Consider the following 55,096-nt stretch of genomic DNA (forward strand, 5'->3'; position numbering starts at 1 on the left):
ATCGGCCACGGCAAGCTCGCCTGGCGCGCCATTCACCCGATGCTGCCGGCGTCCCACGAGTTCCCCTACACGATCCGCGTCGTGTCGGAGATCACGGAATCGAACGGCTCCTCCTCCATGGCCACCGTCTGCGGTTCCTCGCTGGCGCTCATGGATGCGGGCGTGCCGCTGCGCCGTCCGGTGGCGGGCATCGCCATGGGCCTCATCCTCGAAGGTGAGCGTTTCGCGGTTCTGTCCGACATCCTCGGCGACGAGGATCACCTCGGCGACATGGACTTCAAGGTGGCGGGCACCGATCAGGGCATCACCTCGCTCCAGATGGACATCAAGATCGCCGGCATCACCGAGGAGATCATGCGCGTTGCGCTGAGCCAGGCCAAGGAAGGCCGCGCTCACATCCTCGACGAGATGAACAAGGCGCTGACCGCGCCGCGCGCCGAGCTCGGCGAGCACGCGCCGCGCATCGAGACGATGCAGATTCCGGTCGACAAGATTCGCGAAGTCATCGGTTCGGGCGGCAAGGTCATCCGCGAGATCGTGGAGAAGACCGGTGCGAAGATCGACATCAACGACGACGGTCTCATCAAGATCGCGTCGGCCGACGGCAAGTCGATCAAGGCGGCCTATAACTGGATCCGCTCCATCGTGGCGGAGCCGGAAATCGGCGTGATCTACGAAGGCACGGTCGTGAAAGTGATGGAATTCGGAGCCTTCGTGAACTTCTTCGGTTCCCGCGACGGCCTCGTGCACATCTCGGAGCTCGCCAAGAACCGCGTCGGCAAGGTGACGGACGTCGTCAAGGAAGGCGACAAGGTGAAGGTGAAGTTCCTCGGCATGGACGAGCGTGGCAAGGTCCGCCTCTCCATGAAGGTGGTCAACCAGGAGACCGGCGAAGACATCACCGAGCAGCTCAAGGCCGAGCGCGAAGCCGAAAAGGCCCAGCGCGACCAGCAGAAGTCTGCCAACGCCGGCGAGTAACGTTACGTAAAATTGACAATCCTGAGCCCCGTATCGATGATGCGGGGCTTTTTTATGCTGGAGAGCAGCCAACAAGGCAGGGGCGTATGGGCGAGCCGCAATTTGAAAGAATTCAATCGCTGTTACTGGGGGCGCTGCTGGCTTTGCCGCTTTCCATGGGCGAAGCCCATGCGGATACTCTATGTGGCCGAGAAGTGGTATCGATCGAACGGCTTCGTGACGACGTTCTCGGCGGATCCCGCACCAAAAAGATCACCGACACTGACACGTCTGTCCAATTTTCGGATGATCAACATCGTGTCCTTTGGACATTCTTGAAAGCTGCACATCCGGCCGCTCCGGCCGTCCTTTGCCAGACACCAGTCACAAAGGATGGCAAGATCTCCTTAAGCCTAGAGGCGTGGTGTGGAGGCCCCAAAGTTAAATGTGACGCTCTTATCGCCGAGTTTGGAAAACATCAGGCGGAACTCAGCCGATGAATCCTGGAGGCTTCGTCGCCTGAGAAACTCTGAAAGCTGTCGGACACCGCATAGTGACTTGCATGCCGCTCATTTATCGGCCTTTCCGCTCCTCAAGAGTCAATCGGCCAAGGGTGGCAAGGTAAAGTTCCTCAGCACCGAGGCGCTGCTTGGCCCTTCCTTTTTTCATGTCCAGGGCACGAGCCTCACTTGAGAGAAAGATAAATATCCGTCGGCGGCGTACTGGGTAGGCTGCTGATCCAGTTCTCGGAGACGGGTGTGTCGGCCGCATAGATCCGATGCCAGTGTAGGGCGACATGCTGGCGACGGCGGCCAGCATCTCGAAACTCAATTCTTCTTCCAGATGATCGTGGATGTAGGAGGCGACCCGCGTCAGGCGGCTGGCGTAGCTGTCGGAAGTGGCGTTTCCATCGCGGAGACCCGTGTTTCAGGCGTGTGGACCAGCTTAGGCAGAGTGCCTTTGATAAGTCCTGCTGTTCTTCAGTCGGAGCCGTCAGCCCGGCCGCCGGCCTTCAGTGGAATTGACGTCCTGTGGGCGAGATATTATTTAGAATTGTTCTAAACAAGGTCCCGTCATGCTGTCACGCCTCTTCGGTTTCGGCCGCCGCCCCTTCGACTCGCTCACCGAACAGGAAATCCTTGCGCTTGCCATCTCGTCCGAAGAGGACGATGCGCGGATTTACCGGTCCTACGCGGACGGCCTCGGCCCTGCCTTTCCTCAATCGGCCAGGGTCTTCGAGGAGATGGCAGCCGAGGAGGACAGCCACCGCGCGGCCCTGATCGAGTTGCACCGGCGACGCTTCGGCGAGACCATTCCGCTGATCCGCCGCGAGCATGTCCGCGGTTATTACGAACGCAAGCCCGACTGGCTGGTGCGTCCGCTCGGCATCGACAAGGTGCGTGCTGCAGCGGAAGACATGGAGGCGCAGGCCCACCGCTTCTACGTGGAGGCAGCCAAGCGTACCCGGGATGCTTCCACACGCAAGCTCCTCGGAGACCTGGCGGCAGCGGAGCAGAATCACGAATCCCTCGCGCGACGGCTCGGCCTCGCCTACACGCCCGGATCGGTGCGGGAGGAGGAGGGCCGGACCGAGCGGCGGCAATTCATTCTTACCTTCGTGCAGCCCGGCCTTGCCGGCCTCATGGACGGATCGGTCTCGACCCTCGCGCCGATCTTCGCGGCGGCCTTCGCCACTCAGGATACCTGGCAGACCTTTCTGGTCGGCCTCTCGGCGTCGGTCGGCGCGGGCATCTCCATGGGCTTCACGGAAGCGGCGCACGACGACGGCAAGCTCTCCGGGCGTGGCTCGCCGGTCAAGCGGGGCTTCGCCTCAGGGATCATGACTGCCATCGGCGGCCTCGGCCACGCCCTGCCCTACCTCATTCCGCATTTCTGGACCGCGACTTTCATCGCGGCCGCCGTGGTGTTCGTGGAACTCTGGGCCATCGCGTTCATCCAGAACCGCTACATGGAGACGCCTTTCCTGCGCGCCGCCTTCCAGGTGGTGCTCGGCGGCGCGCTGGTCTTCGCAGCCGGCGTCCTGATCGGAAATGCCTAGAGCATCGGACGCAAAAGTGGGAACCGGTTTTGCGTGAAAAGATGCTCAAAGACATAGAATGACAGCATCGGACGTGAAAAGCGGCCCTGGACATCTCCGCAGAACCCTGCGGTGATCTTTACCCTTTCCGTTCGGACAGGGTGAACCACCCGATTCCGACGATCACGAGGGCGGCGCCCAGCCATTCGGAAACGCCGACGGTGTCGCCGAGCACGGCCATGGCGAGCACGATGGTGACCACGGGGCTGAGCATGCCGATGGTGGCATTGGCCTGGGCGGAGATCTGCTTGAGCGCGGCGCTCAAGAAGAACGACGGCAGCACCGTTGCGCCGAAGGCCAGCGCGAGACCTAAACCCCACAGCGAGGGAGAGACCAGAATGGTCTCGACGGGATGCGTCGCCAGAAACTGGAGAATGACGGCGATGCCGGCCGCCCCCATGGCGATGCAGGTGAAGAGCTGCGGACCGATCTTCATGATCAGGGGCTTGGCGAGCAGCTGGTAGAGCGCGAAGGTGACGGCGGCGGCGAGGACGTAGAGAGTGCCGGTCGTCGTGGCCGATCCGGAAGCCGCCATGTTCTGCACGAAGAGCAGCGCCAGTCCGGCATAACTGACCGCGAAGGCCAGAAGCGCCTTGAGCCTGATGGGCTGGCGAAAGAAGGCCGCGCCGAATAACACCACGAAGAGCGGATAGGTGAACAGGATCAGCCGCTCGAAATGCGCCGAGATGTATTCGAGGCCCTTGAAGTCGAGATAGCTCGAGGTCCAGTAGCCGATGAGCCCGACGCCGATCATGCGCAGCATCAGTGTCGTGTCCGGCATGGTTTCGCCTTTGGCTTTCATGCCTCTCACGGCATGAAGGCCGATGACCACGTAGAACGGCAGGGCCAGGATCATGCGCAGAGCCAGGGTCGTTTCCGCGTCGATTCCTTGCGCATAGGCGAGCTTGATGAGAATCCCCTTGGAGGCGAACAAAGCTGCGCCGATGGCCGCCATGGCGTAGCCCGTATAGGGCGGGCGCTTGGCGTCGAGGGCGATCGTCTGAGAGGTCATGGCAGGATTCCTTGGCCTGCAAGCTCTTTCACACCGCTTTTCGCGGCACAAGACGGCACGACGCAGCCCCCCGTTGCGGCCAAGGCGCGGCAAGCGAGCGTATCGTGCGGAGCGAGAGGAGCGGACGCGGGAAGTGGCTTCCACTTTTGGGATCGATCCGATGCTCCCTTCTTGGAAAGAGCGCATCGTTCTCGCGAAAAACCGGAGCCACTTTTTCGCACGGTGCGCTAGAGCCTATTGCATTCTGACGGGATCAGAATGCTTGCTCTTTCTCTTTGGCGAAGCATCGTGCGAAGAACCGGTTCCCACTTCTTCGCACGATGCTCTAGGGGGCCGCTCGACGATGCGGTGCCTGACGGATTTTAGGCATCGGCCCCGAAAGTTCATTCCACATTCGGGGCCGATGCTCTAAGCGTTGGCTTCATCCGTCATGAGGAGGGGCGGTTCATGCCGGCTACGATCTCCAGCATCGCCGAACTCGAAGCGCTCTACGGTCAGCCCGGCGAGGCCTCGCTCCTGAAGGAGGCGGACCGCATCGTCCCTGAATATCGCGCCTTCATCGAGGCTGCGCCCTTCGCGGCTCTCGCCACGCGCGGACCGGAAGGCCTCGATTGCTCGCCGCGCGGAGACGGACCGGGCTTCGTGCGGATCAAGGACGACAAGACTTTGCTGCTCCCGGACCGGCGCGGCAACAATCGTCTCGATTCGCTTCGCAACATCGTGCGCGATCCGCAGGTGGCGCTGCTTTTTCTCGTTCCCGGGATCGGCGAGACGATCCGGGTCAACGGGCGTGCGATGATTACCGTCGACCCTGCCCTGCTCGAAAGCTTCAAGGTCGACGACAAGGCGCCGAAATCCGTGATCGTGATCACGGTCGAAGCGATCTATTTCCAGTGCGCCCGGGCCATCCTGCGCTCGGAGCTGTGGAATCCGCAAAGGCATGTGACGCGCAGCACGCTTCCGAGCGCCGGCCGGATCCTAGCATCGTTGAGCGCCGACCGCTTCGACGGCGAGGCCTACGACAAGGCCTTGCCCGAGAGGCAGAAGACGACGCTCTACTAGAATGGCCCTGCCCTACTGCGTTTTCGCCGTCGAAAGGGATTCGGCCGTCTGCAGATGAGTCTTTAGAGTCGGAAGGGTCTCGTTGGCGTAGGAAGCGACGGGATCGTTCTGGCGCTTGGCTTCCCTTTCGTACTCAGCGATGTCCTTCTTGTGGTCCGTCACCATGTCCTTGACGAACTCGCGGTCGAAGGCGGCGCCCGACAGCTTGGAGAGCTTCTGATAGGTCTCCTTTTGTGCCTTGCTGGGTTCGGTAGGAGGCGTCATCTTCAGCGTGCTCGCGACCGACATGGCCTTCTGGTTGGCGGCGGAATGGTCTGTCTCGAGCTGATGTCCGAAATTCTTGACGCCGTCGCTGTTGCCCTTGTCCTGGGCGAGCTTGCCCACGGCCACCTCCGCGAGATTCCCCTCGATCGCCTTCGTCAGGAAGGCATGATCGGCCCTGTCCTGGGCCAGGGCGTAGGACGAGCCGGTCAGGGCTGCGGCAACGGTCAGGCCGGCGATGAGTCTCCTGGACATGATGCACCTCGTTCGAATCAGTGGTTCGGATACGCAGCACAGGATCCCAGTGAACGGCGGCTGGGCATCCCGGTTCCCTTCCGTTGAAGGGCCGCCGTTCCGCGGAAGTTTCGCCCGGGCCTTTACGCTGCGCCGCTGAGCGGCCAAAAGAAGAGCCTCACCGACTGTAAAGAGGTTCAACATGACGATTCAGCGCATCAATCCCGGTCCCCGCATGAGCGGCGCCGTCGTTCACGGCGACACGGTCTATCTCGCGGGCCAGGTCGCCAACCAGGCCGCCGGCAAGAGCGTCACCGAGCAGACGCAGGAAATCCTCGCGATCATCGACAAGCTCTTGGCCGAGGCCGCCACCGACAAGTCGAAGATCCTGATGACCAATATTTGGCTGACCGACATGGCCACGTTCCAGGAGATGAACGCCGTGTGGGATGCATGGGTCTCCCCCGGCAACAGCCCTGCCCGCGCCACCGTGGAGGCGAAGCTCGCCGGTCCTCAGTTCAAGGTCGAGATTGCGGTGATCGCAGCGAAATAGCGTTTCGCTGTGTGTGAAAGAGCACAGGCTTTCTAAAAGCCTGTGCTATGATATAAAGTCACTTGATATCCTGATGATATGGCAAGGAAGGGGGCTTTATGTCGACTGTTCAACTGAGCGGAAATCCATCCATCGATGGGCTTCTGACAACCGTCAAATGGGATATAGACACTCTCAACTACAGCTTTCCCCGCTTCGCCTCGTTCTATGGTGCCGGCTATGGCATAGGCGAAGCAGAGAACGGTTTTCAGCCGGTAAACGAATGGCAGCAAGCGGCTCTCCGCTATGCCTTATTTTTTGTCAGTAGTTACACGAACTTACAGTTCAACGAGATCACGGAAACAGATGAGAATCATGGAAGCATTCGGTTTTCCATGACGTCGATTTCTCCAGGTGGAACGGCCCATGGCTACTTTCCTCTGGGGACATTCACGGACGGCGACATCTGGATGGTGCCCACAGGTGGACCGCACTACCTTGATCCGAAGATCGGCAATTGGGGAATGGCGACAGTCATGCACGAGCTGGGCCATGCGCTGGGCCTGAAGCATGGGCATGATCCGAGAGGAGTGAACGATCAGCTTCCCGGCGCACTCCCGACGAACGAGGATACGTGGAGCTATTCTCTCATGACATACCGGAGCTATGTCGGTGCGCCGACGGATAACGGCGTGCAAGGCCCGACCGAGAGTGGCAACCCGACCACCTACATGCAGGATGATATTGCCGCCCTGCAATATATGTATGGCGCCAATTTCGACACCAATTCAGGCAATACGACCTATCGGTGGAACCCGGTCACGGGCGAATTCACGGTGGATGGTATCAGTTGGGGAATTCCCGAAGGTGCCAAGATCTTCATGACGCTCTGGGATGGCAATGGAATCGATACTTACGATTTGTCCGCCTATCGAACCAATCTCGTTCTCAATCTCGCGCCCGGCGCCTTTTCGACCTTCAGCATAGCGCAGGTGACCGACCTCGATGCAGGCCCGAATACTCGCCTTGCTCCTGGCAATGTCGCCAATGCTCGGTTGTACCATGGCGATGCGCGTTCGCTGATCGAGAATGCCGTCGGCGGAAGCGGAAGCGATCGAATCACCGGCAATGCCGCACGCAACACTTTGGCGGGGAATGCCGGGAACGACATCCTGAACGGCAGCTCCGGCAACGACATCCTGGACGGCGGAAGCGGCCATGACACCCTCATCGGCGGCTCGGGCAGCGACATCTTCGTCTTCAAGAACCACCGGCCGGGCAGCGCCTCTTACGACAAGATTACGGACTTCAACAGAAGTCTCGATTCGTATTTGAAGATCGACAACAAATACATGTCCAAGCTGGGGCCCGAGGGCCGCCTGAGCAGTTCCAAGTTCGTGCTCGGCACGCATGCCAAGGATGCCGGCGATCGTCTGATCTACGACAAGGCCAAGGGCTATCTCTACTACGATCCGGATGGCACGGGCGCGGCCGCCAAGCAGCTCATCGTCTATCTCACCAACAAGGCGAGCCTCGCGGCTTCGGATATCTACGTCATATGACGTGTGGCCGGCTCATGCATGCGTGAAAGCCCCTCGATGCCTGATCGCATCGAGGGGCTCGCCTGAATGAGAGATCCGGTCAGGCGCGCTGATTCTGCGCCTTAGGGGCAGGCGTGACGGCGGCCGTCGTAGCCCAGATAGGTGCCCGATGCCGGGTTATAGGACTTGAAGCGCTGAGCGCAGTAGGACTGGACGTTGCCGCCATAGACGGGAGCGGCCTGCGACTGGGCGATCGCGCCGCCGATGATGGCGCCGGTCGCAAGACCCAGAGCACCGGCCGCGAGGGCGTTGCCGTTGTTGCGGCGATAGTAGCCGTACCGGTTGCCGTAATAGGGACGGCCATAGTAGCGGCGGGGCGCATAATAGCGGTTGCCCACGTAGCGACGACCGGAATTGAAGTTGCGGCCCGAATAGTAACGGCGATGCTGCACGTAATCGGCCTGCACCTCGCCCTTCTGAATGGCCGTGACGAGATCGTTCACGGGAGCGGTCTGGGCCGAAGCCGGCGCCGTGAATCCGACCGTGCCGAGAGCTGCCGTCGCGGCCAGGGCCATGAGCATCTTTCGCATGGGATAACTCCTTCCAATCATCTCGTGTTGTGGAGCGAACGCCTCAGGCAGGAGGTCGTTCCCCGTTGCGGTATTTTTGGCTAAGGGCCCTCGCAGAAACGTGAGGTCTTTCCTACGAATGAGATCCCGTAACGTTCGGAAGCCGGATCGGGCGGCGGTGAACGCATGCGGAAGCGCCCCGGATGGATCCCAAAAGTGGATTCCGCTTTTGGGTCCGATGCTCTAGGCCCGGACTTGCGGCCCGAGCCCCACGCCGACAGACGGTCAGAGGATGAAACGGCTGAGATCCGTGTTCTTGGCGAGCGTCTCCACCTCGCCGCGCACATAAGATGCATCGATGGTCACCGTCTCGCCCGAACGATCGGGCGCGGTGAAGGACACGTCGTCGAGCACCCGCTCCAGCACCGTCTGCAGACGGCGTGCGCCGATATTCTCCACCGTGTTGTTCACCTCGACGGCCACTTGCGCCAGCGCGTCGATGGCGTCGTCGGTGAACACCAGCTCCACGCCTTCCGTATGCAGGAGCGCGACCGATTGCTTGATGAGGCTCGCCTCCGTCTCGGTGAGGATCCGCTTGAAATCCTCGACGGTGAGAGGGGAGAGCTCCACGCGGATCGGCAGGCGGCCTTGCAATTCCGGCAGCAGGTCCGACGGTTTCGAGACATGGAACGCGCCGGACGCGATGAAGAGGATGTGGTCGGTCTTCACGGGCCCGTACTTCGTCGAGACGGTCGTGCCTTCGATGAGCGGCAGCAGATCGCGCTGCACGCCCTCGCGCGACACGTCCGCGCCGGAGCGGCCCTCGCGGGCGCAGATCTTGTCGATCTCGTCGAGGAACACGATGCCGTTGTTCTCCACCTGGCGCAGGGCCTCCTGCACGATGGCGTCCTGGTCGAGAAGCTTGTCGGCCTCTTCCGTGACCAGGGGCTCATAGGCTTCCTGCACCGTGGTGCGGCGCGTCTTGCGCTGGCCGCCGAAGGCTTTGCCGAACATGTCGGAGAGATTGATCGCGCCGACGGATGCGCCCGGCATGCCGGGGATCTCGAACATGGGCATGCCGCCGCCGCCCGATTGCTGAAGCTCGATCTCGATTTCCTTGTCGTCGAGCTCGTTGTTGCGCAGCTTCTTGCGGAACGCATCGCGCGTCGCAGCGCTGGCGGTCGAACCCACGAGCGCGTCGAGCACGCGCTCTTCCGCGGCGATGTGGGCCTTCGCCTGCACCTGCCGGCGGCGTTCCTCCTTCACGAGACCGATGCCGATCTCCACGAGGTCGCGCACGATCTGCTCGACGTCGCGGCCCACATAGCCCACCTCCGTGAATTTCGTCGCCTCGACCTTCATGAAGGGTGCATTGGCGAGCTTGGCGAGGCGGCGCGAGATCTCCGTCTTGCCGCAGCCCGTGGGGCCGATCATCAGGATGTTCTTCGGCGCGACCTCCTCGCGCAATTGGCCTTCGAGCTGCTGACGCCGCCAACGGTTGCGCAGCGCGATGGCAACGGCGCGCTTCGCGTCGTTCTGGCCGACGATGTAGCGGTCGAGTTCGGAAACGATTTCACGGGGGGAGAATGTGGTCATGAGATGTCTTGGCTCAGCAAAATGTCGTCTATCCCCGAACAGGGCCGGGGATCCGCGTCTGTCGGGCCGGGACGGGCCCAACGTGTGGGGCGATCAGGTTTCATCCAGCGTTTCGATGACGATGTTCGAGTTCGTATAGACGCAGATCTCGGCCGCGATCCCGAGGGAGCGGCGGACGATGGCCTCCGCGTCCATGCCGGAATCGGCGAGGGCCCGCGCGGCGGCAAGCGCGTAATTGCCGCCCGACCCGATGGCCGCGATGCCGTTTTCCGGCTCCAGCACGTCGCCCGCGCCGGAGAGCAGCAGGCCCACCTCCTTGTCGGCGACCAGCATCATGGCCTCGAGCCGGCGCAGATACCGGTCCGTGCGCCAGTCCTTGGTGAGCTCCACGCAGGCGCGGGTGAGCTGGCCGGGATATTGCTCGAGCTTGGCCTCCAGGCGCTCGAAGAGCGTGAAGGCGTCCGCCGTCGAACCGGCAAAGCCGCCGATGACCCCGCCCTTGGACAGGCGGCGCACCTTTCGCGCGTTGCCCTTCACGATGGTCTGCCCGAGGCTGACCTGCCCGTCGCCGCCGATGACGACGCGGCCGCCCTTGCGGACCATGAGGATCGTGGTGGCATGCATGCTGCGGGGGGCGGCGTCTTCGGACACGAGGCGAACTCCAGCGGACGGGAAGGGGAAGCGATCCCCCTGACTTAATCACTCGGCGGCCAAAAGCAACGCGGGTAGCGTTTCCCGCGCGGTCTTGGTAGAAGGCCTCGTCTCAATCTCCGCAAAGGATTTTCATGATGCGCTCCGCGAGCGTCAGCCGTCGCACCGCCGAGACCGATGTGGCCGTGTCGATTGCCCTCGACGGCACCGGCAAGGCCGAGATCTCCACAGGGGTCGGCTTTCTCGACCATATGCTGGAACTCTTCGCCCGCCACGGTCTGTTCGACCTGACCGTGAAGGTGGCGGGCGACCTGCATGTGGATCAGCATCATACGACGGAAGACACCGGCATCGCCCTGGGCCAGGCCATCCTCAAGGCGCTTGGCGACAAGAAGGGCATCACCCGCTATGCGGACATCCATCTGCCGATGGACGAGACGCTGACCAGGGTCGCCCTCGACATTTCCGGCCGCCCGTTCCTGGTCTTCCGCACCGCCTTTCCGACGGAGAAGATCGGCGTCTTCGACACCGAGCTGGTGCGCGAGTTCTTCCAGGCCTTCGCCGTGCAGGCCGGCCTGACTCTCCACGTGGAGACCCTCTACGGGGAGAACAGCCACCATATCGCCGAGAGCTGCTTCAAGGGCCTGGCACGGGCCTTGCGCCATGCGGTCGCCGCGGATCCGAGGGAGGAGGGGCGCGTTCCCTCTACCAAGGGCACGCTCTAGAGCACCGGACGCAAAAGTGCGAAGCGGTTTTGCGCGGAACGATGCGACTGAAAAGTGCTGTAGGTTTCAAGCTAAAGAGACATCCTGCCCGGCAGATATCGTCGGCTTGCCGGCGGGCTTGAGGGAACGACGCCATGACCACCTATACCCTGTACCTTCCGGGCGATGCGCGGCCGGGTGATCCGGCTGCTTTGGAGGAGGCGGAGCTCGTGAAGGATGCATTCTCCTGGGGCGCCTTCTTCTTCACGTTCCTCTGGTTCTTCTTCCACCGGCTCTGGCTCGCCGGCTTGGCCGTGCTCGTGCTCATTCTCGCGTTCGGCGGCCTCCTGGAGCTGCTCAACGTCCATCCCGCGGCCGGTACCGTGGCGACGCTGCTCCTCCAGGTGCTGATCGGCCTCGAGGCGAACAGCCTCAAACGCTGGACGCTCTCGCGCCGTGGCTTCAGGCTGGCCGATGTGGTCACGGCCGCGGACAGGGACGAAGCGGACGCCAAGGCCTGTGCCCGCTGGCTCGCGCAGCGCCCCGCGCCGATCCCCACCCGCAATGCGGCCCCCGGGCCGGTTCCATCCACCCTCAAGAGACCCGATCCCGTGATTGGTCTCTTCCCTGATGCGGAGCGTCCCAGGTGAGCGTCGCCATCATCGATTACGGCTCGGGCAACCTGCACTCCGCCGCGAAGGCTTTCGAGCGCGCGGCCCGCGAGGCAGGTCTCGACCGAACCATTGCCGTGACCTCCGACCCGAGCCTTGTCGCAAAGGCCGACCGGATCGTGCTGCCGGGTGTCGGCGCCTTCGCCGATTGCCGTCGAGGCCTCGATTCCGTGCCCGGCATGGTGGAGGTGCTCCAGCGCGTCGTCCGGGAGGAGGGCCGTCCCTTCCTGGGCATCTGCGTGGGCATGCAGCTCATGGCGACGCGGGGCCTCGAGCACACCACGAGCGACGGGCTCGACTGGATCCACGGCGACGTGAAGGCGCTCACGCCGAAGGACCCCTCGCTCAAGATCCCGCATATGGGCTGGAATACGCTCGAACTGGCTAAGCCACATCCGCTGCTGGACGGCATTCCGACGGGGCCGAACGGGCTGCACGCTTATTTCGTGCATTCCTATGCGCTCTCGCCGAGCGCTCCGTCCGACGTAGTCGCCACCACGGATTACGGCGGGCCGGTAACCGCCATCGTGGGACGCGACAACATCGTCGGAACCCAGTTTCATCCTGAGAAGAGCCAGGCGCTCGGCCTCAAGCTCATCGCCAATTTCCTGAGGTGGCGCCCGTGATCCTTTATCCCGCAATCGACCTGAAGGAAGGCCGCTGCGTTCGCCTGATCCAGGGCGACATGGACCAGGCCACGATCTTCAACGACGATCCCGCCGATCAGGCCGCTACGTTCGAGCGCCAGGGCTTCGAATGGCTGCACGTGGTCGATCTCGATGGCGCCTTCGCGGGTAAGCCGATGAATGCGTCCGCCGTCGAGGGAATCCTGAAGCGCGTGAACATTCCCGTGCAGCTCGGCGGCGGCATTCGCGACATGAAGACCGTCGAGGGCTGGCTCACCAAGGGCGTCACCCGCGTGATCATCGGCACGGCCGCCGTGCGCGATCCCGCCTTCGTGCGGGAGGCCGCGCGGCTCTATCCCGGCAAGATCGCGGTGGGCATCGACGCGAAGGACGGCCTGGTGGCCGTGGAAGGCTGGGCACAGACCTCGACCCTGTCGGCAGAAGAGCTCGGCCGCCGTTTCGAGGATGCGGGCGTGGCCGCGATCATCTACACGGACATCGCCCGCGACGGGATCCTGAAAGGTCTCAACTTCCCGATGACCCTGGGGCTTGCCCGCGCGGTCTCGATTCCGGTCATCGCCTCGGGCGGCCTCGCCTCCATGACCGATATCGAGCGCCTCACGCAGCCCGATTGCGCCGTGCTCGACGGCGCCATTTCCGGCCGCGCGCTCTATGACGGGCGCATCGATCCGGAAGAAGCGCTGGCGCTGCTGCGCTCCGCCCGTAAGGACAATGCCTGATGCTCAAGATACGCCTCATTCCCTGCCTCGACGTGAAGGACGGACGCGTCGTGAAGGGCGTGCAGTTCGTCGACCTCGTCGATGCGGGCGACCCGGTGGAAGCCGCGAAAGCCTATGACGCGGCGGGCGCGGACGAACTCTGCTTCCTCGACATCACCGCGAGCCACGAGGCGCGCGGCATCCTGCTCGACGTGGTGCAGCGCACGGCGGAAGCCTGCTTCATGCCGCTCACCGTCGGTGGCGGCGTGCGCACGGTGGAGGATATCCGCAAACTCCTGCTCGCCGGTGCCGACAAGGTCTCGATCAACACCGCCGCCGTGAAGAATCCCGACTTCGTGCGCGAGGCCGCCGAAAAATTCGGCGCGCAATGCATCGTCGTCGCCATCGACGCCAAGAAGGTTTCAGGTGGGGGCGAGGAGCCGCGCTGGGAAATCTTCACCCATGGCGGCCGCAACGCCACGGGCATCGACGCGATCGCGTTCGCCAGGCAGGTGGCGGAACTCGGGGCCGGGGAACTGCTGGTGACCTCCATGGACCGGGACGGCACCAAGGGCGGCTACGATCTCGCCCTCGTGCGGGCCATCGCCGATGCGGTCTCGATCCCGGTCATCGCCTCCGGGGGCGTCGGCAATCTCGATCACCTGGTCGACGGGGTCGAGAAGGGGCATGCGAGCGCCGTGCTCGCGGCCTCGATCTTCCACTTCGGTACGCACACGATCGGCGAGGCGAAGCACTACATGGCCGAAAAGGGCCTCAAGATGCGGCTGGACGAGCCCGCCAAGAGTGCGGCTTGATCGCGAACGGAAAGAATCCATGACGAGCTTCACTCTCGACGATCTCGCCCGCATCGTGGCCCAGCGCGCCGCCGCGCCTGCATCCGAGTCCTATACGGCCAAGCTGCTCGTGGATGGACCGGCCAAGGCGGCCAAGAAGCTCGGCGAGGAGGCCGTGGAGGCGGCCATTGCGGCTGTTCAGGGCGACCGGCAGAATCTCACCGCCGAGGCCGCGGATGTGCTGTATCATCTTTTGGTCGTGTTGCAGGGCGCTCATATTCCGCTAAGTGACGTTCTGGCCGAATTGGAGCGCCGTACCGCGCAATCGGGGCTCGCCGAGAAGGCTGCGCGCAAATCGTGACCCGCCGTCACGAGGTCACAGCAGGGGGCTCGCATGGATCAGCCCAACATGATTTCGCCTGAGGCCGATGACGGCCTTTCGCCCTACCGCACGTTCACGCGGGACGAGTGGGCGAAGCTGCGCGCCGATGCGCCCATGACGCTGACCGCCGACGAGGTGCTGCAGCTGCAATCCCTGAACGATCCGATCTCCCTCGACGAGGTGGCGGCGATCTATCTGCCGCTCTCGCGCCTGCTGTCGCTCTATGTGGCGGCGACGCAGGGCCTGTTCAGGGCCACCCAGCGCTTCCTGCTCGCCGAGCAGGAGGAAAAGGTGCCCTATATCATCGGCGTGGCGGGCTCGGTGGCGGTGGGTAAATCCACGACGGCGCGCGTGCTGAAGGCGCTTCTCGCCCGCTGGCCCAATACCCCGAAGGTGGATCTCATCACCACCGACGGCTTCCTGCTCCCCAATGCCGAGTTGACCCGGCTCGACCTGATGGAGCGGAAAGGTTTTCCGGAGAGCTACGACACCGGCAAGCTCCTGCGCTTCCTGGCCGACATCAAGGCGGGCAAGCGCAACGTGAAGGCGCCGCTCTATTCGCACCTCGTCTATGACGTGGTGCCGGGCGAGGAAACGAATGTCGACCGGCCGGACATCCTGATCGTCGAAGGCCTCAACGTGCTCCAGCCCGCGCGCCTGCCGAAGGACGGCACCGCCATTCCCTTCGTGTCGGACTTCTTCGACTTCTCCGTCTATATCGACGCGGAAGAGGACGATCTGCACCGCTGGTACGTGAACCGCTTCCTGAGGCTTCGCCACACGGCGTTCCGCGATCCGCTGTCCTATTTCCGCCGCTACGCGGAGCTTTCGGAGACGGATGCTGTCGCCATTGCCGACGGGCTCTGGAACCGCATCAACCTTCTGAACCTGCGCGACAACATCGTGCCGACCCGCCAGCGCGCCAGCCTGATCCTGAAAAAGGGCGCGAGCCACCGGATCGAAACCGTGGCGCTGAGAAGGCTGTGAGCTAGGCAATCCGAAGCGCCATGTTAATGCGCCGATCATTGTGGACCACATGTTCAGCTAGTCGAAACACCTCATCCATATCTGGGTGTCTCAAAGCATTCTCCCTCCTGACGAGGTCCCCCAGGAACTTCGTTTCCTCATTCGCCCAATCGTCAGCAATGCCATGCTCGATCGGGTCTAGAACCATGAATTGAGGCGGGCCGTCGGAGACGCGGCACCGTAGTGCGATGATATGGCGAGGATGATCGGGCATGCCTTCGCCCCATCCTCCGACACTCAAAACTATATCTACGCCTTGTGTTTCGATGTGACCTTCGGTCCATACCGCAAAATAGACTGCACAGACCAAATTGTGCCTGTCGATGAAGCCGTTCACTCTTATTGTGCGCCGTCCGCAGCAGTCACACAGAAAAGACCGCTCCATTGTGCCTGGTTCCAGAGTGATCTCTCCTGGAGGTACATCTTCGGGAAACCAGGACGAATAGGAATGGTTATTCATCGCAAAGCCTACCTCAAACATGATTGAAATATAATACCATATAAACGTAGAACGGTGGAATCAACCTTCCCCAATCTTGAGCGTTGTCCCTCCGTTGTATGGAGGAGCCATGGTGACGCCACCGGTCGAGGACAAGCTCGAGCGCAGCGCCGAGCACGCCAAGAAGGCGGCTGCGCAGACCCAGGAAGCGGCCGAGAACACGCAGGAAGCCGCCGAACAGACTCAGGTCGCCGCGACAACCGCGGCCAAGGCCACCGTTCAGCTCAAGGACAGCGCCGACCGGCGCACGGAGCTGGCGGCCAACCGCACCGTCTTCGCGGCCGAGCGCACCTATGCGGCCTGGGTGCGCACGGGCCTTGCCGCGCTCGCCTCCGGCATCGGTGCCCAGAAGCTTCTCGAAGGGGTGGTGCCGGGATGGATGATCGTCTCGACCGGCTCCGTGCTGGTGCTGTTCAGCGCCTTCTGCTTCGCGGCGGCCGTGTGGCGTCAGGTCTTCACCGGATCGCAGCCGCCGCAGCCGGACGTGCGGCGCCTTCAGCCGTCCATGCTGGTGATCTTCAACGGATTCCTGGCGCTCGTTTCCCTCGCGGCCCTGTTCGGGCTCTGGTTCGGGCGAACGGGCGGGTGAAACTTATCATCGTCATGCCCGGATCAGGTCCGGGCATGACGCAGGACAATCGACCTTACCCCAGCAGCCCTTCCTGCTGCGCAAGCTCGCGCAGGTTCGCCTGCGGGCGCGCGCCGAGATGGCTGATGATTTCCGCGGCCGCCAGGCCGCCGAGACGGGCGCAGTCGGTCAGGTCCAGGTTCTGCACGAGCCCGGCGAGAAAGCCGGAGGCGAAGAGATCGCCCGCACCGGTGGTGTCGACCACGCGCTCGACCGGGAAGGCCGGAACGGCAAGCGTCTCGCCCCGGCTCACCACCATCGCGCCGTGTTCCGAGCGGGTGATGACCCCGAGCAGGTTCTCCTCCCGCAGGGCGGCAAGCGCGCTCTCGGGCGAGGAGGTGCCGTAGAGGCTCTGCAGCTCGTGGATATTGGCGAAGAGAATGTCCAGGCTGCCGTCGCGCATGAGGCCTAAAAACTCGTCGCGGTAGCGGTCGACGCAGAAGGCGTCGGAGAGGGTCAGCGCCACTTTGTTGCCTGCCTCGTGCGCGATTGCCACCGCCTTGCGGAAGGCTTCCTTCGCGGCCGGCGGATCCCAGAGATAGCCTTCGAGATAGACGATGCTGGCCGCCCGCACGGTGTCGGACTTCACGTCGTCCGGGGTGAGGTTCTGGCAGGCGCCGAGATAGGTGTTCATGGTGCGCTCGCCGTCCGGCGTCACCAGAATGAAGCTGCGCGCGGTCGCCGGGCCGTCCTCGGCCGGCGTCACGTCGTAATGGACGTCGATGGCCCTCAGATCGTGCGCGAAAAGCTTGCCGGTCTCGTCGTTCTTCACCTTGCCGATGAAGCCCGCCTTGACGCCGAGGGCCGCGACGCCCGCCGCCGTGTTGGCGCCCGAACCGCCCGACACGATGATGGCGGGTCCCATGTCGCGATAGAGCTCTTCCGCGCGGGCCTCGTCGATGAGCTGCATGGCGCCCTTGTGCACCTTCTTCTCGATCAGGAAGGCCTCGTCGGTATGGGCGAGCACGTCAACGATGGCGTTGCCGAGCGTGAGCACGTCGATGCGGGTCTGGGACATGAACAACCACGATGTTGGAGGGAATCAAGGGCGCTTTGGCATCCGGCGCCCCGGGGGTCAAGGCTCCTAGCGCATCGTGCGGAAAAGTGGATCCGGTTTTCCGCTCAAACGATGCGCTCTTTCCAAGGAGGGAGCATCGGACCCAAAAGTGGATGCCACTTTTGGGTCCGATGCTCTGGCTTTAAACAGCGTCCTGCACGGCCTGGATCGGCACCGGCGCGCGCCGCTCGCGGTCCTGCGCATGGTCGAGAATGGCGAGCATGTCCTCGAGGTCGCCCTCCGTGAGGGCGCGGATTTCGCGGGCGAGGCGATTGGCCAGCAGGGTCGCCCTGGAATCGGCCCCGGCGGTGTCGATCTTCACCCTCGGATCGGAGAGATCGGCGAGACGGGTCAGCTCGTCCGCCTCGTCCCAGATGATATGGAAATATTGCAGCACGCCTTGAATCAGAGCCCAGGTGGGCTTGCCGCGCTCGCCGCGCTCCAGGGCCGAGAGATAGGCGCTCGAGACGCCCAGATGGGCCGCCATGTCCTTCAACATCAATCCGCGTTCGCGGCGCAGCTGCCGCACCCGTTGGCCAAAGGGGGTCATGTGATCATCCCGCACCCCGCCTGCGGCGGAGCCTGACATAGAGTGCACCGGAACCGCCGTGTTGGGGAGAGGCTTCCTCGAAACCGATCACAAGAGATCTCAGCTCGGCCAGACGAAGCCAATGGGGGACCATGCGGCGCAGGATTCCGCGTTCCTCGGCCATTATCCCGCCCGAAGCGGCGCCGCCCTTGCCGGTGATGACGAGCACGACGCCGCAGCCCGAGTTCTGCGCCCGGTGCAGGAAGCTGGTGAGGGCGAAATGCGCCTCCTCCTGACGCATGCCGTGGAGATCGATGACGCTGTCCACATCCTTGCGGCCGCGTCGCAGGGCGACGAGGGTCTTGCGCTCGACGGGAGCCAACGGCGGGAGAGAAGGCTGCTTCGGCTGAGGGGGAAGCGGGGGCAGGGGAGCCGGAGGCGCCAGCGGAACCTTCGGCGCGGGAGCGGTCGACATCTCCTCTTCCGGCTCGGGCTCCGGCGGCAGCGCCTTGCCCTTCATGGGCTTGACGTGACGGGCCACGTGCGACCAGAGCCGCCGCTCTTCGGAGCTGAGCTGACGTGTCCTGCGGCGCTTGGTCATGAGAAGGTTTTCATCGGGCTTTGGGCTTGAGCACCACGAAGCGCACGGCGTGGCGGAGCAGGCCCGCGCGGATGCCTGCCTCGTCGCCGCTGCCGAAGAAGAAATCACCCCGCGCGGGGCCGACGATCGCCGAGCCCGTATCTTGCGCGATCATGAGTCGCCGCAGGGGCTCCGATCGTTCGAGCGTGAGGGGAAGATCGCCTTCCAGCCAGAAGGGCAGGCCATAGGTCCAGAGCTGGCGGTCCACCGCGAGGCTGCGGCCGGGCACCAGCGGAAAGCCCGCCCCGCCGATGGGACCGTCCTCGGGCGCCAGTTCGTTGGCCTCGCGAAAGAAGATATAGGACCGGTTCTGCCGCATCAGCTCCCGGGCCGGGCCGGGATGGTCCTTCAGCCAGCCCATGAGTTTGGCGAGCGTCATGGATTCGAGATCCATCTCGCCCCGCTGCACCAGAACACGGCCGATGGAGGTATAGGGGCGTCCGTTGCGGCCCGCATAGGCGACGCGCATGACCGACCCGTCGGTGAGGCGGATGCGGGACGAGCCCTGCACGTGAATGATGAAGGCCTCGCCAGGCTCGCGCAGATAGACGATGGGCTTGGCGAGCGTTCCGAGCGCCCCGTCCTCGATCGCGGCGCGGTCGGGATAGGGCTCGTAGCCTTGTCCCGTGCGCCGTGCGGCCTGGAGACCTTTGTCGATTCCGGGCAGGGTTTCGCCCTGCGGAATCGTCACGAGGTCGTCGGGTCGCGCCAGCAGGGGAACCGTATAGCGCGAATCGGGCGTGCGCGAGCCCTGGAACTCGGGCTCGTAATAGCCGGTGAGAAAGCCGCTGCCGGCCGGAGGGACGACCGCGAAGGGCGTAAAATGCGTTTCGAAAAACCGTCGCGCCTCGTCACGAGGCAGATCGGGGCTCTTCAGGGCCAACCGGCAGATGGCGAGGAGATCGCGCTCGGGAGCCTGGGCTGGCCGCAATTCCGCGGCGCTCGCATCGAGGGCACGGCAGGAGCGGAGAAAAGCCCTGAAGGCAGCCGCATGATCGTCGTCCTTCCAGGAATCGAGATCCCCGAAGGATAAGGGCTCAAGGCGCGCCTGAGCCGCCGGACGCGAATCGGCCTCTGCCCGCGGCATGGTCAGGGTCCAGGCGAAAAGGCATGCGAGAACGGCTCGCCCGGCATGCCTCATTGCCCCGCTTCGGTTGCCACGAGCTGCCAGTTGGGATCGCGGCTGCCGAGCTGGCGGGCGAAGGTCCACACATCGGTGACCTCGGCGACCTGGTCGGGACTTCCGTCGACGACTGCACCGGATCCATCGCGGGTCACCGTGATCAGCTGCGAGACGAAGCGCACGACGATCTGGGCCGTCTTGCCGTAGACCTCGGCTCCCGCCATTTCGGCTTTGTCGATGGACACGAAGGTTGTTTCCACACGCTCGCCGCGCTGCTCGCGCTCGGTGATGGCGCGCTCGAACCCCTCATAGACGTCTCGGGAGAGGAGGTCCTTGAGAGTTTTGCGGTCTCCGGTCGCAAAGCCCGTGACGATCATCTCGTAGGCGGCCTTGGCTCCCTCCAGGAAGCCGGCCGGGTCGAAACCGGGCTCGGCGCGGGCGATGGTGTCCAGGGCCGTGGCCATCGGGGTACCGGGCTCGGCGAAGCCCTTCCAGCGCTCCGTGGTCTGGATTTCGGCCGCCGGTCGGGTCCCGTTGGGGCCCGGGAGATGCACCACATTGTGATCGGCCTCGGCCGGCGGATTGCCCGGACGCAGGGGAGCATCGCGGCGAGACAGCGGATCGAAGGGCGGCTGCTCGCTGCCGGTCTTCTGCCCCAACACCGATCGAAGGCGCCAGATCACGAAGATGGCGAGAACGATGAAAATAAGGGTCGTGATGTCGAAGGAATCCTGCATCGTCGATCCGTTGTCAGCCTGCCGGGACCCGGCTGGCGCCGGGCATGACCCCGCGGTGAAAGGAGGGTTCCTTTGCATATGGGGTCCAGGGGTCGTAACATCCACCTCTCCCCGCGACAAGCACAAGGAGGCTCGCAAATCTTGCCTCCCGTGCCCGGAACTGATAGCGCGAGGATCCGTGGCCCGCTGCCGATCAGGTGCCTTCATGATGTGAAGCGCCCCGTCCGGGTCAACCGATTGACCTCTCTTCGGAGCATGAAACCATGGCCGATAATCCGGCAAACAACGGAGCGCCCGGCGGTATGCCCGCGCTGAACGCCCTTGCGCAGTACTGCAAGGATTTCTCGTTCGAGAATCCCAATGCCCCCCGTTCGCTGCAGCAGCAATCCGAAGGTCCGCAGATCAACCTGCAGGTCAACGTGAATGCCAAGCAGCTGGCCGAGGCCGATTTCGAGGTGGACCTCACCCTCGAAGGCAATGCCAAGGTCGGCAATGACGTGCTGTTCGCCTTCGAGCTCACCTATTCCGGCGTGTTCCGTGTACAGAACATTCCGCAGGATCAGCTGCATCCGGTGGTGATGATCGAATGCCCGCGCCTGCTGTTCCCCTTCGCCCGTCAGATCGTGGCGGACGCGGTGCGCAACGGCGGCTTCCCGCCCCTGTACATCGACCCGATCGACTTCGTGGCTCTCTACCGCCAGCGCGCCAGCGAGCTTCAGTCTCAGCAGGGCGGGCAGACCCTGTCGTAAGACGATCAAGCCTTTTCAGACCATGAAAGGTGGAGCGGGCGACTGCTCCACCTTTTGTTTTGCTCGCGACGTCAGGAAGCGTCCGGCCCCGCCTCGCCGATATAGTCGCGCCACACCGCGTTCGCACCGAGCTGCTCGATGAAGGCCGCATGCGCGGCGCGTTCCGCATCGGTCAGACGCGACATCATGGGGCGGGGTTTGGCTTCGCGCTGGCTCGCCGCAGCCAGGCGGACGGCGTTGCCGCTGCCCTTCTCAGGCTGGGCGGTCAGATCGAAACCGACCTGTCGACCGCCGATCAGCTCGATATAGACTTCGGCCAGAATTTCGGCGTCGAGCAGCGCCCCGTGCTTGGTGCGCTTGGAATTGTCGATGCCGTAGCGCGAGCAGAGCGCGTCGAGATTGTTCGCGGCGCCCGGATGCTTGCGCCGGGCCATGGTGAGGGTATCGACCACATCCGCGAGATCGATGGCGGGATGGCCGGTGCGCGCGAATTCCGCATTGATGAAGCCGATATCGAAGGCCGCGTTGTGGATAACGAGCCGCGCATCGCGGATGAAATCGTAGAACTCCTCCACGACGGCCGCGAAGACCCGCTTGTCGGCCAGGAAGTCGTCGCTCAGTCCGTGCACCGCGAAGGCGCCCGGAGAGACCGGATATTCCGGATTGATATAGACGTGGTAGTTCTTGCCCGTCGGGATATGGTTGAGGAGCTCGACGCAGCCGATTTCGATGATCCGGTCGCCCTTGGCGTGGTCGGTGCCGGTGGTTTCGGTATCGAGAACGATCTCTCTCAGCATCGTCAAAGACTCTTCCTCAGGTTCCGGCGGCCGGGACGTCCCGCCAGACACGCCATGATGGACCTCACCTGGGCCTCCGCGGAGGCGAAGTCCCGGCTCGTATCGACAAGGAAATGCGCCCGGGCGCGCTTGTCCGCATCCGGCATCTGCTTAGCCAGGATTGCGTTAAAGGTCTCTTCCGTCATGCCTGGGCGCGCCACCACCCGCGCACGCTGCACGTCGGGAGGCGCGGTCACGACGAGAACGGCGTCGCAGCGGGCGTCCCCGCCGGTTTCGAGAAGAAGCGGGATGTCGAGCACCGCGAGAGGCGCGGTTGCGGACACTCTCCTCAGGAAATTTTCCTCATCCTCCCGCACGAGCGGATGCACGATGCTCTCCAGCCGCTTCAATTTCACCGCGTCGTTGATCACGGCCTGACCGAGCTTGCGGCGATCCACCACGCCGCTGGTGACCGTGCCCGGAAAGGCTTCCTCGATCAGGGACGCGGCACGCCCGCGATAGAGGGCGTGGACGGCTGCGTCCGCATCGTGCACGGGAACGCCGAGACGTCGGAAGAGAGCGGCGGTGGCCGATTTTCCCATACCGATGGAGCCTGTCAGTCCGAGCACGAAGGTCATGACGGACCCTCGATATCGGCAACGATCAGGGCACGCAATTCCGGCGTCACCTCAGGCCTTACGCCGAACCAACGCTCGAAGCCTGGCACCGCTTGGTGAAGGAGCATTCCCAATCCATCGACCGTGCGCAGACCGCGTGCCTCGGCGGCAGCAAGCAGGGGGGTCCGCAACGGAACATATACGATGTCGGAAACGATTGCATCGTCCGGCACCTTTTCGAGGTCGAGAAGAAGCGGGGGCTGGCCTGCCATGCCAAGCGATGTGGTGTTGACGATGAGCTGCGACCTAGCGAGGGCATTGTCGAGATCGTCCCAGGCGAGAGCCTCAAGCGTGACGCGACCGTATCTTTCGAGATCGCGCACCAATTCCTCGGCTTTCGAGATCGTGCGGTTTGCGACGAGGATGCGCTTCAACGGGTGATCCTGCAGGCTCGCCACGATGCCGCGCGCGGCACCGCCCGCGCCGATAACCAGCACATTTTCCACATATTGATCCCAGCCTGTCCCCAGATTCTGGTTGAGATTGGCTATAAAACCGAGCCCATCCGTGTTGTCGCCCCAGAGTTCGATACCTTCATCTTCGTACCAGAGCGTGTTGACGGCTCCCACGCGTTGCGCTCGCTCGGTTTTGTTGTTGTCCAAAAATTCGAAGACCGCCTCCTTGTGCGGGATCGTGACGTTGCCGCCAACGAAGCCCAAGGGCCACAAAGCCACGAGGAATTCATCCAAATCCACAGGCGCTACATCGATGCGCTCATACGATCCGTCGATACCGTATCGCTTGAGCCAGTAGCCGTGGATGAGCGGCGAACGGGAATGCTTGATTGGATGGCCGACGACGAAGGCCTTGATCATGGGTGTTTGATCCTAAAGGGCAAGGCAGCCGAGACGGCGCAGCGCCGAGAGAAGCGGGAGCAGGGGCAATCCCAGAATGGTGGAGTGATCGCCCTCGACGGAATCGAACAGATGAACGCCAAGGCCTTCGTAGCGATAGACGCCGACGCTGTGGAGCACGGCCGGGTCGGCGAGCTCCAGATAAAGGTCGATCACCTCGCTCGTGAGCGGCCGCATGGTGAGAATCGCAGTGGCGACGAAACTTTCCACCACGGCGCCGCCGATGGCGAGTGCCCCCGCGGAATGAAGCGCGTGGCTCTTCCCGGACAGGGCCTGCAACTGGCCCTTGGCGGCCTCGCGATCCGCCGCCTTGTGAAACACGGCCGAACCGCAGGCGAGAACCTGATCGGCGCCGAGAACGATTCGCTGAGGGTGACGCCGGCTGACGGCCAGGGCCTTCTCGGCGGCGAGCCGGGCGGCGAGGGCCAGCGGCTCGAGCCCTTCGCCTACGGCCGCCTGCTCGATCCGGCGTTCGTCCACGTCCGGGGCTTGCGTCTCGACGGAGAGCCCCGCGCTCACGAGAAGCGCGAGCCGCGTCGCGCTCGTGGAGGCGAGAAGCAGGTTGTCCGGTGCGGTCCAGAGCGCGGGCATCGGTCTATTCCGCGATGAATTTCAGGCGATGGTCGCGGTACAGATCGATGATCGCGGCCGCCGTCTCCTCGATCGAGCGGCGCGTCACGTCGATCACCGGCCAGCCGTGGCGTGCGAACAATCGCCGCGAGGCCGCGATTTCCTCCGCCACGGAATCACGATCCACATAGGACGTGTCGTCGTCCGCCTTCAGGCTGAGCAGGCGGTTCTGCCGGATCTGCACGATGCGTTCCGGCGTCGCCACGAGCCCGACCACCAGCGATTTCCTCGCCTCCTGGAGCTTGGGCGGCAGGGGCATGCCCGGAACGAGGGGGAAATTGGCGGTCTTCAGTCCGCGGTTGGCGAGATAGACCGCCGTCGGCGTCTTCGACGTGCGGCTCACGCCCATGAGGATCACATCGGCCTCGTCCAGATCATCGGGCAGGTGCCCGTCATCGTGGAGGAGGGTGAAGTTCATGGCGTCGATGCGTTTGAAATATTCCGCGTTCAGCATGTGCTGGGCGCCCGGCCGGGCGGTGGAATGCGTTCCCAGATAGGACGAGATCATCTGGTGCACGGGCTCGAGCACCGAGAGATAGGGCGAGCCCGTGGCGCGACAGACCTCTTCGAGGCGGCTCGTCAGTTCGCTGTCCACAAGGGTGTAGAGCACGATTCCGGGAGCGGTTTCGATCTCGGCGAGCACGCGTTCGAGCTGCGTGGTGGAGCGCACCAGCGGATAGACATGCTCGATGGCGGCCACGCCTTCATATTGCGCCACCACCGCGCGGGCTACGGTGATCAGGGTCTCGCCCGTGGAATCGGAGACCAGATGGAGGTGGAAGTAGCTGCGTCCCGGCAAAGCGGATCTCCTGGAAGAAGGAGTCGATAAATGTGGATAGAACGGCTCCTTTCCGAGGTCCAGGGCAGGGGCCCTGTGATTTGCCGCGATAGCCATCAACAGGGCAGCTCGATGTGCGAGTCTGGAATCCCTCTTTTGGGAGAATCCGGCACGAATCACTCCGGATCGGGCCGTTAACGTTCCGTTCAAATTCCTTAACGGGCTGTTAAGGTTTAAGAATTCGGAAAGGATTGAGGCGACCCTGCCTCATCCGTTAATGACCAGTTAACGGGCCGGCCAGTGTGGAAGGGTTGTGGACGGGGTTGCGGCTTTGCGATTCACGGCCCAAGAGAAACATCAGATTCTTAGATTCAAAGATTATTCTTATTTAGAGAGGGCCTGTGAGCGAGCGTCCCACCAAAGCGATCCTCCGCGTGCTGAACGGAGAACCGGTCTGGCCTCTGCCGATCTGGATCATGCGGCAGGCAGGCCGCTATCTCCCGGAATATCGGGAGACCCGGAAACAGGCGGGCTCCTTTCTCGATCTCTGCTATACGCCGAGGCTTGCCGAGGAAGTGACCCTTCAGCCCATCCGGCGGTTCGGCTTCGATGCCTCGATCCTGTTCTCCGACATCCTGGTCATTCCGCATGCGCTGGGCCAGGACGTACGCTTCGTCGAGAATGAAGGGCCCAAGCTCGATCCGGTCACGTCGGAGAAGGATTTTTCGAGGCTTTCCGAGGAACTGCCGCTGGAACGCCTCGATCCGGTCTTCGAGACCCTGGATCGGCTGAGCAAGAGCCTGCCAAAGGAAACCACCCTTCTCGGCTTCTGCGGCGCGCCCTGGACCGTGGCGAGCTACATGATCGCCGGCAAGGGCACGCCCGACCAGGCACCGGCCCGCCTGACCGCCTATCGCGATCCGGCCTTCATGGACCGGCTCATCGAGAAGTTGGTGCAGGCCTCCACCGCCTATCTCATCCGCCAGATCGACGCGGGGGCGGAAGCGGTGCAGATCTTCGAGAGTTTCGGCTCGGCGCTTCCGCCGGCTCTCTTCGACCGACTGTCGCTCGATCCGATCCGCCGCATGGTGGAAGGCCTGAAGGCTGCCCGTCCCCAGGCCAAGGCCATCGTCTTCGTGCGCGGCGGGGGCGCTAATCTCCATCGCTTCGCGTCGGCCGGGATCGGGGATGCGCTGGCTCTCGACTGGACGCTCGATCCGGCTCTGGTGCTCCCCATGCTGCCGGTCTCCGTCCCGACCCAGGGCAATCTCGATCCGCTCGCGCTGATCGCCGGAGGGGCGCCGATGGAGCAGGGGATCGACCATATCCTGAATAGCGTGCGGGGCCGTCCGCACATCTTCAATCTCGGCCACGGCATTCTGCCGGAGACGCCGATCGCCCATGTCGAGCAGATGATCGCCCGCGTTCGAGGAGCCTGAAAAGAATGCTGTATCTCTGGCTGAAAGCGTTTCACGTCATCGCCGTCATCGCCTGGATGGCGGGCATGCTCTACCTGCCGCGCCTCTTCGTCTATCACTGCGATGCGCCGAAGGGCTCGATCCAATCCGAGACCTTCAAGATCATGGAGCGGAGGCTTCTGAAAGCGATCATCAATCCGGCCATGATGGTGACCTGGGTGCTCGGTCTCTATCTCGTCTGGGATGGCGGCTGGTACAAATCCGGCTGGCTGCACGCCAAGGTTCTTCTCGTGCTGATCCTCTCCGGCCTGCACGGGGTCTATGTGCGTCGCCTGAAGGATTTCGCCGCCGACAAGAACACCAGATCGGCGAAATATTATCGCATCCTCAACGAGGTGCCGACGGTCCTGCTGATCGGCATCGTGATCCTCGTGATCGTGAAGCCGTTCTGAGGTTCCCAAACGCAGTGCCCGGCCCTGGGGCCGGGCATCCATGTCCGATGGCTCGACGGTTCCGTTCGAGGAGAGAACCGAATCTTCTTCTCAGGAAATGATCCTGTACGAGAGAGAAACCTTTCGTATAGGTAACCCTCCCGAAAGGGTTATCCAAACAGCACTTGAGAAAAGCCACGAAGGCGGCTATAAAGAAAGCCCTTCCATAAAAGACAGGTTGCGCTGCACGGGCCCCCCGGGCTCTCTCAAGTCACCTCTTGTGATCTGGGCGGCCCTGTCGAACGTTCCCCCGATCTCCCCCCGCGTCCAGTCAACCTGCCCGCGAATTTTACTCCGAGAGTGTTCCCCGATGAGGGAAATCAAACTTCAAGATCTCAAGTCCAAGTCGCCGACCGAACTCATTGCCTTCGCCGAGGAGCTCGAGGTCGAGAACGCGAGCACCATGCGCAAGCAGGAGCTCATGTTCGCCATCCTCAAGCAGCTTGCCGCGCGCGAGGTGGAGATCATCGGCGCAGGCGTCGTCGAGGTGCTGCAGGACGGCTTCGGCTTCCTCCGCTCGGCCGATTCGAATTACCTGCCGGGGCCGGACGACATCTATGTCTCGCCGAGCCAGATCCGCCGCTTCGGCCTGCGCACCGGCGACACGGTGGATGGCCCGATCCGCGGCCCGAAGGAGGGCGAGCGCTATTTCGCCCTGCTGAAGGTCAACACCATCAATTTCGAGGATCCGGAAAAGATCCGGCACAAGGTTCACTTTGACAACCTGACGCCGCTGTTCCCGCAGGAGCGCTTCAAGCTCGAACTCGAGGATCCGACCCGCAAGGATTACTCGCCGCGCATCATCGACATCGTGTCGCCGATCGGCAAGGGCCAGCGCGCGTTGATCGTCGCCCCGCCGCGCACCGGTAAGACGGTGCTCATGCAGAACGTGGCGCAGTCGATCACCACGAATCATCCCGAGTGCTACCTCATTGTGCTGCTCATCGACGAGCGTCCGGAGGAAGTGACCGACATGCAGCGCTCCGTGAAGGGCGAGGTCGTAGCCTCCACCTTCGACGAGCCCGCAACCCGGCACGTGCAGGTCGCCGAGATGGTGATCGAGAAGGCCAAGCGCCTCGTGGAGCACGGCCGCGACGTGGTCATCCTGCTGGATTCGATCACGCGCCTGGGCCGCGCCTACAACACGGTGGTGCCGTCCTCCGGCAAGGTGCTGACCGGCGGTGTGGACGCCAACGCGCTCCAGCGTCCGAAGCGCTTCTTCGGTGCCGCGCGCAACATCGAGGAGGGCGGTTCGCTCACCATCATCGCGACCGCACTGATCGATACCGGTTCGCGCATGGACGAGGTGATCTTCGAAGAGTTCAAGGGTACCGGCAACTCGGAAATCATCCTGGACCGCAAGGTCGCCGACAAGCGCACCTTCCCGGCCATCGACATCACCCGTTCCGGCACCCGCAAGGAAGAACTTCTGGTGCCGAGCGACACGCTCAAGAAGATGTACGTGCTGCGCCGCATCCTCAATCCGATGGGCACGGTGGACGCCATCGAGTTCCTCCTCGACAAGCTGCGTCAGACCAAATCGAACCAGGACTTCTTCGACTCGATGAACACCTGAGGCGCATCATCCGCTTCCGAAAAAACCAGCCCCATCCTCGTCAGCGAGGGTGGGGTTTTTCGTTACGCGCACGCTTGAGCAGCGGACCCAAAAGTGGAACCCCCTTGTGGGATCGATGCTCAAGCGCGGTCCGCTAGGTCCGCCGGGTCCGCACGATGCCCTTGGATTATCTTCCATTACGGAATCCAGAAATCAGCCAGACCGTCCGACTCGTCTCGCCCGAAAGCTGCCTCAGATCGCCCGCATCAACCAGAGCACGAGGAGCGTCAGAGCGGCCGAGATCAGAAGCGATCCCAGGCAGCCTAGCCGGTTCGAAAAGAAGAAGAACATCGGTCCTCCCACTCGCCTTCGCGCCGGTCACGGCCCCAGCATCTCCCGCACCTGATCGACCAAGGCCTCCGGTGTCTCGACCGGAAGCGAGCAGCGCATGCCGGCGCAGACGAGCGCCCGTGTCTGGTGAGAAGGTGAGGCGAGAGCTCTCGCCGGATGATCCTCGTCCAGGGTGGCGCCGGGCCGCAGCCACCGCACGCTGCGGTCGAGATAGGGCACGCGCAGGGCAGCCGCTCGAAGCGGTTCCGGGTCGTCTCCCGCAACGAGGATGCTCAACCCCCTCAGATGCAGGTCGAGGGCGTTGAGAATGGAGGTGTGGCCGAGCGGGGAGGCGCGGGCGATGCCGACGAGCCTTGCGAGGATCTCGTCCGCCTGCCGATGATCGCTCGGCTCTTCGGTGATCTGTGAAAGCCGCACGAGCGCCTCCGCGAACACGCCATTGGCATTCGGCACCGCCTCGTCGTGGGTCGGCTGAGGCCTGACCACGAGAGGATCGGCCCCCTTGGCCGTCATGGCGAGGCAGCCGGTCTGCCCGGTCATGAAGTCGTCCAGAAGAACATTGCGCCAGGTTCGGGCGTCGGCCAGATAGGCGTCGTCGTTCGTCGCCTCGTAAAGGGCGAGGGCCGCCCGCATCATGGCGGCGTGGTCCAGGGCGAAGCCTGGAAAGACGAGCTTTTCGGCGCGCCAGGAATGGCCGAGCCGCCCATCCCGGTTCATGGAAACATGGATGAAGCGATAGGCGCGCTGCGCCAATCCGATCCAGTCCGGCCTCTCCAGCAGGGGAGCCGCCCGCGCGAGGCTCGCTATCATCAGCCCGTTCCAATCGGCCAGGATCTTGTCGTCGAGCCCGGGCCTGATCCGGGTCGACCGCCGCTCCAGGAGCTTTTCGCGCATCATGGCGAGCCGCAGTTCCAACGGAGGAGGGGCTTCGCCGGTAATCAGCCGGTTCGGGATGTTGCGGCCCTCGAAATTTCCCTCCTTGGTGATGTCGTAGACCTTGGCGAAGAAGGCGGCGTCTTCCTCGCCCAGGACCTCGCGGATCTCGGCGAGACTCCAGACGTAGAAGCGGCCTTCTTCGCCTTCCGAATCGGCATCGAGGCTCGCGGCGAAGGCGCCTTCGGGCGTCACCATCTCCCGTTCGAGCCAGGCGACGATTCCCTCGGCCGCGTCCTTGTAGAGCGCACGGCCGGTTTGCGCGTAAGCAAGTGCGTAGAGTTCCAGGAGCTGCGCGTTGTCGTAGAGCATCTTCTCGAAATGCGGCACCAGCCAACGCTCATCCACCGCGTAGCGGGCGAAGCCTCCGCCGAGGTGATCGCGGATGCCCCCGAGCGCCATCTGCTCCATGGTGAGAAGAAAGCGGCGGCGCGCGTCCTCGTTGCCGGTGCGGCGGGCATAGCGAAGGAGATATTCGAGAATCGGCGGGTTGGGAAATTTCGGTGCGCCCTGAAGACCGCCATGCTCCGTATCGATCAGCTCCGACAGCCTCTGGCCCATGTGGTCGAGATCGGCGAGGCTCAGGCTGCCGCCGTCGGATTCTGCCCCTTTGGACAGGTGCTCCCTCAGGACGTCCCGGTTCTTGAGGATGCGGTCCGGCTCCGCGTGGTAGAGGCGGCTGATCTCCTTCAGGATCGGGACGAAGCCGGGGCGGCCGAAGCGTGGTTCCTTCGGGAAATAGGTGCCGCCCCAGAAGGGCTCGGCCTGCGGCGTCAGGAACATGGTGAGCGGCCAGCCGCCCTGTTCGCCCAGGAGGTGGAGGGCGCTCATATAGACATGGTCCACATCCGGGCGCTCCTCCCGGTCGACCTTGATATTCACGTAGAGCTCGTTCATCACCGCCGCTACGTCCGGATCCTCGAAGCTCTCGTGGGCCATCACGTGGCACCAATGGCAGGCGGCATAGCCGACGGAGAGCAGGATCGGCCTGTCGAGCCTTTGGGCCTCGGCCAAGGCGTCGGATCCCCATTCCCACCAATGGACAGGATTGGACTTGTGCTGCAGGAGGTAGGGGGAACTGGCATTCCTGAGGCGGTTCATGGATCCTGCTCCGAAAGGGTGGGGCTCATGCGAAGAATGAAACGGATCGATTCCCATCGGACCCGTTTCTGCTTTGCGCCGCGCATTGCCGTTTCACGTGTTCAAGTCTCTCATGGCGCCGGAGGTCCATGCCCATGCGTTCGGACGATACCATCTTCGCCACCGCTTCCGGCCACGGCCGTGCGGCCGTCTGCATCATCCGGATCAGCGGGCCCCAGAGCCGGACGATTCTTGAAACGCTGGGCGGGAACGTGCCGGAGCCGCGTCATGCCGTGGTGCGGGTTCTCAGGGATCCCGCATCGGGTGAGCCCCTCGATCAGGCCCTGGTGCTCTGGATGCCGGGGCCGCGAAGCTTCACTGGGGAGGATCAGGCGGAACTCCATATCCATGGCGGCTTGGCCACCCGTGCGGCGGTCTTGAAGGCGCTCGGTGCAGTCCCGGAATGCCGCCCGGCCGAGGCAGGCGAGTTCACCCGCCGGGCCTTCCTCAACGGGCGGATGGACCTGTCGCAGGTGGAAGGCCTCGCCGATGTGATCGACGCGGAAACCGAGGCCCAGCGTCGCCAGGCCATGCTCCAGCTCGAAGGCCGTCTCGGCGATGCTGCGGAGGGATGGCGCGAAGGAACCCTGCAGGCACTTGCGCTTCTCGAAGCGAGCCTCGATTTTTCCGATGAGGGCGATGTTCCGGAGGATCTGGAAGCCGACATCCTGCATCGAATCGATCACCTTCGGGGCGAGATCGGTCAGGCGCTCGCGAACCGCAGCGGTGAGCGTCTGCGGGAGGGCTTTACCGTCGTGCTCGCCGGTCCGCCGAATGCTGGCAAATCCACTTTGCTCAACGCGCTGGCCCGGAGGGATGTGGCCATCGTGTCCCCGATCGCCGGGACGACCCGAGACGTTATCGAGGTGCATTGCGATTTGGGCGGCCTGCCCGTGATCATCGTGGACACGGCGGGTCTGCGCGAGAGTGGCGACGTGATCGAGCAGGAGGGCGTCTCCCGTGCTCGCGCTCGGGCCCAGGATGCGGATCTCGTGCTCTGGCTCGTGCCGCCGGAAGGAGACGAGACGGGAGCTCCGCCGGCGCGCCGCCTTCTCAAGGTCGGCACCAAGTCCGATCTGAACCGCAGCCGTTCCGGTTGTGATCTTCTGATCGCAGCTTCGACGGGGGAGGGCCTCCCCGGACTGATCGCCGCTCTGGAGCAGGAAGCGGAGATGGCTTTGGGTCAGGGTGACGCGATCTTAACTCGCGAGCGTCATCGTAAGGCTCTGGAACGGGCCTATCGTTCCCTGGCTGCAGGGCGTGAGTTGCTTGCCGACCACGGTCCGCTCGAACTGGCCGCCGAGGAAGTCCGTCTTGCCGCGCGCGCGGTCGGCGAGATTACCGGGAGGGTCGATGTGGAGGATGTGCTGGATCGGCTGTTTTCCAGCTTCTGCATCGGCAAATGAGCCTGTCCGGTAAGGCGTAGGCAAATCTGCTGGAGCTTTGTGAAAGGCTGTTCACGAATCGGTGCAATGATGCTGAATCGTTGTTGCATAGGCTGTGGGAATCGTGTGCAGAACCGGTGATCGCGGCGGGTGTTTCACGTGAAACATTTTGCCCTTTTGACCTCTTCGCTCCGAGGACCTAAAGCATCGTTCGCAGCAGTAAACGCCGATTCCACGGTCGACCCGGTAACTCCTTCAGGGAGGTTCTATCGGGTAAACAGAAGACCGGGCGAACTTTTACAGAAGTAGCGCTACGGCCCGCATTGCAGCGAGACCCTAGGCATGGAGATCAGGATTTCGTGAGTCAGCTTTCAGCGCATGAGATATTCGACGTAGTCGTGGTCGGCGGCGGGCACGCGGGCGCAGAGGCGGCCTCTGCATCCGCCCGGATGGGTGCGCGAACGGCACTCGTGACCCATAAGCTCTCGACTGTCGGTGCGATGTCCTGCAACCCGGCTATCGGCGGGCTCGGCAAGGGCCACTTGGTTCGTGAGATCGACGCTCTCGACGGTATCATGGGCCGCATGGCCGACAGAGCAGGCATTCAGTTCCGCCTCCTGAACCGCCGCAAAGGCCCTGCCGTGCGGGGCCCCCGCACCCAGGCCGATCGCAAGATCTATGCACGGGCCATCCAGGCCGAGCTGCTCCAGACCGCCAATCTCACCCTTGTCGAAGGGGAGGCGGATGATCTTCTCGTGGAAGAAGGGCATGTTTCCGGGCTTCTCCTGGCTGACGGACGGCGGCTCGCGGCGGGCGCCGTGGTCATCACCACGGGCACCTTCCTGTCTGGCCTGATTCATATCGGCGAAAAGAAGATCCCGGCGGGTCGAATGGGCGAGCGTCCCTCCTTGGGTCTTCCGAAGACCTTCTCGCGGCTCGGCTTTACCCTCGGTCGTCTCAAGACCGGCACGCCGCCGCGCCTCGACGGGCGCACCATCGACTGGGCTGGAGTGGATAAGCAGGCGGCGGACGAAGATCCGGTGCCCTTCTCTCTTCTGACGGACAGGATCAGGACCCCACAGATCGAATGCGGCATTACCCGCACGACACCGAGGGTTCATGAACTGATCCGGGGCAACCTGCACCGTTCGGCCATGTATTCCGGAGACATTCAAGGCACGGGGCCGCGCTATTGCCCGTCCATCGAGGACAAGGTGGTGCGTTTTGGCGATCGGGATGGGCATCAGATATTCCTGGAGCCCGAGGGCCTCGACGATATCACCGTCTATCCCAATGGCATCTCGACCTCGCTTCCCGAGGACGTGCAGCTCGAATTCCTGAAGCATATTCCTGGGCTCGAGAAAGTGCGGATGCTCCAGCCCGCCTACGCGATCGAGTATGATTATGTGGATCCTCGGAACCTGACGGCCGGGCTCGAGACCAAGGCGCTGACGGGTCTCTTCCTGGCCGGGCAGATCAACGGGACGACCGGCTACGAGGAAGCGGGGGCCCAGGGCCTCGTCGCAGGAATCAACGCCGCCCGGCGCGCAGCAGGGCAGGAGAATGTCGTGTTCGACCGCGCCGAGTCCTATATCGGCGTGCTCATCGACGATCTGATCACGCGCGGTGTCAGCGAGCCCTACCGGATGTTCACGTCCCGATCGGAATACCGCCTGAGCCTGCGCATCGACAATGTCGACGAACGTCTCACCGGGAAGGGTCTGGAAATAGGCTGCGTCGGCTCTGCGCGCGAGGCTCATTTCCGGTCCTCGCAGACAGAGATCCGGTCCGCTCGTGACATGCTCCAGGCCCTCTGCATGACGCCCCAGGAGGCATCTCGCCACGGGTTTGGCCTCAACCATGACGGCATCCGCCGCAGCGCCTATCAGCTTCTGTCCTATCCGGCCATCGGCTGGGGTGATCTCGCGAGGGTCTGGCCCGACCTCGCAACCGTGTCGCCTCAGGTGCGAGAACGGTTGGAAACGGACGCGACTTACGCGGTCTATCTCGATCGTCAGAAGGCCGATATCGCGGCCTATCGGCGCGACGAGGGGGTCGTTCTGGACGAGACGCTCGATTTCCGGGGCCTTCCAGGTCTGTCCAACGAAATCAAGGCCAAGCTCGAGGTGGTCCGTCCGCGAACCCTTGGCCAAGCGGCCCGGATCGAAGGAATCACCCCAGCGGCCCTGACTCTTCTTGCGGCCCATGCCAAGAAAGCAGGGTCTCGCGGTGTCTCGAACGGCGAGGCTTTGGCGTCATGAGCGTACCTCCGTCGATTCGATCCGGGCTGGATGTTTCACGTGAAACACTGGAGAAGCTCGAATTGCTGGAGCGCGAGCTGCGCCGCTGGCAATCCATCAAGAACCTCGTCGGCCCGGCCACTCTCGACCAGATCTGGGATCGGCATATCGTCGATTCGCTCCAGCTCCTCGACCTCGCGCCCGAAGCCAAGTCCTGGGTCGATCTCGGCTCAGGCGCGGGTTTCCCGGGCCTTGTCATCGCAATCGTAGGGCAGGAGAGGGGACTGAATGTGCATCTTGTCGAGAGCAATTCTCGCAAATGCGCGTTCCTTCGCCAGATCGCCCGCCTGACCGGATCCTCGGCGACGGTGCACGAGGCCCGGCTGGAGACCGTCATTCCCGGCTTCGTCGGTAAAGCCGATGTCGTCTCGGCCCGGGCCCTCGCTTCCCTCGATCAGCTGCTGGAATGGACCGAGCCCATGTTGAAAGCGGGGACAATTGGCCTCTTTCCCAAAGGGCGGGATGTCGGGACCGAATTGACCGAGGCACGGAAAAAGTGGACATTCAAGACTGATATCCTGCCGAGCCGTACCGATTCCGAGGCGAGGATTCTTCGCATAACCTCCATTGAGAGCCATTCATGATGACAGACCGCAGCGAATCCGAAGCCGGAGCGCGTGGGGCCAAGCCGCGCATTCTCGTGCTTGCCAATCAGAAGGGCGGCGTCGGAAAGACGACTACGGCCATCAATCTGGGTACGGCACTGGCGGCGATTGGAGAAAGGGTGCTCATCATCGATCTCGATCCGCAGGGCAATGCTTCGACGGGTCTCGGGATCGACCGGAAGAACCGCCCTGTCTCGACCTATCACGTTCTGGCCGGCGAAGCGTCGTTGTCCGAGAGCATCACCGAGACGGTTGTGCCGGGTCTTTGGCTCGCACCCTCGACTTTGGATCTCCTCGGTGTCGAATTGGAGATCGCGAACGAGCGCAATCGGGCCCATCGCTTACGGGCCGCGATTCAGGGTTTGGCGGACAGCGAGGTAACGGAAGCTTTTACCTATATTCTGATTGATTGCCCGCCTTCGTTGAATCTTCTGACCATCAATGCCTTGACCGCATCTGACGCAGTTCTCGTGCCCCTCCAATGCGAATTTTTTGCTCTGGAAGGTCTCAGCCAGTTGCTCAAGACGGTGGAACAGGTCCGTACGGCCCTTAATCCGAAGCTGACGATCCACGGCGTGGTGCTCACCATGTTCGATCCCCGCAACAACCTGTCGGGGCAGGTGGTTGCCGATGTTCGTCAGTTCATGGGCGACAAGGTCTACGAGACCATGATCCCGCGAAACGTGCGCGTGTCCGAAGCGCCGTCCCACGGCAAGCCGGTTCTGCTTTACGACATCAAGTGTACGGGCTCGCAGGCCTATCTGCGTTTGGCATCGGAAGTGATTCAGCGCGAACGTGCCCTGCGTGCCGCGTAACGAGAGTTGAGAAGAGCAATGGCGAAAGAAGTAAAATCGCTTGGCCGAGGCTTGGCCGCGTTGATCGGCGAGGTCGGTGATGAAATCGGTACCCTGCAGAGCAACAAGGGAGGCGCGAGGAAAGTGCCTGTCGAGTTCCTGCGCCCGAATCCGCGCAACCCCCGGAAGGTCTTCGAGGATGCGGAGCTTCAGGAGCTGACCCAGTCCATCAAGGATCGTGGCATCATCCAGCCCATCGTGGTCCGGCCCGTGCCGAACACCTCCGATTCCTACGAGATCGTCGCCGGGGAACGCCGCTGGCGCGCCTCGCAGAAAGCCGGCCTGCACGAGGTGCCGGTGGTCGTCGTCGATATCGACGACAAGACCTCCCTCGAATACGCCATTCTCGAAAACGTCCAGCGCGCCGATCTCAATCCCATCGAAGAAGCGGAAGGCTATGGCCGGTTGATGGTCGAGTTCTCCTACACGCAGGAAAACCTCTCCAAGATCATCGGCAAGAGTCGCAGCCACATCGCCAACATGATGCGCCTCACCGACCTGCCCGATCCGGTGAAGAAGCTGCTCGTCGACCGCAAGCTCTCGGCCGGCCACGGCCGCGCGCTTCTGGCCGTGAAGGACCCTGTCACGGTCGCTCAGCATGTGCTTGACGAGGGCATGAGCGTGCGTCAGGTCGAGGCTCTCGCGCAGGCGGAAAGCGCCATGCCGTCCGGGCCTGAAACGAAATCCGCCAAGCCCAAACCGGAGAAGGACCCGGATACCCGCGCCCTGGAGCGTGTCCTCCAGGACGTTCTGGGCCTCACAGTCACCATCGACCACAAGGGCAATGGCGGCGAATTGCGAATCCGCTACAAAACCTTGGAGCAGCTCGACGGGCTCTGCCGCCGATTGAATCCGTAAACGGCGCGGCGGCATGCGCTAGGTTCACGGCCATCCGCGCTCAGGAAACGCATTGGGGCAACGACGTGGATGCCCGGCTTAGGGCAGTGCACGACGATGGAGATGGTCACAACGCCGTCTCGTCATGGCCGTGCTCGTCACGGCCATCCACGTTTTCATGTGCCGTTGCACGCCAAAGATGTGGATGCCCGGCTCAAGGCCGGGCATGACGATGCGGAATGGCCGACACCGTGTGAAGGCCGGTGCACATGAAGGTCCGTATCGGCGAGATACCGGATCCGCTTTTCGCAAGAACGATGCACTATTCTATCGTGGGAGCATCGGATCGATCCCAAAAGTGGATTCCACTTTTCAGGTCCGATGCTCTATCGCCGCGCTATGCGGGCGAGATCGAGCAGGGCTTTGGCCGCGATCGTGTCGTCGAGATTCGACAGGCGGCGTGTGTCGAGCAGGCTTGCCTGGAGGATGGCGATCGCGGCCTTCAGGCTCTCGCTCGTCCAGCGCTGGAGATGGCGTTCGACCAGGGGCTTACGGCGGAAATGCAGGCTGCGCAGAGTCTCCATCACGGCGGGAACCGAACGCCCATCCTCCACCGAGAGACGAGCCGTGAGCAGCATCAGGGCATGGCGGAGGGCGGCTCCCAGCACCACGGAAGCGTGAACGCCTTCGGCGGCCAGTCGCCGTGAGCCGATTTCAAGGCCCGTGCCTTCTCCGCCGAATGCTGCGTCGACCACTGCGTCCATAGCAAGGCTCGAGACGTCGCTCATGATCGCATCGACGTCCTCGAGGGTGATTTCGCGCTCCCCATGCGCATAGAGCATGAGCTTCGAGAGTTCGCCCCGGGTCGCCAGGCGATCGCCGCCGAGACTTGCGATCAGCGCCGTGCGTGCCTCGCGGCCGATCGAAAAACCGTTGTTTTTCAAGGTCTCGTCCACGACTGCCCCGAGATCGCGGCCGGTATCGGCGTAGCAGGGCAGGGCGAGAGCCTTTTGTGAACGCTCGCAGAGGGTGCGCAGAGGCGACGATTTCTGCAAATCGCCGCCCTCCAGGATGATCACTGTGTCCTCTAGGCTGCCCTTGAGCGCGATATCGACTGCGGGCGCGATGTTGCGCGACGCGGATTTCACCCAGATCGCCCGCTTGGCCCCGAACAGACCCATGGTGCCGGCTTCGTCCGCCAGGCGGGCGGGGTCGGAGGCGATGTCGTCGCCATCGATCCGGATGAGCTGAAAGGGGTCGGAGGGATCGTCCACCGAGCGTTCCGCCACGGCGCGGGCCCGCTCGTTGATGAGGCCCATGTCGGGACCGTAGAACAGATAGACGCCAATGCGCGGATCGGGGCGACGCAGCACCCCATCCACGTCGGCGGCCTTGACGGCGACCATCGGGTCAGCTGCCGGCGGAGAGCGTCGCAGCCAGCCGGGTCTTCACCTGCTCGGCCAGAACCCTGGCGAGCCTGATTTCCGCATCGCGGCCGGCGCGCACGGTGGCGAAACGCTGCTGATAACGGTCATAGGTCGTCGTGGAGGTGGCCGTCCCTTGAGTCAAGATCTTCGTGCCCTCGAGATTCGTCAGCGTATAGGAGAGTGAGCCACCCAGGATGGCCGAGCTCGCGCGCCCGGTTTCCGTGTCCACGACGGGCGTCGAAAGCGACTCGGTGAGGGCGAGCTTCAGCACATAGCGCTTCGGCGTGTCGGAGCCGGAGCCGTTCAGGGCATAGATCAAGTCGCTGCGCAGATAATGGCCGATCACCGCCTGCCTGTCCGGCCAGGTGACCTCGGGAACGTCGATGGCGGCCAGAACTGCCTGAAGCGATTCGCCCGAGGCGGTCGGACCGTAGAGCGGCTTGAAGCAGGCGGACAGGCCGAACGTAAGGCCCGCCACGACGGCGAGGCGGGCCAGGTTCTTGAAGTTAAGCGACGACATTCACGATCCTTTGCGGAACGACGATGATCTTGCGGGCAGGCTTTCCTTCCATAGCCTTTTGTACGGCCTCAAGCGAGAGCACAGCCGCCTCGACCGCCGCCTGATCCGCGTCCCGCGCCACGGTCACGTCGGCGCGCTTCTTGCCGTTGACCTGAACGGGCAGGGTAATCATGTCCTCGACCAGGAGCGAGCGGTCGAGCGCCGGCCAGGGGGTGTCGGTCGCAAGTCCTGGCTGGCCAAGGGACGCCCAGCATTCCTCGGCGAGGTGCGGCATCATCGGAGCGAGCAGCTGCACGAAGATTCGGCCGGCTTCCGCGAAAGCGGTGGAAAGCCCGGCCTCGTGGGCCGTCTTCGCCTGGTTCGCCAGATCCTGCAGGCTGTTGGCGAGCTCGTAGAGATGCGCGACGCAACGGTTGAAGCGCAGGCGCTCCACATCGTCCTCGACGGCGGCAAGCACCTTGTGGGCGGCCTTGCGCACGCTGAGGCCGATCGGGCCCTGCGAAGCCGCGCCGTCGCCGCCTTCCATACGGTCGGCGATCTCGCCCACGAGGCGCCAGACGCGCTGCACGAAGCGGCCCGCGCCCTGCACGCCCTCCTCGGTCCAGATCACGTCGCGTTCGGGGGGCGAGTCGGAGAGCATGAACCAGCGGGCGGTATCCGCGCCGTAGGATGCGATGATCTCATCCGGATCGACCGTGTTCTTCTTCGACTTCGACATCTTCTCGATGGAGCCGATCTCGATGGGCGCTCCGGTTTCCACATGGAAGGCCCTGCGCGCATTGTCCTGCGTCTCGAAGCGCACGTCGCTCGGCAGCACCCAGGCGCCACCCGCATCCTTGTAGGTCTCGTGCACCACCATGCCCTGCGTGAACAGGCCCGCGAAGGGCTCATCGAGACCCGTGTGTCCCGTCTTCTTCATCGCGCGGGTGAAGAAGCGCGAATAGAGCAGGTGCAGGATCGCGTGCTCGATGCCGCCGATATATTGATCGACCGGCAGCCAGGAATCGACGGTAGCTCGGTCGGTCGGCTCGTTGTCGAGGGTCGGGTCCGTGAAGCGGGCGAAATACCAGGACGAATCCACGAAGGTGTCCATGGTGTCCGTCTCACGGCGAGCCGCCTTGCCGCATGTCGGGCAATCCACGTGCTTCCAGGTCGGGTGACGGTCGAGCGGATTGCCCGGCACGTCGAAGGACACGTCGTCGGGCAGCACCACGGGCAGCTGGTCCTTCGGCACGGGAACCACGCCGCACGCATCGCAATGGATGATCGGGATCGGGCAGCCCCAGTAGCGCTGGCGCGAGATGCCCCAGTCGCGCAGGCGGAAATTCACCTTGCGCTCGGCCACCGGACGGTTGTCGCGACTCTCCGACTCGAGGCGTCTGGCGACCTCTTCCTTGGCCTGCGCGATGGTGAGGCCGTCGAGGAAGCGGGAATTGATCATCCGGCCTTCGCCGTCGTAGGCCGTGTCCGTGACGACGAAGGTCGCCGGATCCTGGTCAGGCGGGCAGACGACGGGCGTGTTGCCCAGGCCGTACTTGTTGACGAAATCCAGGTCGCGCTGATCGTGCGCCGGGCAGCCGAAGATCGCGCCGGTGCCGTAATCCATCAGGATGAAGTTGGCGACATAGACCGGCAGCGTCCAGTTCGGATCGAACGGATGCACCGCGCGCGCGCCCGTGTCGAAACCGAGCTTCTCGGCCTTCTCGATGGCCTCCTGCGCGGTGCCGATGCGCTTAGCCTCCTCGATGAACGCGGCGAGTTCCGGATTCTTCGCGGCGGCGGCTCGCGCCAGCGGGTGGTCGGGGGCAACCGCCATGAACTTGGCGCCGAAGAGGGTGTCGGGCCGGGTGGTGTAGATCTCGAGCTCGGCCTCGCCGCTCGGAGTGGTCTCCGGCTTCAGGGCGAAGCGCACCAGCAGGCCTTCCGAGCGGCCGATCCAGTTGTGCTGCATCAGGCGCACCTTGTCCGGCCAGCGGTCGAGGGTGGCGAGCCTGTCGTCGAGATCCTGCGCGAAATCCGTGATCTTCAGGAACCACTGGGTCAGCTCGCGCTGCTCCACGAGGGCGCCGGAGCGCCAGCCGCGCCCGTCGATCACCTGCTCGTTGGCGAGCACCGTATGGTCCACCGGGTCCCAATTCACCTTGGCGGTCTTGCGGTCGACGAGACCCGCCTCGAGGAAATCGAGGAACATGCGCTGCTGATGCTTGTAGTAGCTCGGATCGCAGGTGGCGATCTCGCGGCTCCAATCGAGCGACAGGCCCATGGATTGCAGCTGGGAGCGCATGGTGGCGATGTTAGCGTAGGTCCATTCCTTCGGGTGGACCTTGTTCTGCATGGCGGCGTTCTCGGCCGGCATGCCGAAGGCGTCCCAGCCCATCGGATGAAGCACGTTGAAGCCCCTGGCCCGCTTGTAGCGCGCCACCACGTCGCCCATCGTGTAGTTGCGCACGTGACCCATATGGATGCGCCCGGACGGGTAGGGGAACATCTCGAGCACGTAGTATTTCGGACGCGGGTCGTCGTTGTCGGTCTTGAACAGGTCGCGGTCGTTCCAGACCTTCCGCCATTTCAGCTCGGCTTCCTTGGCGTTGTAGCGCTCGGGCCTCATTTTTCCTAAGTCATCCGTGGTTTGGAGATTCAAGCGGCTTGCGCCGCCACGTTGCGGCGGACTAGGACACAGCTCTCCCGCGCGGTCAACGGTCTCGCGCGAAGGAAGTCGGCTTTGAGAGGGTCCCATGAGCGAGAACAATGCGGTCGAAGGCCTGAGAGAGGTGCGGGAGGCCATTCGCCGCGCCGCCTCGGATTACGAGCGCGACCCCTCGGACATCACCCTGGTGGCCGTGTCCAAGACCTTTCCGTCAGAGGCCATCGAGCCGGTCCTGGCCGCGGGCCAGCGCGTTTTCGGCGAGAACTACGTCCAGGAGGCCAGGGCCAAGTGGCCCGCGCTGCGGCAGCGCTACCCGGATGTGGAGCTTCACGTGATCGGGCCGCTCCAGTCCAACAAGGCGAAGGAAGCGGTGGAGCTCTTCGACGTGATCCACACCCTCGACCGGCCCTCGCTCGCCAAGGAGATCGCCAAGGAGATCGCCAGGCAAGGCAGAAGGCCGCGCCTGCTGGTTCAGGTCAATACGGGCGAGGAGCCGCAGAAGGGCGGGGTGATCCCGGCCGAGGTCGACGCCTTCCTGGAGGCCTGCCGCACCACATACGGCCTGGAGATCGAAGGCCTCATGTGCATTCCCCCGGCGGAGGACCCTCCGTCGCCTCATTTCGCGCTCCTCAGCACCATCGCCAAACGGCACGGCCTGACGGTGCTCTCCATGGGCATGAGCGCCGATTTCGACGAGGCGATCCAGCTCGGCGCGACCCATGTGCGGGTCGGCAGCGCGATCTTCGGAGCCCGCCCGAAGCCCCAGGCGTGAAATGATGTGGAGCGGGAAGGGCGCGTGCCCTTCTGGCCTATCGGCACCGCTCCCGCCTGAGTAGGCTTTCATCGGATCCGACGTGGTTTGACGTGACGCACCAAACAGCCAATCGCCAGCGCATGGCTCCGGTCGAGACGGCCGGGGAAGGCGTATTGCCGCTCGACGGCGTGCTCGCCGGCGACTCGGTCGCGCTCGTCAGGTCCCTCCCGTCGGCGAGCGTGCACCTGATCCTCAGCGATATCCCCTACGGCATCGGGGCGGAGGATTGGGACGTGCTGCACACCAACACCAATTCGGCCTATCTCGGGGCCAGCCCCGCGCAGGCGAAGGCGGGCGCGGTGTTCAAGAAGCGCGGCAAGCCCATCAACGGCTGGTCGGAGGCGGACCGCGCCATTCCGCGCGAATACTACGATTGGTGCCTTACATGGGCGCCGGAATGGCTACGCGTCCTGAAGCCCGGAGGCTCGGCGCTCGTCTTCGCCGGCCGCCGCCTTGCTCATCGCTGCGTCGCCGCGATGGAGGATTCCGGCTTTTCCTACAAGGACATGCTCGCCTGGATGCGAGCCCGCGCGCCCCACCGGGCGCAGCGCCTGAGCGCTGTCTACGAAAGGCGCGGCGACGCGGCGGCGGCACGGACCTGGGATGGGTGGCGCGTCGGCAACCTGCGCCCCACCTTCGAGCCGGTCCTGTGGCTCACCAAGCCCTACCGGATCGGCGCGACGCTGGCCGACAACGCCCTCGTACACGGGGTCGGGGCCTACAATCAGGAGGCGCTCATGAAATATGTCTCCGGTCCCGAGAACGTGCTCGACATGGGCTTCGCCCCGAAGGAGGGCGGCCTGCACCCGACGCAGAAGCCCGTTCGCCTGATGCAGGCCCTGATCGAGCTCACCACGCAGGAGGGCCAGACCGTGCTCGATCCCTTCTGCGGCAGCGGCACGACCCTGGTGGCCGCCAAGGCTCTCAACCGCCGCTTCATCGGCTTCGAGGCCGACGAAACCTATGTCGAGACGGCCAGGAAGCGGCTCAAGGGCGAGGGCTGATGCGCCCCTGTCCCGGGCTCAAGCCGCGCCTGGACCGTTCACCCGGTTCAGAACGGCCCGAGCCATCCGCTCCGCGCTGCCGGGGGCGAATTCGAGATAGAGATAGGGCTCGATGAGCTCGAGCTCCATGAGCATGAAGCCGCTCGGGCGTACGATCCCATCGACGCGGGCATAGACTGGGGCCTCGGGTGCAAGCGCGAGACAGGCTTTCGCGGATTCGATCACGTCCGGGCCGACATCGACCCGTTCGTAGGTGACGCCGAATTGCGAATTGGCGCGCCATTCGCCCTCTTTCAGGACGCGGCGCACGGCATGGGAGAAGCCCCCGTCGATGAACGTGAGAGTCGTCTCCCCGAGAGCCGCCATGTCCGCCTGAAAGTCCTGGAGCAACGCTTCGCCCGAAGGCCCGGAGCCGAGAGAAAGATCGAAGTCCGCCGTCTCGTCGATCTTCTGCACGCCATAGCCGCTCTGGCCCGAAACCGGCTTCAGCACGGCCGTCCGCCAGCCTTGAGTCTTCATCTGTCGCACGATCCCGGCAGTCGTGGCCTCCTGGAGATGGATCGTCGGCGGGACCGCCAGCCCTGCCGCGGCCATCTGCAGCAGATAGGTCTTGCGGAAATTCCAGCGCAGGGTCGCCGGTGGATTGAGCAGCCGCGCGCCCCGCGCTTCGAGCGCATCGATCCACGCCGGGAATGCCGCCGGATCGCCGTGATAGTCCCAGCAGCACAAGGGCAGAACCGCATGGGCTGCGGCGAATGTCGAAAGCGGTGTCGTCCTCCAGGGGCGATAAGCCACGTCCGCGCCCAGGCTCCGCAAGGCATCGAGCAAAGCCGCGATGCTCGGCGTCGGCTGCGGATATTCCGAGCAGGCCGCGATCAGGATCATCGTTCAGCCAACGATCTCGATGCGGGTCTTCGGCCCGATCCGTTCCAGGAGGCGGCGGATCATGCGTGGTTCCACCGCCACGCATCCTTCCGTCGGTCGAAAGCCCTGGCGAGCGAGGTGGAGGAAGATGGCGCTGCCGCGGCCCCTGACGATGGGGCCCCGGTTCCACGCGATGTCGATCACCACGTCGTAGAGATGGTCGTCCCGCCACATTGCCTCATGGCTCGTCGGGCAGGGGAGCGGAACGAGGCGGTTGTAGCGCCGGTCCTGAGAATCGTCGGACCAGCCGTCGTTCGGGCGGATGGGTCGCAGCCTCAGGCCCGTGCGGGGGCGGGGGCCGCGATCGGCCCGGTAAAAGGCCTGCAGCAGGCCAAAGCATCCGACCGGCGAGGCGCCGTCGCCCTCCCGCTTCGCATGGCTCGTTCCCGAGCGCCCGAGGGCGCAGGGCAGGGTGAGATTGCCGGCCTTCAGCCATCCCCGCCGATGATCGAGCGGGGAGCGGCAAACGCGGATGACATCGACACTGGTGCGCTTCATAGCCGTGGAAGGGCAGGGACTGCCCCTTGTTGTCAAGCTGGGAATGACTACTCTAAAGCAACGAGCGTGATCCGAAAGCGAGAAGCTTGGCCGAGACGTTCGGCCTCGACCGTGCCCAAGGTTCCGGCCGGTCGACTGGACGATCATGAGCGAAGACAGGAGCAGGTTCCGGTTCTGCCTCCTGAACTTCGCTCCATTGCTTTGCTGTTCACCAATTGAAGGGTTTGAGATGTCGAATGCCAGCCGCCTCCTCGTCGTGGACGACGATCAGGATCTGCGCGACACCCTGGCCGAGCAGCTGGGGCTCCACGAAGAATTCCAGGTGGCGACCGTGGATACGGCGACGGCCGCCATCGAGGCGGTCAAGGGCGACCGGATCGATCTCGCCATCATGGATGTGGGCCTGCCCGACATGGATGGGCGCGAAGCCGTGAAGGTCATGCGCCAGAACGGCTTCCGCAGCCCCATCATCATGCTCACGGCGCAGGGGTCGGACAGCGATACCGTGATGGGCCTGGAGGCGGGCGCCAACGACTACGTGGTGAAGCCCTTCAAGTTCGCCGTGCTGCTCGCCCGCATCCGCGCGCAGCTGCGCCAGTACGAGGCGAGCGAGGACGCGGTGTTCCAGATCGGCCCCTATACGTTCCGTCCCGGCTCGAAGCTGCTCACCAGCGAGAAGGGCTCGAAGCTCAAGCTGACCGAAAAGGAAACGGCGATCCTGCGCTATCTCTACCGGGCCGGTCAGGCGGTGGTGGGGCGCGATACGCTTCTCACCGAAGTCTGGGGCTACAATTCCAACGTGACGACGCATACCCTGGAGACGCATATCTACCGCCTGCGCCAGAAGATCGAGGCGGACCCGTCCAACGCCCGGATCCTCGTGACTGAGCCGGGCGGCTACAAGCTGATCCCGTAGCAATCCATGGCACTCGACGACGACATCGCGGTTCTCTCCCAGGCTCCCCTGTTCAACCTGCTGGGGCGGGACGCCCTGCGTCTCGTGGCCTTCGCGTCGGAGAACCGGTCCCTCCGCGAGGGCGACGTGCTGTTTCGCAAGGGCGACCATTCGGACGGGGGGTATGTGGTCAGCCGGGGATCGATCGCGCTCGACGCCAGCGACGACGGCTCGCCGGCGGCCTTCGTGGCCGGGCCCGGCTCCCTGATCGGCCAGGCCGCCCTCTTCACCCGCATCATCAGGCCCGCGACCGCCAAGGCTCAGGAAGCCTCCACGGTGATCCGCGTCACTCCGAGCCTCATGCGCCGTGTCCTGGAGGAGTTTCCCGCCGCCGCCGCCGCCATGCACGACGCCATGGCGGCCGAGCTCGACCGGCTGACGGAGGGTCTGGAGGAGGTGCGCCGGAAGCTCATCGCCATCGACCGCGAAGAGAACCCCGCAAAGGCTTCCGACGGCGAGTGAGGGCCTGGAGCGTCAGACGCGAAAGCGGGGGCCAGTTTTGCGTGAAAAGATGCTCGAAATCATAGGCTGACTGCATCGGATGTGGATTCGATGTCACGTCCGATGCTGTAGGTTTCACGCATTCGCCCCGCCATCCCGGGCTACTCTCCCGTCATCCCCGCGGCCTCAGGATGCCAGGCGAAGGAAGCGCCGTGAGGGGGAGCAGGGTCCGCCCGGATCCCGCGAAGGGCAAGCCCGCGTGCCCGCTCTTTGCGTCCTTACGCGGCCTTCACGCCCGACAGGAACGAGCCGACCTCGCGGGTCAGGGTCTCGGAGTGACGGGCCAGCGCCTGCGCCGAACTCAGCACCTGCGAGGCCGCCTGGCCTGTTTCGCCCGCACCCTGGCGGACCTCGTTGATGTTGCCGGTCACCGCCTCGGTACCGCGCGCGGCTTCCTGCACGTTGCGCGAGATTTCCGCCGTCGCCACACCCTGCTCCTCCATGGCGGCCGAGATCGACACGGAGATCTGCGACATCTCGCCGATCGTGCGGGCGATGTCGTGGATCGCCTGCACCGCTTCGGCGGTCGCCTGCTGCACCGCGCCGATCTGGGTCGAGATCTCTTCGGTTGCCTTCGAAGTCTGGGTCGCGAGGTTTTTCACCTCGGAGGCCACGACCGCGAACCCCTTGCCGGCCTCGCCTGCGCGCGCCGCCTCGATGGTGGCGTTGAGCGCCAGCAGGTTGGTCTGGCCCGCAATCGTGCTGATCAGCTGCACCACGTCGCCGATGCGCTCGGCCGAGGCCGCCAGCGCCTGCACGGTCTCGTTGGTGCGCCGGGCATCGGACACCGCCTGCTCGGCGATGCGCGAGGACTGGCCGACCTGAGAGGCGATCTCGCGGATCGAGATCGACAGCTCCTCGGTGGCGGCCGCCACCGTCTGCACATTGGCCGAGGTCTGCTCCGCCGCGGAGGCGACGCTCACCGACTGACTCGTGGTCTGATCGGCCACGGACGTCATCGACTGCGCGGTGGTTTCCATCTCGGTCGCCGCAGCGGAAAGGCTGCCGGTGAGCACGGACACATTGGCCTCGAACTGCCTGGTGAGCTCGTCGAGCATCTGCGCGCGGCGCATCTTCGCGTCCGCCTCGACGGCGGCGGCCTCGTCGGCCCCGCGCTTGGCAATCAGGGCTTCCTTGAAGATCTGCACCGCCCCGGCCATTGCGCCGATCTCGTCGGCGCGGTCGGTATCGGTGACCTGAACGTTCGTGTCGCCCTGGGCCAGGGTTTTCATCGTCGCCGTCATGCGGGTGATCGGGGTGGCCAGGGAACGGGCCGCCCACCAGGCGCCGATCAGGGCCAAGACGAGAAGGCCGGCCGCCACCGCCAGCATCAGATTGCGCGCTTCGATAGCCTGCGCGATCATCGCGTCGGCCGGAACCGAGATGGCCAGGAGCCAGGGTTCCTGGATGCCCGGGAAGGTGACCGGAACGACGGCGCGGTAGACGGTCTCACCGGCGGCATCCTGGACCATCTCGTCGGCGAAATCGTCCTGCGAGGCCTCGGCCTTGGCCTTCAGATCGGCGATGAACGTGTCGTCGGCGGGCTTGCCGAGAAGTCCGGCATTCTGGTGCGCGACCCACAATCCTCCCGCGCCGATGAGGCTCACGGTTCCTTCATCGAAAGGCCTGAGCGCGCCGATCCGCTTGGAGATCGAATCGAGACGCATGTCGGCCGTGACGATGCCGACCGGCACGGTATCGCGGCGGACGACGGCGCTCACAGTCGACAGCAGCACGTCCTCGCCGTCGATCTCGTAATTATAGGCGGGAACGATCTGATCGCGGTTGTCGCGCAGCGGCTTGGTGTACCAGTTCGCGATCGCCTCCGGCTTCCTGGTCAGCTCGATCGGTTCGACCTCAACCTTCCCGTACTTGGACCAGTAGAAATAGGGTGCAAACCGGCCGCTCGAGTCCGAATAGGTGTCGGCCAGATAGATCTTGTCCTGCCGGTCCATGGCATCGGGCTCGAAGGCGAGCGTCATGCCGACGAGGCTGGGCTGGCCCTCCACGGCCCTGGCGAGGATCTCCGCAACCTCGCCGCGCTCCACCTTGTAGTCGTAGACGATGGCTTCCGCGGTCGATCGCGTGATCGTCGCGGCCGAGATGGCCCGGCCGATCTCCGCCTGCACGAGCCCCTTGTACTCGTTGAGCATCGTCTTCGCCGTGTCGATGGCCTCGCTGCGTCCCGAGCTCATCATGATCTGGGTGCCCGCAAGTGTCAGGATCGTGCAGGCCCCTATGAAACCCGCCCCCGCCAGCAGCAGGACGCGGCTTTTGATCGAACGCAGTCTGAGAACCATTCGTGCCCCCGAGGCATGGCGAGTTGAGTCTCCTCGCCTCTACGACGGCTGGCTTGCGTCTGGCTTGCCGGAATGAGGCGTCTTTTGCCTCAGGGTTTCAAAGCTCCAGCTCCACCGTCACCGGCGCGTGGTCGGAAGGGCGCTCCCAGCCGCGGGTGTCGCGGGTTACGTCGATGGAGCGCAGCGAATCCTTCAACCCGTCCGAGAGCCAGATGTGGTCGAGCCTGCGGCCCTTGTCGGCGGCGGCCCAATCGGGAGAGCGGTAGCTCCACCAGGAATAGATCTTTTCAGGCTCCGGGCGGAGATGCCGCATGGCGTCGATCCAGCCCGCCTCCTGGCGCAGCTCCTCCAGGGCCGCCGTTTCGACCGGCGTGTGGCTCACCACGTCGAGGAGCTGCTTATGGCTCCACACGTCATGCTCGAGCGGCGCGATGTTGAGGTCGCCCACCAGGATTGCGGGTCCGGCGGCGGGTTTCGCCTTCGCGCCCCAAGCGCGCATCTCTTTAAGAAAATCGAGCTTGTGGCGGAATTTCTCGTTGAGCTCCGGGTCGGGAATGTCGCCGCCCGCGGGCACGTAGAAATTATGGATCGTGACCCCGGATGCGGCCTTCGCCTGCGGGCTCAAGGTCACGGTGATGTGGCGCGCGTCCTGGCGGTCGCACATTTCCATCACGCTCGTATCCGAAAAGGGATAGCGCGACAGGATGGCGACGCCGTTATAGCCCTTCTGGCCCATATGGACCACGAACGGATAGCCGAAGGATTGCAACTCCTTGAGGGGCAGCTTGTCGTTGGGACACTTGGTCTCCTGGAGGCACAGGATGTCGGGACGCCGGTCCTTCAGGAAGCGGGCGACCTGGTCGATGCGCAGGCGAACGGAATTGATGTTCCAGGTGGAGACGGTGAGTTTCACGGAAAACAGCCCCTCGATAGACCGTCCCGGGCTACGACAGATTTTCGCCTGAGGGAAGGGTGTAAGGCCGTCGCCGCAATGGAATTGCCGGAAGTCGCGGCTGCAAGGGGCGGATTGCCGGACAGGGCTATTTGTTGTCGCCCCGGATTTCTTCGTACTGGATCCGGAACATGTCCTGGTCGATGCGCCGGCCCTTCTGGACCTGGTTGAGCACCACCACCGTCTGGAAGCCTTGCGCATCCAGGATGCGCCATTGATTGAGGTTCTGCACGTCCGGGTCGAAGAAGAGCGTGATCCGCGACGTGCCGCCCAGCGTGCTGGAATCTTCGAGATTGATGCGGACCGTGTTGGGTTCGCTCGATATGCCGGTGATCTTGATATCCTGCCCGAGATTGACCCGCTCGCGCAAAAGGAACTTCAGAGGTGTCTGCGAGATCGAATAGAGGTCTTGCGTGGCGAGGTTGCGGTCGCGCACGGCCACGGAGCGACCGTCGGCGATCACCTGGAGGGTCGCCGGAGGATCATATTCGAAGCGCACCTTGCCGGGACGCTGGAGATAGAGCGTGCCGCCCGTCCGTCGCCCGTCCCCGCCCACCTGGGTGAAATCGGCGACCAGCGTGTTGAGATTGGTGAAATAGGCGTTCGCCCGATCGACGATCACGCTGTTCGGCAGGGGCTGGCCGTCTCCGACCGGCCCCATCGACGCCATGACCACGGGCTTGGGGGCAATATCGACCGGCTTCGCTTCCGAGGCATGAGGGGCTTCCGCCAAAGCCGGTCGGGCAGGGGGCAGCGGCGGGGATAGGGGTGCGGTGGCCGCGAGAACCTGCTCGGCATTGACCGGTCGGGAGGCGGGCTGCGTCACCTCGGCCGCATCCGCAGGAGCGGCCGACGCCTGATGGAAGAACGAGGTCGGAAGCGATGGCGCCGAGGCCGCGAAGCCCTCGGCGATCGGATGCTCGGGCGGCAGGATCATGTCCATGGGCAGCACCTGGGCGGCGGCCGGCAGCGGGCCCGCGAGCGCGGACACCACGGTCACCAGACCGGCAATGCTGACAGGGCGCATGGAAACCATCCTTTCGGAACCAGTATGACGGCAGCCGCGCTTTTTCCAAAGCGCTGAGGCAAAGCGCAGTGGAATGACGCGGAGCTGCGGTTAAGGTTCCGGCCTATGCGCTAGAGCATCGGACCCAAAAGTGGAATCCACTTTGGGATCAATTCGATGCTCCCTTCTTGAAAAGAGCGCATCATTCTTGCGAAAAACCGGGGCCACTTTTTGCTGGCGCGGCCCGCCGGGTCCGCACGATGCGCTAATCGTCTCCTCCGTGCGGACTTTCAAGCAGGATTTCGCGTTTTCCGGCGTGATTGGCGGGCCCGACGATGCCTTCCTGCTCCATGCGCTCCATGAGCGATGCGGCGCGGTTGTAGCCGATCTGCAGCCGGCGCTGGATGTAGCTCGTCGACGCCTTCTTGTCGCGCAGGACCACCGCCACGGCCTGATCGTAGAGGTCTCCGCTGGGCGAACCGAACTCGCCCTGGTCGAAGACGGCCGTATCGCTGCCGGCTCCTCCCTCGTCGTCCTCGGCGGTGACCGCCTCCAGATATTGCGGGCGGCCCTGACGCTTCAGATGCGCCACCACATGCTCGACCTCCTCGTCGGAGCAGAAGGGGCCGTGGACGCGGGTGATGCGACCGCCGCCGGCCATGTAGAGCATGTCGCCCTGGCCCAGGAGCTGTTCGGCGCCCATTTCCCCCAAGATCGTGCGGCTGTCGATCTTGGACGTGACCTGGAACGAGATGCGGGTCGGGAAGTTCGCCTTGATCGTGCCGGTGATCACGTCGACCGAGGGGCGCTGGGTCGCCAGGATCACGTGGATGCCGGCGGCGCGCGCCATCTGGGCCAGGCGCTGGATCGCGCCTTCGATCTCCTTGCCGGCCACCATCATCAGGTCGGCCATCTCGTCCACGATCACCACGATGTAGGGCAAGGGATCGAGATCCATCACCTCGTCCTCGTAGATCGCCTCGCCCGTCTCGCGGTCGAAGCCGGTCTGCACCGTGCGGGTGATGGTTTCTCCGCGCGCCTTGGCTTCACTCACGCGGGCGTTGAAGCCGTCGATGTTGCGCACCCCGAGCTTCGACATCTTGCGATAGCGGTCCTCCATCTCGCGCACCGCCCATTTGAGCGCCACCACCGCCTTCTTCGGGTCGGTCACCACGGGGGTGAGCAGGTGCGGAATGCCGTCATAGACGGACAATTCGAGCATCTTCGGATCGACCATGATCAGGCGGCACTCGGCCGGGGTGAGCCGGTAGACGAGAGACAGGATCATGGTGTTGATCGCCACCGACTTGCCCGAGCCGGTCGTGCCGGCCACCAGCAGATGCGGCATGCGGGCGAGGTCCGCGATCACCGGCTCGCCCCCGATCGTCTTGCCGAGGCACAGGGCGAGCTTCTGCTTGGAGGTCTCGAAATCCTGGGAGGCGAGGAGCTCGCGCAGGTACACGGTCTCGCGTTTGTGGTTGGGCAGCTCGATTCCGATCGCGTTGCGGCCCTGGACCACGGCTACGCGGGCCGAGACCGCGCTCATGGAGCGGGCGATGTCGTCGGCAAGCGAGATCACCCGCGAGGACTTCGTGCCGGGAGCAGGCTCGAGCTCGTAGAGAGTCACGACGGGACCGGGGCTCACCTTCGTGATCGCGCCGCGCACGCCGAAATCCTCCAGCGTGCTCTCGAGCAGATTGGCGTTCTGCTCCAGCGCCTCCGCGGAGATCAGGGGAACGGCCGATTTCTTCGGCTCGGCGAGCAGGTTCAACTGCGGCAACTGGTACTTGTCGCCGTCCAGCGTCGAAGGCTGCGCTTCACGCGCCATGCGCTTGCCGGGCCTCGGCGCGGCGGGCGCGGGCGCGACCCGGGCCGAGACCGGCTCCGGCCGCATGGCGGCGCGGGGCACCGCCTGCACCATCGGCTCGTCCTCATAGGCTTCACCCTCATCGTCGTCGTAGGCCGGCGCAGCGACTGTCCGCGCCGGGCGGGCCTGGGGAGCGTCGAGCACCGGCTCGCGGCGCATGCCGCCGGTCCGGCCGGACCGGCGCGGCTGCGGGGCGGTTTCGATCTCCCCGTCGTCCTCGGGGGAATGGCGTCCCTCGCGCCAGCGCTGCGCGCTCGCGCGAAGGCTCATGAGGCCGTGAGCGAGCGCGCCCAGGGACACGATGCCCCAGCCGGGCTCGTCGTGACCGGCATCCTCGGCCTCGTCCGGATCGGCGATCTGGCGGCGTCTCATCGGGCGGGGCGCCTCATCCTCCTCGGGCTCCTCGTAGGAGCGCTCCTCGGTGGGGCTCAGGCCGCAGGCGGCGGTGAGGCTCAGGATGGCGATGCCGGCGCACAGGAAGCCCAGCACGGCGCTGGCCGAGCCGCTGGAGAGGCCCGTCACGGCCTTGGCGCCGGTGAGAACCGCGTCGCCGGCCACGCCCCCGAGACCCGTCGGCAGGGGCCAGCGGTCGGTAGCCGGCATGGCGCTGGCGAGCGCCGTCGCGGCGCCGGTGCCGATCACCCAGAGGGCGAAGCGCAGTTGCAGGCGGCCGAGTTCGCCCGATTTCATGAGCCGCCAGCCCCAGAGCGCGAGGGGCAGGAGGGCCGCGATGGCACCCAGCCCCAGGAGCTGCATCAGCAGGTCGGCCACGATGGCGCCGGGCCAGCCCAGCATATTGTGCACGGGAATATCCGTGGCGTTGTTGAGGCTCGGATCGTCCACCGACCAGGTGGCGAGCGCCACCGCAATCGCGCCTGCGACCGCGATCAGGCACAGGCCCGTCAGCTCCTGCGTCCGCCGGGCGAGGAACGTGCGCAAGCCGCTGAAGAGGCCGTCATAGGCGGAAGAGGAGGAACGGCGTGCCGTACGCATCAAACCACTCTGGAAACCATGTCAATCGAGGCTGTCTTGCCCGGACTGTATGGGGTGCGGGTTAAGGGTCCATTAACCCTGAGCGGCCGGGAAGGGGCCGCCTTTCCTCCGGGCCGGCAATGGCGGGCCTTTTGCGCTGTTGACGGATCGGGCCGGACGGACCAGTGTCCCGCCATGATGCGCAAGGTCTCCATCACCGGCTGGAAGCGCGCCGTTCTGACGGCGCTGATGGCCTATGCCCTGCTGCTGCAGACCCTGCTCGCCTCCGTTGGCGCTGCCGCCCATGCGGCCGAGTTCGCAGGGCCGCAGGGCGTGCTCTGCCTTACGGGCAGTCCCTCCCGGCCCGACCACGCCCCGGCCAAGGCCCATGACGGGCTGTGCTGCACCTTAAGCTGCCACGGCAAGGGGTCCGCCGGCCCTGCGCCCGAATTCGTGTCGGTCGAGCGCTTGTCCACCGTCACGCCCGACCGGCGCGCCCCGGGCCCGTCCCCGGCCGCCCGCCATTTCTCGAACGTCCTTCCGGTCGGATCGCGCGCGCCGCCGTTCCTCGGCTGATTGTCCTCATCGCCGATCAACCGAACTCTGGAACAGGAATCCGACCTATGTCGCCGTTTTACCCGCGCGGTGCGCTCGCCGCCGCCCTCTTCGCCGTTTCCACGCCCGCCTTCGCCCATGTCTCGTTCGAGACGGCCCAGGCCACGCCCAACTCGACCTACAAGGCGGTCCTGCGCATCCCCCATGGCTGCGACGGCAAGCCGACCCTGAAGGTGCGCGTGCGCATTCCCGAGGGCGTCGTGGCCGTCAAACCCATGCCGAAGGCCGGCTGGAAGCTGGAGATCGCCAAAGGTGCCTATGTGCGCGCCTATCAGGTCAATGGCGAAACCGTCTCGGAAGGCGTGACCGACATCGTCTGGACGGGCTCGCTCGACGACGCTTTCTATGACGAGTTCGTCTTCCAGGCGCGCTTTACCGACGCCTATCAGCCGGGCGCGGTCGTCTATTTCCCCGTGGTGCAGGAATGCGAGAAGAGCACCGAGGAATGGGTGCAGGTTCCCGCCGCCGGGGAGGATCCCCACGGGCTCGCGGCGCCCGCGCCGGGCGTGAAGATCGTGGCGGCCGCGAATGCCTCGCCGGTGGCCCAGAAGGTCGGCACGCTCACCATCGACCAGCCCTGGTCGCGCGCGACGCCGGGCGGCGCGAAGGTCGGAGGCGGCTATGTGCGGATCACCAATACCGGGCCGGAGGCGGACCGCCTGACCGGCGGCACCTTCCCGGGCGCTTCGCGGGTCGAGGTGCACGAGATGAGCATGGACGGCGACGTCATGCGCATGAAGCCGATCCAGGGCGGGCTCGAGATCAAGCCGGGCGCCACGGTCGAACTGAAGCCCGGCGGCAACCACCTCATGTTCATGGACCTGAAGGAGCCTCTGAAGGAAGGCCAGACCGTGAAGGGCACGCTCACCTTCGAGAAGGCCGGCAAGGTGGAGGTCGAATACGCCGTCCGCGGCATGGGCGGCGAAGTGCCGGGCGCCGGCGAGCACAAGCATTGAGGAGGCGACGATGGCTTTCAAGCGCTCCCTTCTCGTCCCGCTGGTGGTGTTTCTCGTCGGCCTCGGGGTCCTTCTCGCCACTGCCCTGTTCATCTTCCAGCCGCCGCAGCAGCAGAGCGCCGGGCGCGTGCCCATCGGCGGCCCGTTCCGCCTGACC

General features: G+C 64.3%; 56 protein-coding genes (1 of these 56 cut by a window edge). 30 read left to right on the forward strand and 26 right to left on the reverse strand.

Annotated elements, in window-relative coordinates; all coding sequences use genetic code 11:
- The 3 genes from AB8841_RS09405 to mbfA form a co-directional block, all read left to right on the forward strand.
- The coding region (locus tag AB8841_RS09405; RefSeq protein ID WP_370435596.1) for a polyribonucleotide nucleotidyltransferase at window positions 1-978 on the forward strand (978 nt) is incomplete at its 5' end.
- Between the two features lie 86 nt (window positions 979-1,064).
- Window positions 1,065-1,457, forward strand: a complete 393-nt coding sequence (locus tag AB8841_RS09410) for a hypothetical protein (RefSeq protein ID WP_370435597.1) — start codon at window positions 1,065-1,067, stop codon at window positions 1,455-1,457.
- A 575-nt stretch (window positions 1,458-2,032) separates the two neighbouring features.
- The gene (mbfA, locus tag AB8841_RS09415) at window positions 2,033-3,016 is read left to right on the forward strand and encodes an iron exporter MbfA (protein ID WP_370435598.1); all 984 of its coding nucleotides are present in this window, start codon (window positions 2,033-2,035) and stop codon (window positions 3,014-3,016) included.
- A gap of 118 nt (window positions 3,017-3,134) precedes the next feature.
- Here mbfA and AB8841_RS09420 read toward each other — a convergent pair whose 3' ends face one another.
- Complete coding sequence (locus tag AB8841_RS09420; protein ID WP_370435599.1) at window positions 3,135-4,067, reverse strand: DMT family transporter; 933 nt, start codon at window positions 4,065-4,067, stop codon at window positions 3,135-3,137.
- Window positions 4,068-4,514: 447 nt separating this feature from the next.
- Here AB8841_RS09420 and AB8841_RS09425 point away from each other — a divergent pair, with 447 nt between their 5' ends.
- Entirely contained in the window at window positions 4,515-5,129 is a 615-nt protein-coding gene (locus AB8841_RS09425) for a pyridoxamine 5'-phosphate oxidase family protein (RefSeq protein WP_370435600.1), read from the forward strand.
- 12 nt (window positions 5,130-5,141) lie between these two features.
- On the opposite strand, the gene AB8841_RS09430 is transcribed toward AB8841_RS09425, so the two are convergent.
- On the reverse strand, window positions 5,142-5,645 hold the full coding sequence (locus AB8841_RS09430; protein WP_370435601.1) for a DUF4142 domain-containing protein: 504 nt from the start codon (window positions 5,643-5,645) through the stop codon (window positions 5,142-5,144).
- 181 nt (window positions 5,646-5,826) lie between these two features.
- Here AB8841_RS09430 and AB8841_RS09435 point away from each other — a divergent pair, with 181 nt between their 5' ends.
- Together AB8841_RS09435 and AB8841_RS09440 are read left to right on the forward strand one after the other, a co-directional pair.
- On the forward strand, window positions 5,827-6,177 hold the full coding sequence (locus tag AB8841_RS09435) for a RidA family protein (RefSeq protein ID WP_370435602.1): 351 nt from the start codon (window positions 5,827-5,829) through the stop codon (window positions 6,175-6,177).
- 374 nt (window positions 6,178-6,551) lie between these two features.
- Window positions 6,552-7,718 (forward strand): M10 family metallopeptidase C-terminal domain-containing protein, encoded by a 1,167-nt coding sequence (locus AB8841_RS09440; RefSeq protein WP_370435603.1) that lies wholly within the window; start codon window positions 6,552-6,554, stop codon window positions 7,716-7,718.
- Between the two features lie 101 nt (window positions 7,719-7,819).
- On the opposite strand, the gene AB8841_RS09445 is transcribed toward AB8841_RS09440, so the two are convergent.
- From AB8841_RS09445 to hslV, 3 genes are all read right to left on the reverse strand, one after another.
- Window positions 7,820-8,287 carry a BA14K family protein gene (locus AB8841_RS09445; RefSeq protein WP_370435604.1) on the reverse strand — a complete coding sequence of 156 codons (468 nt, stop codon included), beginning with the start codon at window positions 8,285-8,287 and terminating at the stop codon, window positions 7,820-7,822.
- A gap of 264 nt (window positions 8,288-8,551) precedes the next feature.
- On the reverse strand, window positions 8,552-9,862 hold the full coding sequence (gene hslU / locus AB8841_RS09450) for an ATP-dependent protease ATPase subunit HslU (RefSeq protein ID WP_370435605.1): 1,311 nt from the start codon (window positions 9,860-9,862) through the stop codon (window positions 8,552-8,554).
- 93 nt (window positions 9,863-9,955) lie between these two features.
- Complete coding sequence (gene hslV, locus AB8841_RS09455; protein ID WP_370439231.1) at window positions 9,956-10,486, reverse strand: ATP-dependent protease subunit HslV; 531 nt, start codon at window positions 10,484-10,486, stop codon at window positions 9,956-9,958.
- Window positions 10,487-10,650: 164 nt separating this feature from the next.
- On the opposite strand from hslV, the gene hisB reads away from it, so the two are divergent.
- From hisB to coaA, 7 genes are all read left to right on the forward strand, one after another.
- Window positions 10,651-11,238: an imidazoleglycerol-phosphate dehydratase HisB gene (hisB, locus tag AB8841_RS09460; protein WP_370439232.1), complete on the forward strand. Its 588-nt coding sequence runs from the start codon at window positions 10,651-10,653 to the stop codon at window positions 11,236-11,238.
- Between the two features lie 134 nt (window positions 11,239-11,372).
- Window positions 11,373-11,867 (forward strand): DUF2628 domain-containing protein, encoded by a 495-nt coding sequence (locus AB8841_RS09465; protein ID WP_370435606.1) that lies wholly within the window; start codon window positions 11,373-11,375, stop codon window positions 11,865-11,867.
- Window positions 11,864-12,514, forward strand: a complete 651-nt coding sequence (gene hisH, locus AB8841_RS09470) for an imidazole glycerol phosphate synthase subunit HisH (RefSeq protein WP_370435607.1) — start codon at window positions 11,864-11,866, stop codon at window positions 12,512-12,514. Before AB8841_RS09465 ends, hisH begins: the two co-directional genes overlap by 4 nt.
- Complete coding sequence (hisA, locus tag AB8841_RS09475; RefSeq protein ID WP_370435608.1) at window positions 12,502-13,254, forward strand: 1-(5-phosphoribosyl)-5-[(5-phosphoribosylamino)methylideneamino]imidazole-4-carboxamide isomerase; 753 nt, start codon at window positions 12,502-12,504, stop codon at window positions 13,252-13,254. Before hisH ends, hisA begins: the two co-directional genes overlap by 13 nt.
- Entirely contained in the window at window positions 13,254-14,048 is a 795-nt protein-coding gene (gene hisF, locus AB8841_RS09480) for an imidazole glycerol phosphate synthase subunit HisF (RefSeq protein ID WP_370435609.1), read from the forward strand. Before hisA ends, hisF begins: the two co-directional genes overlap by 1 nt.
- A 19-nt stretch (window positions 14,049-14,067) precedes the next feature.
- Complete coding sequence (locus tag AB8841_RS09485) at window positions 14,068-14,388, forward strand: phosphoribosyl-ATP diphosphatase (RefSeq protein ID WP_370435610.1); 321 nt, start codon at window positions 14,068-14,070, stop codon at window positions 14,386-14,388.
- A 33-nt stretch (window positions 14,389-14,421) separates the two neighbouring features.
- Complete coding sequence (gene coaA / locus AB8841_RS09490; RefSeq protein ID WP_370435611.1) at window positions 14,422-15,396, forward strand: type I pantothenate kinase; 975 nt, start codon at window positions 14,422-14,424, stop codon at window positions 15,394-15,396.
- A 1-nt stretch (window position 15,397) separates the two neighbouring features.
- Here coaA and AB8841_RS09495 read toward each other — a convergent pair whose 3' ends face one another.
- On the reverse strand, window positions 15,398-15,772 hold the full coding sequence (locus tag AB8841_RS09495; RefSeq protein WP_370435612.1) for a hypothetical protein: 375 nt from the start codon (window positions 15,770-15,772) through the stop codon (window positions 15,398-15,400).
- 232 nt (window positions 15,773-16,004) lie between these two features.
- On the opposite strand from AB8841_RS09495, the gene AB8841_RS09500 reads away from it, so the two are divergent.
- Complete coding sequence (locus AB8841_RS09500) at window positions 16,005-16,523, forward strand: YidH family protein (protein WP_370435613.1); 519 nt, start codon at window positions 16,005-16,007, stop codon at window positions 16,521-16,523.
- A 55-nt stretch (window positions 16,524-16,578) separates the two neighbouring features.
- On the opposite strand, the gene AB8841_RS09505 is transcribed toward AB8841_RS09500, so the two are convergent.
- The 5 genes from AB8841_RS09505 to AB8841_RS09525 form a co-directional block, all read right to left on the reverse strand.
- Complete coding sequence (locus tag AB8841_RS09505) at window positions 16,579-17,580, reverse strand: adenosine kinase (RefSeq protein ID WP_370435614.1); 1,002 nt, start codon at window positions 17,578-17,580, stop codon at window positions 16,579-16,581.
- Window positions 17,581-17,761: 181 nt separating this feature from the next.
- Complete coding sequence (locus tag AB8841_RS09510) at window positions 17,762-18,169, reverse strand: helix-turn-helix domain-containing protein (protein WP_370435615.1); 408 nt, start codon at window positions 18,167-18,169, stop codon at window positions 17,762-17,764.
- Between the two features lie 4 nt (window positions 18,170-18,173).
- The gene (locus AB8841_RS09515; protein ID WP_370435616.1) at window positions 18,174-18,749 is read right to left on the reverse strand and encodes a Smr/MutS family protein; all 576 of its coding nucleotides are present in this window, start codon (window positions 18,747-18,749) and stop codon (window positions 18,174-18,176) included.
- A gap of 10 nt (window positions 18,750-18,759) precedes the next feature.
- Window positions 18,760-19,875 carry a murein transglycosylase A gene (locus AB8841_RS09520; RefSeq protein WP_370435617.1) on the reverse strand — a complete coding sequence of 372 codons (1,116 nt, stop codon included), beginning with the start codon at window positions 19,873-19,875 and terminating at the stop codon, window positions 18,760-18,762.
- A gap of 50 nt (window positions 19,876-19,925) precedes the next feature.
- On the reverse strand, window positions 19,926-20,648 hold the full coding sequence (locus AB8841_RS09525) for a Tim44/TimA family putative adaptor protein (protein ID WP_370435618.1): 723 nt from the start codon (window positions 20,646-20,648) through the stop codon (window positions 19,926-19,928).
- Window positions 20,649-20,911: 263 nt separating this feature from the next.
- On the opposite strand from AB8841_RS09525, the gene secB reads away from it, so the two are divergent.
- Window positions 20,912-21,397 carry a protein-export chaperone SecB gene (gene secB, locus AB8841_RS09530; RefSeq protein ID WP_370435619.1) on the forward strand — a complete coding sequence of 162 codons (486 nt, stop codon included), beginning with the start codon at window positions 20,912-20,914 and terminating at the stop codon, window positions 21,395-21,397.
- A 71-nt stretch (window positions 21,398-21,468) separates the two neighbouring features.
- On the opposite strand, the gene dnaQ is transcribed toward secB, so the two are convergent.
- Genes dnaQ through AB8841_RS09555 form a run of 5 tightly spaced genes read right to left on the reverse strand, consistent with a single transcriptional unit; the run spans window position 21,469 to window position 25,133 of the window.
- The gene (gene dnaQ, locus AB8841_RS09535) at window positions 21,469-22,194 is read right to left on the reverse strand and encodes a DNA polymerase III subunit epsilon (RefSeq protein ID WP_370435620.1); all 726 of its coding nucleotides are present in this window, start codon (window positions 22,192-22,194) and stop codon (window positions 21,469-21,471) included.
- Window positions 22,195-22,196: 2 nt separating this feature from the next.
- Window positions 22,197-22,811, reverse strand: coding sequence for a dephospho-CoA kinase (gene coaE, locus AB8841_RS09540; RefSeq protein WP_370435621.1), 615 nt, complete (start codon window positions 22,809-22,811; stop codon window positions 22,197-22,199).
- On the reverse strand, window positions 22,808-23,665 hold the full coding sequence (locus AB8841_RS09545; RefSeq protein WP_370435622.1) for a shikimate dehydrogenase: 858 nt from the start codon (window positions 23,663-23,665) through the stop codon (window positions 22,808-22,810). Before AB8841_RS09545 ends, coaE begins: the two co-directional genes overlap by 4 nt.
- 12 nt (window positions 23,666-23,677) lie before the next feature.
- Entirely contained in the window at window positions 23,678-24,295 is a 618-nt protein-coding gene (locus AB8841_RS09550) for a Maf family protein (protein ID WP_370435623.1), read from the reverse strand.
- A gap of 4 nt (window positions 24,296-24,299) precedes the next feature.
- Entirely contained in the window at window positions 24,300-25,133 is an 834-nt protein-coding gene (locus AB8841_RS09555; protein WP_370435624.1) for a pyruvate, water dikinase regulatory protein, read from the reverse strand.
- A gap of 380 nt (window positions 25,134-25,513) precedes the next feature.
- Here AB8841_RS09555 and hemE point away from each other — a divergent pair, with 380 nt between their 5' ends.
- From hemE to rho, 3 genes are all read left to right on the forward strand, one after another.
- Window positions 25,514-26,551, forward strand: a complete 1,038-nt coding sequence (hemE, locus tag AB8841_RS09560) for a uroporphyrinogen decarboxylase (RefSeq protein WP_370435625.1) — start codon at window positions 25,514-25,516, stop codon at window positions 26,549-26,551.
- Between the two features lie 8 nt (window positions 26,552-26,559).
- On the forward strand, window positions 26,560-26,982 hold the full coding sequence (gene hemJ / locus AB8841_RS09565) for a protoporphyrinogen oxidase HemJ (RefSeq protein ID WP_370439233.1): 423 nt from the start codon (window positions 26,560-26,562) through the stop codon (window positions 26,980-26,982).
- Between the two features lie 349 nt (window positions 26,983-27,331).
- Entirely contained in the window at window positions 27,332-28,597 is a 1,266-nt protein-coding gene (rho, locus tag AB8841_RS09570) for a transcription termination factor Rho (protein WP_370435626.1), read from the forward strand.
- Window positions 28,598-28,954: 357 nt separating this feature from the next.
- Here rho and AB8841_RS09575 read toward each other — a convergent pair whose 3' ends face one another.
- On the reverse strand, window positions 28,955-30,961 hold the full coding sequence (locus AB8841_RS09575; RefSeq protein ID WP_370435627.1) for a thioredoxin domain-containing protein: 2,007 nt from the start codon (window positions 30,959-30,961) through the stop codon (window positions 28,955-28,957).
- A gap of 134 nt (window positions 30,962-31,095) precedes the next feature.
- On the opposite strand from AB8841_RS09575, the gene mnmE reads away from it, so the two are divergent.
- The 5 genes from mnmE (at window position 31,096) to AB8841_RS09600 (ending at window position 37,002) form a co-directional block, all read left to right on the forward strand.
- Window positions 31,096-32,406 (forward strand): tRNA uridine-5-carboxymethylaminomethyl(34) synthesis GTPase MnmE, encoded by a 1,311-nt coding sequence (gene mnmE / locus AB8841_RS09580; RefSeq protein WP_370435628.1) that lies wholly within the window; start codon window positions 31,096-31,098, stop codon window positions 32,404-32,406.
- 338 nt (window positions 32,407-32,744) lie between these two features.
- Window positions 32,745-34,646, forward strand: a complete 1,902-nt coding sequence (mnmG, locus tag AB8841_RS09585; protein ID WP_370435629.1) for a tRNA uridine-5-carboxymethylaminomethyl(34) synthesis enzyme MnmG — start codon at window positions 32,745-32,747, stop codon at window positions 34,644-34,646.
- A complete protein-coding gene (gene rsmG, locus AB8841_RS09590; RefSeq protein WP_370435630.1) occupies window positions 34,643-35,269 on the forward strand; it encodes a 16S rRNA (guanine(527)-N(7))-methyltransferase RsmG in 627 nt (208 codons plus the stop codon). Before mnmG ends, rsmG begins: the two co-directional genes overlap by 4 nt.
- Window positions 35,269-36,105 carry a ParA family protein gene (locus AB8841_RS09595; protein WP_370439234.1) on the forward strand — a complete coding sequence of 279 codons (837 nt, stop codon included), beginning with the start codon at window positions 35,269-35,271 and terminating at the stop codon, window positions 36,103-36,105. The genes rsmG and AB8841_RS09595 overlap by 1 nt, the downstream gene beginning before the upstream one ends.
- 18 nt (window positions 36,106-36,123) lie before the next feature.
- Entirely contained in the window at window positions 36,124-37,002 is an 879-nt protein-coding gene (locus AB8841_RS09600) for a ParB/RepB/Spo0J family partition protein (protein ID WP_370435631.1), read from the forward strand.
- Window positions 37,003-37,367: 365 nt separating this feature from the next.
- Here AB8841_RS09600 and holA read toward each other — a convergent pair whose 3' ends face one another.
- Genes holA through leuS form a run of 3 tightly spaced genes read right to left on the reverse strand, consistent with a single transcriptional unit; the run spans window position 37,368 to window position 41,536 of the window.
- The gene (gene holA / locus AB8841_RS09605) at window positions 37,368-38,387 is read right to left on the reverse strand and encodes a DNA polymerase III subunit delta (protein ID WP_370435632.1); all 1,020 of its coding nucleotides are present in this window, start codon (window positions 38,385-38,387) and stop codon (window positions 37,368-37,370) included.
- Between the two features lie 4 nt (window positions 38,388-38,391).
- A complete protein-coding gene (gene lptE, locus AB8841_RS09610; RefSeq protein WP_370435633.1) occupies window positions 38,392-38,928 on the reverse strand; it encodes an LPS assembly lipoprotein LptE in 537 nt (178 codons plus the stop codon).
- The gene (gene leuS, locus AB8841_RS09615) at window positions 38,915-41,536 is read right to left on the reverse strand and encodes a leucine--tRNA ligase (protein ID WP_370435634.1); all 2,622 of its coding nucleotides are present in this window, start codon (window positions 41,534-41,536) and stop codon (window positions 38,915-38,917) included. The genes lptE and leuS overlap by 14 nt, the downstream gene beginning before the upstream one ends.
- Window positions 41,537-41,663: 127 nt before the next feature.
- On the opposite strand from leuS, the gene AB8841_RS09620 reads away from it, so the two are divergent.
- Both AB8841_RS09620 and AB8841_RS09625 read left to right on the forward strand, forming a co-directional pair.
- Window positions 41,664-42,347, forward strand: a complete 684-nt coding sequence (locus AB8841_RS09620) for a YggS family pyridoxal phosphate-dependent enzyme (RefSeq protein WP_370435635.1) — start codon at window positions 41,664-41,666, stop codon at window positions 42,345-42,347.
- 92 nt (window positions 42,348-42,439) lie between these two features.
- Window positions 42,440-43,393 (forward strand): site-specific DNA-methyltransferase, encoded by a 954-nt coding sequence (locus AB8841_RS09625; protein WP_370435636.1) that lies wholly within the window; start codon window positions 42,440-42,442, stop codon window positions 43,391-43,393.
- Between the two features lie 18 nt (window positions 43,394-43,411).
- Here the strand turns inward: AB8841_RS09625 and AB8841_RS09630 are convergent, their stop codons facing one another.
- Together AB8841_RS09630 and AB8841_RS09635 are read right to left on the reverse strand one after the other, a co-directional pair.
- Window positions 43,412-44,278 (reverse strand): RimK family alpha-L-glutamate ligase, encoded by an 867-nt coding sequence (locus AB8841_RS09630; protein ID WP_370435637.1) that lies wholly within the window; start codon window positions 44,276-44,278, stop codon window positions 43,412-43,414.
- Between the two features lie 3 nt (window positions 44,279-44,281).
- Entirely contained in the window at window positions 44,282-44,815 is a 534-nt protein-coding gene (locus tag AB8841_RS09635; RefSeq protein ID WP_370435638.1) for a L,D-transpeptidase, read from the reverse strand.
- A 229-nt stretch (window positions 44,816-45,044) separates the two neighbouring features.
- On the opposite strand from AB8841_RS09635, the gene AB8841_RS09640 reads away from it, so the two are divergent.
- Both AB8841_RS09640 and AB8841_RS09645 read left to right on the forward strand, forming a co-directional pair.
- Window positions 45,045-45,731 carry a response regulator transcription factor gene (locus AB8841_RS09640; protein WP_370435639.1) on the forward strand — a complete coding sequence of 229 codons (687 nt, stop codon included), beginning with the start codon at window positions 45,045-45,047 and terminating at the stop codon, window positions 45,729-45,731.
- Window positions 45,732-45,737: 6 nt separating this feature from the next.
- Window positions 45,738-46,232 (forward strand): cyclic nucleotide-binding domain-containing protein, encoded by a 495-nt coding sequence (locus AB8841_RS09645; RefSeq protein ID WP_370435640.1) that lies wholly within the window; start codon window positions 45,738-45,740, stop codon window positions 46,230-46,232.
- Window positions 46,233-46,489: 257 nt separating this feature from the next.
- On the opposite strand, the gene AB8841_RS09650 is transcribed toward AB8841_RS09645, so the two are convergent.
- From AB8841_RS09650 to AB8841_RS09665, 4 genes are all read right to left on the reverse strand, one after another.
- Window positions 46,490-48,571 (reverse strand): methyl-accepting chemotaxis protein, encoded by a 2,082-nt coding sequence (locus AB8841_RS09650; protein WP_370435641.1) that lies wholly within the window; start codon window positions 48,569-48,571, stop codon window positions 46,490-46,492.
- 97 nt (window positions 48,572-48,668) lie between these two features.
- On the reverse strand, window positions 48,669-49,484 hold the full coding sequence (gene xth / locus AB8841_RS09655; protein ID WP_370435642.1) for an exodeoxyribonuclease III: 816 nt from the start codon (window positions 49,482-49,484) through the stop codon (window positions 48,669-48,671).
- 127 nt (window positions 49,485-49,611) lie between these two features.
- Window positions 49,612-50,550: an outer-membrane lipoprotein carrier protein LolA gene (locus tag AB8841_RS09660; protein ID WP_370435643.1), complete on the reverse strand. Its 939-nt coding sequence runs from the start codon at window positions 50,548-50,550 to the stop codon at window positions 49,612-49,614.
- A 244-nt stretch (window positions 50,551-50,794) separates the two neighbouring features.
- The gene (locus tag AB8841_RS09665) at window positions 50,795-53,389 is read right to left on the reverse strand and encodes a DNA translocase FtsK 4TM domain-containing protein (RefSeq protein WP_370435644.1); all 2,595 of its coding nucleotides are present in this window, start codon (window positions 53,387-53,389) and stop codon (window positions 50,795-50,797) included.
- A gap of 174 nt (window positions 53,390-53,563) precedes the next feature.
- Here AB8841_RS09665 and AB8841_RS09670 point away from each other — a divergent pair, with 174 nt between their 5' ends.
- The 3 genes in view from AB8841_RS09670 to AB8841_RS09680 are tightly spaced (at most 47 nt apart) and all read left to right on the forward strand, a layout consistent with a single transcriptional unit that may run on beyond the window.
- Window positions 53,564-53,944, forward strand: coding sequence for a hypothetical protein (locus AB8841_RS09670; RefSeq protein WP_370435645.1), 381 nt, complete (start codon window positions 53,564-53,566; stop codon window positions 53,942-53,944).
- A 47-nt stretch (window positions 53,945-53,991) separates the two neighbouring features.
- A complete protein-coding gene (locus tag AB8841_RS09675) occupies window positions 53,992-54,939 on the forward strand; it encodes a DUF1775 domain-containing protein (protein WP_370435646.1) in 948 nt (315 codons plus the stop codon).
- Between the two features lie 10 nt (window positions 54,940-54,949).
- Window positions 54,950-55,096 carry the 5' portion of an SCO family protein gene (locus AB8841_RS09680; protein ID WP_370435647.1) on the forward strand. 453 nt of this gene lie beyond the right edge of the window, so 147 of the gene's 600 nt are visible here — the first part of the coding sequence; its start codon is at window positions 54,950-54,952; the stop codon falls past the right edge of the window.

It is taken from the genome of Microvirga sp. TS319 (genome assembly GCF_041276405.1).
Taxonomy (GTDB): Bacteria; Pseudomonadota; Alphaproteobacteria; order Rhizobiales; family Beijerinckiaceae; genus Microvirga.

Excerpts from the sequence above, each read along its gene's own strand:
- AB8841_RS09520 (WP_370435617.1), bottom strand. The coding sequence starts at position 19,875 with ATGCCGCGGGCAGAGGCCGATTCGCGTCCGGCGGCTCAGGCGCGCCTT.
- AB8841_RS09595 (WP_370439234.1), top strand. The coding sequence starts at position 35,269 with ATGACAGACCGCAGCGAATCCGAAGCCGGAGCGCGTGGGGCCAAGCCG.
- lptE (WP_370435633.1), bottom strand. The coding sequence starts at position 38,928 with ATGTCGTCGCTTAACTTCAAGAACCTGGCCCGCCTCGCCGTCGTGGCG.
- AB8841_RS09635 (WP_370435638.1), bottom strand. The coding sequence starts at position 44,815 with ATGAAGCGCACCAGTGTCGATGTCATCCGCGTTTGCCGCTCCCCGCTC.
- mbfA (WP_370435598.1), top strand. The coding sequence starts at position 2,033 with ATGCTGTCACGCCTCTTCGGTTTCGGCCGCCGCCCCTTCGACTCGCTC.
- AB8841_RS09510 (WP_370435615.1), bottom strand. The coding sequence starts at position 18,169 with ATGACCCCCTTTGGCCAACGGGTGCGGCAGCTGCGCCGCGAACGCGGA.
- AB8841_RS09500 (WP_370435613.1), top strand. The coding sequence starts at position 16,005 with ATGGTGACGCCACCGGTCGAGGACAAGCTCGAGCGCAGCGCCGAGCAC.
- AB8841_RS09515 (WP_370435616.1), bottom strand. The coding sequence starts at position 18,749 with ATGACCAAGCGCCGCAGGACACGTCAGCTCAGCTCCGAAGAGCGGCGG.
- AB8841_RS09525 (WP_370435618.1), bottom strand. The coding sequence starts at position 20,648 with ATGCAGGATTCCTTCGACATCACGACCCTTATTTTCATCGTTCTCGCC.
- AB8841_RS09550 (WP_370435623.1), bottom strand. The coding sequence starts at position 24,295 with ATGCCCGCGCTCTGGACCGCACCGGACAACCTGCTTCTCGCCTCCACG.
- hisB (WP_370439232.1), top strand. The coding sequence starts at position 10,651 with ATGCGCTCCGCGAGCGTCAGCCGTCGCACCGCCGAGACCGATGTGGCC.
- hslV (WP_370439231.1), bottom strand. The coding sequence starts at position 10,486 with ATGCATGCCACCACGATCCTCATGGTCCGCAAGGGCGGCCGCGTCGTC.
- leuS (WP_370435634.1), bottom strand. The coding sequence starts at position 41,536 with ATGAGGCCCGAGCGCTACAACGCCAAGGAAGCCGAGCTGAAATGGCGG.
- AB8841_RS09650 (WP_370435641.1), bottom strand. The coding sequence starts at position 48,571 with ATGGTTCTCAGACTGCGTTCGATCAAAAGCCGCGTCCTGCTGCTGGCG.
- AB8841_RS09505 (WP_370435614.1), bottom strand. The coding sequence starts at position 17,580 with ATGTCCCAGACCCGCATCGACGTGCTCACGCTCGGCAACGCCATCGTT.
- AB8841_RS09440 (WP_370435603.1), top strand. The coding sequence starts at position 6,552 with ATGACGTCGATTTCTCCAGGTGGAACGGCCCATGGCTACTTTCCTCTG.
- AB8841_RS09630 (WP_370435637.1), bottom strand. The coding sequence starts at position 44,278 with ATGATCCTGATCGCGGCCTGCTCGGAATATCCGCAGCCGACGCCGAGC.
- AB8841_RS09600 (WP_370435631.1), top strand. The coding sequence starts at position 36,124 with ATGGCGAAAGAAGTAAAATCGCTTGGCCGAGGCTTGGCCGCGTTGATC.
- rho (WP_370435626.1), top strand. The coding sequence starts at position 27,332 with ATGAGGGAAATCAAACTTCAAGATCTCAAGTCCAAGTCGCCGACCGAA.
- secB (WP_370435619.1), top strand. The coding sequence starts at position 20,912 with ATGGCCGATAATCCGGCAAACAACGGAGCGCCCGGCGGTATGCCCGCG.
- AB8841_RS09660 (WP_370435643.1), bottom strand. The coding sequence starts at position 50,550 with ATGCGCCCTGTCAGCATTGCCGGTCTGGTGACCGTGGTGTCCGCGCTC.
- AB8841_RS09465 (WP_370435606.1), top strand. The coding sequence starts at position 11,373 with ATGACCACCTATACCCTGTACCTTCCGGGCGATGCGCGGCCGGGTGAT.
- AB8841_RS09670 (WP_370435645.1), top strand. The coding sequence starts at position 53,564 with ATGATGCGCAAGGTCTCCATCACCGGCTGGAAGCGCGCCGTTCTGACG.
- AB8841_RS09420 (WP_370435599.1), bottom strand. The coding sequence starts at position 4,067 with ATGACCTCTCAGACGATCGCCCTCGACGCCAAGCGCCCGCCCTATACG.
- dnaQ (WP_370435620.1), bottom strand. The coding sequence starts at position 22,194 with ATGCTGAGAGAGATCGTTCTCGATACCGAAACCACCGGCACCGACCAC.
- coaE (WP_370435621.1), bottom strand. The coding sequence starts at position 22,811 with ATGACCTTCGTGCTCGGACTGACAGGCTCCATCGGTATGGGAAAATCG.
- AB8841_RS09675 (WP_370435646.1), top strand. The coding sequence starts at position 53,992 with ATGTCGCCGTTTTACCCGCGCGGTGCGCTCGCCGCCGCCCTCTTCGCC.
- AB8841_RS09545 (WP_370435622.1), bottom strand. The coding sequence starts at position 23,665 with ATGATCAAGGCCTTCGTCGTCGGCCATCCAATCAAGCATTCCCGTTCG.
- coaA (WP_370435611.1), top strand. The coding sequence starts at position 14,422 with ATGGATCAGCCCAACATGATTTCGCCTGAGGCCGATGACGGCCTTTCG.
- AB8841_RS09410 (WP_370435597.1), top strand. The coding sequence starts at position 1,065 with ATGGGCGAGCCGCAATTTGAAAGAATTCAATCGCTGTTACTGGGGGCG.
- holA (WP_370435632.1), bottom strand. The coding sequence starts at position 38,387 with ATGGTCGCCGTCAAGGCCGCCGACGTGGATGGGGTGCTGCGTCGCCCC.
- AB8841_RS09665 (WP_370435644.1), bottom strand. The coding sequence starts at position 53,389 with ATGCGTACGGCACGCCGTTCCTCCTCTTCCGCCTATGACGGCCTCTTC.
- hslU (WP_370435605.1), bottom strand. The coding sequence starts at position 9,862 with ATGACCACATTCTCCCCCCGTGAAATCGTTTCCGAACTCGACCGCTAC.
- rsmG (WP_370435630.1), top strand. The coding sequence starts at position 34,643 with ATGAGCGTACCTCCGTCGATTCGATCCGGGCTGGATGTTTCACGTGAA.
- AB8841_RS09575 (WP_370435627.1), bottom strand. The coding sequence starts at position 30,961 with ATGAACCGCCTCAGGAATGCCAGTTCCCCCTACCTCCTGCAGCACAAG.
- mnmE (WP_370435628.1), top strand. The coding sequence starts at position 31,096 with ATGCGTTCGGACGATACCATCTTCGCCACCGCTTCCGGCCACGGCCGT.
- AB8841_RS09645 (WP_370435640.1), top strand. The coding sequence starts at position 45,738 with ATGGCACTCGACGACGACATCGCGGTTCTCTCCCAGGCTCCCCTGTTC.
- AB8841_RS09445 (WP_370435604.1), bottom strand. The coding sequence starts at position 8,287 with ATGCGAAAGATGCTCATGGCCCTGGCCGCGACGGCAGCTCTCGGCACG.
- AB8841_RS09430 (WP_370435601.1), bottom strand. The coding sequence starts at position 5,645 with ATGTCCAGGAGACTCATCGCCGGCCTGACCGTTGCCGCAGCCCTGACC.
- AB8841_RS09620 (WP_370435635.1), top strand. The coding sequence starts at position 41,664 with ATGAGCGAGAACAATGCGGTCGAAGGCCTGAGAGAGGTGCGGGAGGCC.
- AB8841_RS09640 (WP_370435639.1), top strand. The coding sequence starts at position 45,045 with ATGTCGAATGCCAGCCGCCTCCTCGTCGTGGACGACGATCAGGATCTG.
- hisF (WP_370435609.1), top strand. The coding sequence starts at position 13,254 with ATGCTCAAGATACGCCTCATTCCCTGCCTCGACGTGAAGGACGGACGC.
- AB8841_RS09485 (WP_370435610.1), top strand. The coding sequence starts at position 14,068 with ATGACGAGCTTCACTCTCGACGATCTCGCCCGCATCGTGGCCCAGCGC.
- AB8841_RS09435 (WP_370435602.1), top strand. The coding sequence starts at position 5,827 with ATGACGATTCAGCGCATCAATCCCGGTCCCCGCATGAGCGGCGCCGTC.
- AB8841_RS09425 (WP_370435600.1), top strand. The coding sequence starts at position 4,515 with ATGCCGGCTACGATCTCCAGCATCGCCGAACTCGAAGCGCTCTACGGT.